At 59.4% G+C, this 57671-nt stretch carries 53 protein-coding genes and 6 pseudogenes (1 of these 59 running past the window's edge); 44 read left to right on the plus strand and 15 right to left on the minus strand.

What is annotated here, in order from left to right:
* From XI08_RS19840 to XI08_RS46045, 15 genes and pseudogenes are all read left to right on the plus strand, one after another.
* Positions 1 to 1041 (plus strand): thioesterase domain-containing protein (locus XI08_RS19840; protein ID WP_271575657.1); only part of this gene is annotated, 1041 nt, incomplete at its 5' end.
* A gap of 397 nt (positions 1042 to 1438) precedes the next feature.
* A complete protein-coding gene (locus XI08_RS19845; RefSeq protein WP_271575051.1) occupies positions 1439 to 2683 on the plus strand; it encodes a CaiB/BaiF CoA transferase family protein in 1245 nt (414 codons plus the stop codon).
* The gene (locus XI08_RS19850; protein WP_271575050.1) at positions 2673 to 3503 is read left to right on the plus strand and encodes a citryl-CoA lyase; all 831 of its coding nucleotides are present in this window, start codon (positions 2673 to 2675) and stop codon (positions 3501 to 3503) included. Before XI08_RS19845 ends, XI08_RS19850 begins: the two co-directional genes overlap by 11 nt.
* Positions 3500 to 3787 (plus strand): annotated as a pseudogene (locus tag XI08_RS19855) (SMP-30/gluconolactonase/LRE family protein); the annotation flags it as partial. The gene XI08_RS19850 and the pseudogene XI08_RS19855, both read left to right, overlap by 4 nt.
* 320 nt (positions 3788 to 4107) lie before the next feature.
* The gene (locus XI08_RS19860) at positions 4108 to 4380 is read left to right on the plus strand and encodes a hypothetical protein (RefSeq protein ID WP_271575049.1); all 273 of its coding nucleotides are present in this window, start codon (positions 4108 to 4110) and stop codon (positions 4378 to 4380) included.
* A 187-nt stretch (positions 4381 to 4567) separates the two neighbouring features.
* Positions 4568 to 5674 (plus strand): dimethylsulfone monooxygenase SfnG, encoded by a 1107-nt coding sequence (gene sfnG, locus XI08_RS19865; protein ID WP_271575048.1) that lies wholly within the window; start codon positions 4568 to 4570, stop codon positions 5672 to 5674.
* Between the two features lie 113 nt (positions 5675 to 5787).
* Positions 5788 to 6639 (plus strand): ABC transporter ATP-binding protein, encoded by an 852-nt coding sequence (locus XI08_RS19870; RefSeq protein ID WP_442869825.1) that lies wholly within the window; start codon positions 5788 to 5790, stop codon positions 6637 to 6639.
* Positions 6618 to 7508, plus strand: a complete 891-nt coding sequence (locus tag XI08_RS19875) for a branched-chain amino acid ABC transporter permease (RefSeq protein WP_271575047.1) — start codon at positions 6618 to 6620, stop codon at positions 7506 to 7508. The genes XI08_RS19870 and XI08_RS19875 overlap by 22 nt, the downstream gene beginning before the upstream one ends.
* A gap of 3 nt (positions 7509 to 7511) precedes the next feature.
* Positions 7512 to 8642: a branched-chain amino acid ABC transporter permease gene (locus XI08_RS19880; protein WP_271575046.1), complete on the plus strand. Its 1131-nt coding sequence runs from the start codon at positions 7512 to 7514 to the stop codon at positions 8640 to 8642.
* Positions 8581 to 9912, plus strand: coding sequence for an ABC transporter substrate-binding protein (locus tag XI08_RS19885; protein ID WP_271575045.1), 1332 nt, complete (start codon positions 8581 to 8583; stop codon positions 9910 to 9912). Before XI08_RS19880 ends, XI08_RS19885 begins: the two co-directional genes overlap by 62 nt.
* A gap of 69 nt (positions 9913 to 9981) precedes the next feature.
* Positions 9982 to 10776 (plus strand): ABC transporter ATP-binding protein, encoded by a 795-nt coding sequence (locus XI08_RS19890; protein ID WP_271575055.1) that lies wholly within the window; start codon positions 9982 to 9984, stop codon positions 10774 to 10776.
* A 22-nt stretch (positions 10777 to 10798) separates the two neighbouring features.
* A complete protein-coding gene (locus XI08_RS19895) occupies positions 10799 to 11995 on the plus strand; it encodes an acyl-CoA dehydrogenase family protein (protein WP_271575044.1) in 1197 nt (398 codons plus the stop codon).
* A gap of 292 nt (positions 11996 to 12287) precedes the next feature.
* On the plus strand, positions 12288 to 12488 hold the full coding sequence (locus tag XI08_RS19900; protein ID WP_271565763.1) for a hypothetical protein: 201 nt from the start codon (positions 12288 to 12290) through the stop codon (positions 12486 to 12488).
* Between the two features lie 779 nt (positions 12489 to 13267).
* Complete coding sequence (locus tag XI08_RS19905) at positions 13268 to 14122, plus strand: type IV toxin-antitoxin system AbiEi family antitoxin domain-containing protein (protein WP_271575043.1); 855 nt, start codon at positions 13268 to 13270, stop codon at positions 14120 to 14122.
* A gap of 60 nt (positions 14123 to 14182) precedes the next feature.
* Positions 14183 to 14632 carry a nucleotidyl transferase AbiEii/AbiGii toxin family protein gene (locus tag XI08_RS46045; RefSeq protein ID WP_333927427.1) on the plus strand — a complete coding sequence of 150 codons (450 nt, stop codon included), beginning with the start codon at positions 14183 to 14185 and terminating at the stop codon, positions 14630 to 14632.
* A gap of 42 nt (positions 14633 to 14674) precedes the next feature.
* On the opposite strand, the gene XI08_RS46050 is transcribed toward XI08_RS46045, so the two are convergent.
* The gene (locus tag XI08_RS46050) at positions 14675 to 15076 is read right to left on the minus strand and encodes a hypothetical protein (RefSeq protein WP_333927425.1); all 402 of its coding nucleotides are present in this window, start codon (positions 15074 to 15076) and stop codon (positions 14675 to 14677) included.
* Between the two features lie 578 nt (positions 15077 to 15654).
* Between XI08_RS46050 and XI08_RS19915 the strand changes: the two genes are divergently transcribed.
* Positions 15655 to 16560 carry a restriction endonuclease gene (locus XI08_RS19915; RefSeq protein ID WP_271575042.1) on the plus strand — a complete coding sequence of 302 codons (906 nt, stop codon included), beginning with the start codon at positions 15655 to 15657 and terminating at the stop codon, positions 16558 to 16560.
* A gap of 288 nt (positions 16561 to 16848) precedes the next feature.
* Here XI08_RS19915 and XI08_RS19920 read toward each other — a convergent pair whose 3' ends face one another.
* Entirely contained in the window at positions 16849 to 17082 is a 234-nt protein-coding gene (locus XI08_RS19920) for an SAVED domain-containing protein (protein ID WP_271575041.1), read from the minus strand.
* Positions 17083 to 17512: 430 nt separating this feature from the next.
* Between XI08_RS19920 and XI08_RS19925 the strand changes: the two genes are divergently transcribed.
* The 3 genes from XI08_RS19925 (at position 17513) to XI08_RS19935 (ending at position 20526) form a co-directional block, all read left to right on the plus strand.
* Positions 17513 to 19081, plus strand: coding sequence for a PAS-domain containing protein (locus tag XI08_RS19925; protein ID WP_271575040.1), 1569 nt, complete (start codon positions 17513 to 17515; stop codon positions 19079 to 19081).
* 338 nt (positions 19082 to 19419) lie between these two features.
* Positions 19420 to 20157, plus strand: a complete 738-nt coding sequence (locus XI08_RS19930) for an LLM class flavin-dependent oxidoreductase (protein WP_271575054.1) — start codon at positions 19420 to 19422, stop codon at positions 20155 to 20157.
* 21 nt (positions 20158 to 20178) lie between these two features.
* Positions 20179 to 20526 (plus strand): DUF3088 domain-containing protein, encoded by a 348-nt coding sequence (locus XI08_RS19935; RefSeq protein ID WP_271575039.1) that lies wholly within the window; start codon positions 20179 to 20181, stop codon positions 20524 to 20526.
* Positions 20527 to 20706: 180 nt separating this feature from the next.
* Here the strand turns inward: XI08_RS19935 and XI08_RS19940 are convergent, their stop codons facing one another.
* From XI08_RS19940 to XI08_RS19955, 4 genes and pseudogenes are all read right to left on the minus strand, one after another.
* The gene (locus XI08_RS19940) at positions 20707 to 20940 is read right to left on the minus strand and encodes a hypothetical protein (RefSeq protein ID WP_271575038.1); all 234 of its coding nucleotides are present in this window, start codon (positions 20938 to 20940) and stop codon (positions 20707 to 20709) included.
* 10 nt (positions 20941 to 20950) lie between these two features.
* On the minus strand, positions 20951 to 21190 hold the full coding sequence (locus XI08_RS19945; protein WP_271575037.1) for a hypothetical protein: 240 nt from the start codon (positions 21188 to 21190) through the stop codon (positions 20951 to 20953).
* Positions 21187 to 21507: a pyridoxamine 5'-phosphate oxidase family protein gene (locus XI08_RS19950; RefSeq protein WP_271575036.1), complete on the minus strand. Its 321-nt coding sequence runs from the start codon at positions 21505 to 21507 to the stop codon at positions 21187 to 21189. The genes XI08_RS19945 and XI08_RS19950 overlap by 4 nt, the downstream gene beginning before the upstream one ends.
* A 94-nt stretch (positions 21508 to 21601) precedes the next feature.
* Positions 21602 to 22267: pseudogene (locus tag XI08_RS19955) on the minus strand (carbon-nitrogen hydrolase family protein); the annotation flags it as partial.
* A 239-nt stretch (positions 22268 to 22506) separates the two neighbouring features.
* Here XI08_RS19955 and XI08_RS19960 point away from each other — a divergent pair.
* From XI08_RS19960 to XI08_RS19990, 7 genes are all read left to right on the plus strand, one after another.
* Entirely contained in the window at positions 22507 to 23106 is a 600-nt protein-coding gene (locus tag XI08_RS19960) for a DJ-1/PfpI family protein (protein WP_271575035.1), read from the plus strand.
* A 742-nt stretch (positions 23107 to 23848) separates the two neighbouring features.
* Positions 23849 to 24625: an ABC transporter ATP-binding protein gene (locus XI08_RS19965; protein ID WP_271575034.1), complete on the plus strand. Its 777-nt coding sequence runs from the start codon at positions 23849 to 23851 to the stop codon at positions 24623 to 24625.
* Positions 24625 to 25461: an ABC transporter permease gene (locus XI08_RS19970; RefSeq protein ID WP_271575033.1), complete on the plus strand. Its 837-nt coding sequence runs from the start codon at positions 24625 to 24627 to the stop codon at positions 25459 to 25461. The genes XI08_RS19965 and XI08_RS19970 overlap by 1 nt, the downstream gene beginning before the upstream one ends.
* Positions 25462 to 25591: 130 nt before the next feature.
* On the plus strand, positions 25592 to 26554 hold the full coding sequence (locus XI08_RS19975; RefSeq protein ID WP_271575032.1) for an ABC transporter substrate-binding protein: 963 nt from the start codon (positions 25592 to 25594) through the stop codon (positions 26552 to 26554).
* Positions 26555 to 26607: 53 nt separating this feature from the next.
* A complete protein-coding gene (locus XI08_RS19980; RefSeq protein WP_271575031.1) occupies positions 26608 to 27780 on the plus strand; it encodes an LLM class flavin-dependent oxidoreductase in 1173 nt (390 codons plus the stop codon).
* A gap of 1 nt (position 27781) precedes the next feature.
* Entirely contained in the window at positions 27782 to 27979 is a 198-nt protein-coding gene (locus XI08_RS19985) for a hypothetical protein (protein WP_271575030.1), read from the plus strand.
* An 804-nt stretch (positions 27980 to 28783) separates the two neighbouring features.
* On the plus strand, positions 28784 to 29080 hold the full coding sequence (locus XI08_RS19990) for a hypothetical protein (RefSeq protein ID WP_271575029.1): 297 nt from the start codon (positions 28784 to 28786) through the stop codon (positions 29078 to 29080).
* 153 nt (positions 29081 to 29233) lie between these two features.
* Here XI08_RS19990 and XI08_RS19995 read toward each other — a convergent pair whose 3' ends face one another.
* Entirely contained in the window at positions 29234 to 31192 is a 1959-nt protein-coding gene (locus XI08_RS19995) for a putative bifunctional diguanylate cyclase/phosphodiesterase (protein WP_271575028.1), read from the minus strand.
* A 1099-nt stretch (positions 31193 to 32291) separates the two neighbouring features.
* Between XI08_RS19995 and XI08_RS20000 the strand changes: the two genes are divergently transcribed.
* On the plus strand, positions 32292 to 32597 hold the full coding sequence (locus XI08_RS20000) for a hypothetical protein (RefSeq protein ID WP_271575027.1): 306 nt from the start codon (positions 32292 to 32294) through the stop codon (positions 32595 to 32597).
* A gap of 315 nt (positions 32598 to 32912) precedes the next feature.
* Here XI08_RS20000 and XI08_RS20005 read toward each other — a convergent pair whose 3' ends face one another.
* Complete coding sequence (locus tag XI08_RS20005; protein WP_179880042.1) at positions 32913 to 33083, minus strand: hypothetical protein; 171 nt, start codon at positions 33081 to 33083, stop codon at positions 32913 to 32915.
* Positions 33084 to 33106: 23 nt separating this feature from the next.
* Between XI08_RS20005 and XI08_RS20010 the strand changes: the two genes are divergently transcribed.
* The 3 genes from XI08_RS20010 to XI08_RS20020 all read left to right on the plus strand — a co-directional run bounded on the left by XI08_RS20010 (position 33107) and on the right by XI08_RS20020 (position 35652).
* Positions 33107 to 33301 carry a hypothetical protein gene (locus XI08_RS20010; RefSeq protein ID WP_271575026.1) on the plus strand — a complete coding sequence of 65 codons (195 nt, stop codon included), beginning with the start codon at positions 33107 to 33109 and terminating at the stop codon, positions 33299 to 33301.
* A gap of 619 nt (positions 33302 to 33920) precedes the next feature.
* On the plus strand, positions 33921 to 34508 hold the full coding sequence (locus XI08_RS20015) for a hypothetical protein (RefSeq protein WP_271575025.1): 588 nt from the start codon (positions 33921 to 33923) through the stop codon (positions 34506 to 34508).
* 835 nt (positions 34509 to 35343) lie between these two features.
* The gene (locus XI08_RS20020; protein ID WP_271575024.1) at positions 35344 to 35652 is read left to right on the plus strand and encodes a hypothetical protein; all 309 of its coding nucleotides are present in this window, start codon (positions 35344 to 35346) and stop codon (positions 35650 to 35652) included.
* Between the two features lie 1612 nt (positions 35653 to 37264).
* Here the strand turns inward: XI08_RS20020 and XI08_RS20025 are convergent.
* Positions 37265 to 37663: pseudogene (locus XI08_RS20025) on the minus strand (ISNCY family transposase); the annotation flags it as partial.
* An 844-nt stretch (positions 37664 to 38507) separates the two neighbouring features.
* Here XI08_RS20025 and XI08_RS46385 point away from each other — a divergent pair.
* Both XI08_RS46385 and XI08_RS20035 read left to right on the plus strand, forming a co-directional pair.
* Complete coding sequence (locus tag XI08_RS46385; protein WP_442869824.1) at positions 38508 to 38687, plus strand: zincin-like metallopeptidase domain-containing protein; 180 nt, start codon at positions 38508 to 38510, stop codon at positions 38685 to 38687.
* 787 nt (positions 38688 to 39474) lie between these two features.
* Positions 39475 to 39834 carry a HipA N-terminal domain-containing protein gene (locus XI08_RS20035; RefSeq protein WP_271575023.1) on the plus strand — a complete coding sequence of 120 codons (360 nt, stop codon included), beginning with the start codon at positions 39475 to 39477 and terminating at the stop codon, positions 39832 to 39834.
* Here the strand turns inward: XI08_RS20035 and XI08_RS46390 are convergent.
* Positions 39831 to 40085, minus strand: coding sequence for a hypothetical protein (locus tag XI08_RS46390; protein ID WP_442869823.1), 255 nt, complete (start codon positions 40083 to 40085; stop codon positions 39831 to 39833). The genes XI08_RS20035 and XI08_RS46390 overlap by 4 nt on opposite strands.
* Positions 40086 to 40107: 22 nt before the next feature.
* Between XI08_RS46390 and XI08_RS20045 the strand changes: the two genes are divergently transcribed.
* Positions 40108 to 40830: a HipA domain-containing protein gene (locus XI08_RS20045; RefSeq protein ID WP_271575053.1), complete on the plus strand. Its 723-nt coding sequence runs from the start codon at positions 40108 to 40110 to the stop codon at positions 40828 to 40830.
* Here XI08_RS20045 and XI08_RS20050 read toward each other — a convergent pair.
* Positions 40808 to 41433: pseudogene (locus tag XI08_RS20050) on the minus strand (helix-turn-helix domain-containing protein). The gene XI08_RS20045 and the pseudogene XI08_RS20050 sit on opposite strands and share 23 nt — an antisense overlap.
* A 474-nt stretch (positions 41434 to 41907) precedes the next feature.
* Between XI08_RS20050 and XI08_RS20055 the strand changes: the two are divergent.
* The 7 genes from XI08_RS20055 (at position 41908) to XI08_RS20085 (ending at position 52973) form a co-directional block, all read left to right on the plus strand.
* Positions 41908 to 43227 (plus strand): lysine N(6)-hydroxylase/L-ornithine N(5)-oxygenase family protein, encoded by a 1320-nt coding sequence (locus XI08_RS20055; protein ID WP_271575022.1) that lies wholly within the window; start codon positions 41908 to 41910, stop codon positions 43225 to 43227.
* A complete protein-coding gene (locus tag XI08_RS20060) occupies positions 43224 to 44504 on the plus strand; it encodes an MFS transporter (protein WP_271575021.1) in 1281 nt (426 codons plus the stop codon). Before XI08_RS20055 ends, XI08_RS20060 begins: the two co-directional genes overlap by 4 nt.
* On the plus strand, positions 44494 to 45273 hold the full coding sequence (locus XI08_RS20065) for a phytanoyl-CoA dioxygenase family protein (protein WP_271575020.1): 780 nt from the start codon (positions 44494 to 44496) through the stop codon (positions 45271 to 45273). The genes XI08_RS20060 and XI08_RS20065 overlap by 11 nt, the downstream gene beginning before the upstream one ends.
* 24 nt (positions 45274 to 45297) lie before the next feature.
* Entirely contained in the window at positions 45298 to 45627 is a 330-nt protein-coding gene (locus XI08_RS20070; RefSeq protein ID WP_097669493.1) for a cupin domain-containing protein, read from the plus strand.
* 1 nt (position 45628) lies between these two features.
* A complete protein-coding gene (locus tag XI08_RS20075; RefSeq protein WP_271575019.1) occupies positions 45629 to 47206 on the plus strand; it encodes a class I tRNA ligase family protein in 1578 nt (525 codons plus the stop codon).
* 19 nt (positions 47207 to 47225) lie between these two features.
* Entirely contained in the window at positions 47226 to 48359 is a 1134-nt protein-coding gene (locus XI08_RS20080) for an aminotransferase-like domain-containing protein (protein WP_271575018.1), read from the plus strand.
* 3684 nt (positions 48360 to 52043) lie between these two features.
* Positions 52044 to 52973 (plus strand): hypothetical protein, encoded by a 930-nt coding sequence (locus tag XI08_RS20085; protein ID WP_442869845.1) that lies wholly within the window; start codon positions 52044 to 52046, stop codon positions 52971 to 52973.
* Positions 52974 to 53134: 161 nt separating this feature from the next.
* On the opposite strand, the gene XI08_RS20090 is transcribed toward XI08_RS20085, so the two are convergent.
* A complete protein-coding gene (locus tag XI08_RS20090; RefSeq protein WP_097669996.1) occupies positions 53135 to 53374 on the minus strand; it encodes a hypothetical protein in 240 nt (79 codons plus the stop codon).
* Positions 53371 to 53514: pseudogene (locus XI08_RS20095) on the minus strand (transposase domain-containing protein); the annotation flags it as partial. The pseudogene XI08_RS20095 and the gene XI08_RS20090, both read right to left, overlap by 4 nt.
* Positions 53515 to 53929: 415 nt before the next feature.
* Between XI08_RS20095 and XI08_RS20100 the strand changes: the two are divergent.
* Positions 53930 to 54373 (plus strand): site-specific integrase, encoded by a 444-nt coding sequence (locus tag XI08_RS20100; RefSeq protein ID WP_179880113.1) that lies wholly within the window; start codon positions 53930 to 53932, stop codon positions 54371 to 54373.
* 123 nt (positions 54374 to 54496) lie between these two features.
* On the opposite strand, the gene XI08_RS20105 is transcribed toward XI08_RS20100, so the two are convergent.
* A complete protein-coding gene (locus tag XI08_RS20105; RefSeq protein ID WP_271575658.1) occupies positions 54497 to 54853 on the minus strand; it encodes a transposase in 357 nt (118 codons plus the stop codon).
* Between the two features lie 85 nt (positions 54854 to 54938).
* Complete coding sequence (locus XI08_RS20110; RefSeq protein WP_271575659.1) at positions 54939 to 56087, minus strand: ISL3 family transposase; 1149 nt, start codon at positions 56085 to 56087, stop codon at positions 54939 to 54941.
* A gap of 185 nt (positions 56088 to 56272) precedes the next feature.
* On the opposite strand from XI08_RS20110, the gene XI08_RS20115 reads away from it, so the two are divergent.
* The 3 genes and pseudogenes from XI08_RS20115 to XI08_RS20125 form a co-directional block, all read left to right on the plus strand.
* The gene (locus XI08_RS20115; RefSeq protein ID WP_245570283.1) at positions 56273 to 56695 is read left to right on the plus strand and encodes a tyrosine-type recombinase/integrase; all 423 of its coding nucleotides are present in this window, start codon (positions 56273 to 56275) and stop codon (positions 56693 to 56695) included.
* Positions 56692 to 57138, plus strand: a complete 447-nt coding sequence (locus XI08_RS20120) for a hypothetical protein (RefSeq protein ID WP_442869846.1) — start codon at positions 56692 to 56694, stop codon at positions 57136 to 57138. The genes XI08_RS20115 and XI08_RS20120 overlap by 4 nt, the downstream gene beginning before the upstream one ends.
* Positions 57135 to 57671, plus strand: a pseudogene (locus XI08_RS20125) (tyrosine-type recombinase/integrase) (its annotated part continues 105 nt past the right edge of the window); the annotation flags it as partial. The gene XI08_RS20120 and the pseudogene XI08_RS20125, both read left to right, overlap by 4 nt.

Here is a 57671-nt window from a genome sequence, read left to right on the forward strand (position 1 = left end):
TGGGCCGAGCTTCTGGGACTGGAGCGGGTCGGACGTCACGACCACTTTTTCGAACTGGGCGGCCACTCACTGCTGGCTGTGCAATTGCTCAGTCGCGCAGTCGATCTTGGGCTTAAGTTCAGTGCCGCCGACCTCTTTCAAGCCCCCGTTCTAAAGGAACTTGCATCGAAAGTTCATGTGGCGCCACAGCCCAGCTATTCGGGAGCGATTTGTGCTCGAGAAGCCGGATCGCGGCCACCGCTGTTCTTTGTTCCCACAGGTTTGGGCGATTGCTCCTATATCCCCAGTTTGGCGCAAGAAATGGATGTCGACTGTCCTGTCTACGGTTTGCCGTGGCCGCAATTCAGTGCAGCTCAATTTCCAACTCTTCAAGAGATCGCCTCGCAAGCTAGCATGGCGATTCGCGAGATCCAGCCGCGAGGTCCATATCGGTTCTCTGGATACTCATCAGGAGGAATCTTGGCTTATGCAATTGCGCAGCAGCTACTAAAGCTCAACGAAGCTGTTTCCTTCATCGGCCTAATTGACGTTGTTTTATTTGCAAATGCATCAAGGACATCACCCACCCAAATGATACAAGAAGTACTGCTGGAATCTCTCGAATTAGATGACGAGAAGTTCGAAATTCTCGACCGCTTCGCTGGACAAAATTCAATTTCCCGACTGCTTGAAAAGGCTCAGAGAATTGGGGCGATCCCTCTGGATCGTGATCTCCGCAATGACATTCTGACGTATGAAAGGGCCACGCAGTTCCAACGGGCGCTGGCCTTGTATCAAGTTCCGTCCCTTCCGGTTGAGGTACACCAATTCTACGCGAACCGGCCTCTTAGCCGTCGGACACGTTCTCGAAAAACTTCGCTAGGTCCAGAAGCAAGTTCGCCTTTGCGGGGTTGGGACCGGATTTTAAGTGCGGAGGCCATTCATGCCGTGCCAATTCCAGGCGACCATGTGACTATGATGAATGTCCCGGAAAACCGCCAAGTTCTGGGTCGGGCCATTTCAACGGCCTTGATCGGGACTCTTAATAGACCCAAAGCATGAATTTCTCCGAATTTTCTTGGGCGCCGGATAACGTACAGATTCTGTCGCACTCTCAGCATTAACGGCTTCTCCTAGAATGAAGGAACTTTGAATGAACGATGGGGATGCCATGTCAAGGGTAGGCGCTTAGCCGGACCCCTTGCTTCGGGATCGGTATAGCTGTGCGAAAGAAGCCTCCGGCTTGGACGGAGGTATGGGATGGTGCATATTTCGCAAAAACGGGACAGCAGTTTCGCTAAATCGCGGACAGCGTAGCGGCGCTGGCCGCCAAGGTGCCGCTCGCGGTCCTCAGCGACTACGACCCCAAGATTGCGGCCGCCAGGATCGATCTCGCCAAGACCTTCACCAACCGCTTCGCCGAGCACGCCGCACAGCAGCTGAAGTAAGGGGGATTGGAATGTCTCTGCCGCTCACTGGCATCCGCGTCCTCGACCTCTCCAACGTGCTGGCTGGTCCGTTCTGCGGCTATCATCTCTCGCGTCTCGGTGCCGAGGTGATCAAGATCGAAAATCCGAACGGCGGCGACCTGGCGCGGCGCCTCGGCTCCGATCCGCAAAGGGCGGAGCGCTTGCAGGGCCTCTCCTTTGTCGCCGTGAATGCTGGCAAGCAATCGGTGGCGCTGGACTTGAAGTCGGAATCAGGCCGCGAGGTGTTCTTGCGGCTCGTCACTGAAGCCGACGTGGTGCTCGAAAACTTCCGGCCGAAGGTGATGGAACGGCTTGGTCTCGGCTTTGACGTGCTCTGCAAGCACAACCCGCTTCTCGTCTATTGCGCCATCTCCGGTTTCGGACACAGCGGGCCGTGGTCGGCCCGTCCGGCCTATGATCAGATCGTCCAGGGCCTCTCTGGCGCCATGAGCGTCACCGGTGATACAGCCTCGGCGCCGCTGCGCACCGGCTTTCCGATCTCGGACACGATCGCGGGGCTCACGGCCGCCTTTGCCATTAGCGCGGCTCTGGTCGAACAGCGGCGGACCGGCCGTGGTCGCTTCATCGACGTGTCTCTGCTCGAAGCCACCGTTGCAGCGATGGGATGGGTGGTCTCCAACTACCTGAACGCCGGCGTCGAGCCGCAGCCGATGGGCAACGAGAACTTCACCGCGGCTCCCTCGGGCACGTTCAGCACGGAAACAGGCCCGTTGAACATCTCCGCCAACGAGCAGAAACAGTACCAAGCCCTATGCGACCTGATCGGCCGACCGGAGCTGAAGACGGATCCACGCTTCGCAAAGCGCGAGATGCGTAAGGTAAACCGTGCGGCGCTGAATGCGGAATTGAACGAGGCGCTGAGCCGCAAGCCCGCTGAAGAATGGGAGCTGCAAATGAATGCGGCCGGTGTTCCCGCGGGCTGCGTGCTGACGGTCGCTCAGATATTGCGGCAGCCGCAGCTGCTCGACCGCCGCTTTGTCGAGACGTTGCCCCCGGAACAGGCCGGCGCGCAGCCACTACGAATCACGCGGCCGGGCTTCCGGCTAAATGAGGAGTTTCCGGTGCCGTCACCACCTCCCACACTCGGAGCAGACACGGAGCGATGGCTGCAGCGGCTCGGCTATTCCGCAGAGGCCATCGCTGAACTCGTGGCCAGCGGAGCGGTTGCAGGCAAAACGGTAGGGCGAACCACTGGAGGGAACCATGAGCGATGAAACCGCATTGCGAGACGCAGCCGCGCAGTGGTGGCGGACGTCGATCTGTGACGTCGCTCCCGGGCGCATCGCCTATCGGGGTTATCCGATCCAGGATCTGATCGGCCGGATCTCGTTTCCGGCGATGATCTGGCTGATGCTGCGCGGAGAACTGCCCTCAGTGGCGCAGGAGCGGCTGCTCCAGGCCGCGCTGGTTGCGTCCGTCGATCACGGCCCGCATGCGCCGTCGATCGCGATCGCCCAGATGGCGGTGAGCTGCGGCCTGCCGCTGAACGGCGCGATGGCCTCCGCCATCAACACGCTTGACGACGTCCATGGCGGCGCGGGCGAGCAGGCCGTCGAGCTTTATGACGACCTGTTGCGGCGGACCGAAACCCAGGAGATCGACGCCGCGGCAGGTGCGGCCATCGATCATTTCACCGCGACCCGCGGCAAGTATCTGCCGGGCTTCGGCCACCGCTTTCATCCGGTCGATCCGCGTGCCGCGCCGCTGCTGGCGCTGGTGGATGCGGTTATGGCTGAAGGCTGTGTCGCTGGGCGCTATGCCGCCGCAGGCCGCGCCATCGAACGCGTGATGCGGCAACGCAAGGGCAAGCTGATCCCGATGAACATCGATGGAGCCACCGCCGTCATCTATGGCGAGCTCGGCTTTGCGCCGCCGCTCGCGCGGGGTGTGTTCTGCCTGTCGCGCGCGGTCGGCATCCTGGCGCACGCCTGGGAGCAGACCGGACGCAAGGACCGCAACAAGGGGCCGATGCCCAAGCAGTTTGCCTACAAGTATGAAGGCCAGCCGCGCCGCGCGTTGAGCGATACGCCATGATGTATCTCGACACACCGCCACAGCGCGTCGAGACCCGCGTCTTCTCGGCGATGCCGGCGGAGTTTCGACGTCCAGGCGTTCGCTCGGACTGGGCCGATGCCAACCGCGGCGGCAAGCCGGTGGATTGCTTCATCGAGGGGCCGGCATTCGATGCCGCCGGCAATCTTTATGTCGTCGATATTCCGTTCGGCCGCATTTTCCCGATTGCACCGGATGGAGTCTGGTCCTTGGTCGCCGAATATGACGGCTGGCCCAACGGCCTGAAGATCCGCTCCGATGGTCGAGCAGGCGCGCGATTTCATCTTCCTGGAAAGGTCGTTGTCGCGACGGGTAGCGGATCTTCCTTGAGAGGCAGGACAGTGTGGGGTGCGATCGTGCGTGGGCCGCTCGTCAGTATTCCCCTGGGTGCTAAGGTGTTTGCATGTTCGACTGTAGAACAGTGGTCCGTTCATCTAAATTGCGAATTCAAGCTCTCCAGCTATTTGCGGGGAGTGCAGTGGTCTCAGATGCCGGCGAATGTAATAAAACTATTCCAACAAATCGCCGAAGTCGCAGAATCAAGTGCAAGGTACCATACTGGTAGCGCCCGAAACGGCCGCGACCATTGAAAGGGCTTCTTTGCGGCGATGCGATGATTAGCCACGCCTGCACAGCAACAAACGATGCGTGCGCGGCGAAAAAAAAGGAAGCTGATTATCTCCGCGCGACGAAAAATAGTGCGTCTTGGACTCGCATGGTCGAACAATCTTTGAGAGGATTGGTCATCAGGCAATGGTGCCAGTCAGGAGCGCTGATGATGCGCAACAACATCTTTGACAAGGTCATGCATTCGATCATGCGCGAGCTTGTCGATAAGTTGTGTTCGTGTCGTTCCTGAGTGGCGTCTCAATGCGCAAGCGCGATCTGAACTGAGATCGCTCTAGCTCCTCGAAATCACCAACCTAAAAGGCCGCTCGAGCAGCAGCGTCCGCACTCGCTCGTCTCGATCGGCGTGGTCGCATGGTGCTGCCGGACTCAAGCCGCCGGCTATTTCGCTGCCGTGCGATTTTCAAGGGACAAGCAAGATGTCTGCGAACAACAATCCGATCAGATTTGCTTACTGGGTGCCGAACGTGTCCGGCGGCCTCGTCATCTCCTCGATCGAGCAACGTACCAGCTGGGACATCGACTACAATCGCAAGCTCGCCCAGATGGCCGAGAAGGCCGGCTTCGACTACGCGCTGAGCCAGATCCGCTTCACAGCGGGCTACGGCGCTGACAAGCAGCACGAATCGGTCAGTTTTTCACACGCGCTGCTCGCCGCGACCGAAAAGCTCAAAGTGATCGCTGCTCTCCTTCCCGGCCCATGGAATCCAGCATTGGCCGCAAAGCAGATTGCAACCATCAGCCAGCTCACCAATGCGCGCGTTGCGGTCAATGTTGTCTCGGGCTGGTTCCGCGGCGAATTCCATGCGATCGGCGAGCCCTGGCTCGACCACGACGAGCGTTATCGCCGCTCGGAGGAGTTCATCAACGCGTTGCGCGGGATCTGGACGCAGGAGAGTTTCACGCTCAAGGGCGACTTCTATCGGTTCAACGACTATTCGCTCAAGCCGAAGCCGTTCGATCCGCTGCCTGAGATTTTCCAGGGCGGCTCCTCGCGTGCGGCCCGCGACATGGCCGCCCGCGTGTCCGATTGGTATTTTACGAACGGTAACACGCCTGACGGCCTGAAGACGCAAGTCGACGACATCAGGAGCAAGGAAAAGACGTTCGGCAAGAGCTGGCGAACCAAGATCGGCATCAACGCATTCGGCATCGTTCGGCAGACAGAAAAGGAGGCCAAGGATCTCCTCCAGGAGATCCTTGATAAGGCGATCCCGGAGGCGGTGGGCGGCTTCCACCATGAGGTCCAGAATGCCGGCAATGCCAGCCCCGAGCGCGAGGGCAATTGGGCCAAATCCACCTTCCAGGATCTCGTTCAGTACAACGATGGCTTTCGTTCCAATCTGATCGGCACGCCGCAACAAGTCGCCGAGCGCATCATTGAGCTCAAGCGCGCCGGTGCCGACCTGATCCTGCTCGGCTTCCTGCACTTCCAGGAGGAGGTCGAATATTTCGGCAAGCATGTGATCCCGCGGGTCCGCGAGCTCGAGGCGAGGACGCCCGTGCGCGTTCAGGCCGCCGAATAGGCCTGAGGAGAGACAGCGAAGTGGCGGGGATTGCGACAGGAGCGGGCGTGCTTCGTCTGGAGGAGGTTCCTGCAGACGAACAGATCCGTGCAGGGTCCCGAGAGCGCGATGACGTGACAGAGCTCAATAACGAGCGCGTCGTCAGAACGATCGCGGGGCCGGCGCTCGGACTTGCGAACATTTCGCTGACATTCGGCGGCGTCGCAGCGCTACGCGAGGTCGATCTGGAAGTCGCCCAGGGCGAGATCCTGGCAGTGATCGGACCGAACGGCGCCGGCAAGAGCTCGCTCCTCAACATCGTCACTGGGCTTTACCGGCCCGACCGCGGGAAGGTGTGGTTTGGCGAGCACTCCTTTCGTGATGTGCCGACGTCGAAGCTTGCAGCGCTTGGCGTGGCGCGGACGTTCCAGAATCTGGTGCTCTTCAGGGGACTTTCCGTCTTCGACAATGTGCTGATGGGGCTAGCGCATCGCGTCCGTACGGGTTTTTTGCGGCAGATCGTCGGCTCGCCACTGGCGCGACGGATCGAGGCGGAGAATCGCGCGGTCGCCGAAGAAGTAATCGGCTTCCTGCATCTTGCTGAGGTTCGTGACCGTCTTGCTGGAACGCTCCCTTACGGAGCGCAGAAGCGCGTCGAGCTGGCGCGGGCGCTGGTTGCTCAGCCGAGGCTCCTACTGCTGGACGAGCCGTTCGCAGGCGTGACTCTTACCGAGAAGCGGGAGCTGTCGCAGCATGTGCGCAACGCCCGCGACAGTTTCGGCGCAGCAATCGTCCTGATCGAGCATGACATCGGCGTGGTGATGGGCCTGTCCGATCGCGTGGCCGTGCTCGATTACGGACGAAAGATTGCCGACGGCACGCCCGACCGAATCCGCGCCGATCCTGCGGTGATCGACGCTTATCTCGGCGTCGCACATGAGGACGATACGGAGCTTGCGATCCGATGTTCGATTACCAGTTTCTGATTGAGGTGCTGATCGGTGGCCTGCTTTCGGGAGTGATGTACTCCCTTGTCGCGATCGGGTTCGTGCTGATCTACAAGACCTCCGGCGTTCTTAACTTCGCACAAGGCGCGATGCTTTTGTTCGCGGCCCTGACCTTCGTCAGCCTCGTCGAGCGCGGCGCGCCATTCGTTGCCGCACTGGCAGCGACGCTGGTCATCATGGTCGTATTGGGCATCGCCACCGAGCGCGCGGTGCTGCGGCCGCTGGTCAACCAACCGCCGATCACCCTGTTCATGGCGACCCTCGGGCTTTCGTACGTCATCGACGGAGCAGCCCAGCTTCTGTGGGGCACGCAGGTTCATGGCCTCGACATCGGCATCAGCGACACCCCGTTCGAGGTGGCCGGCGTGCTGATCAGTCGCTTCGACCTGTTTGCGGCGGCGGTCGCGGGCAGCCTGGTCGCGCTGTTTGCACTCTTCTTTCGCTATACCCGCACTGGGCTGTCGTTTCGCGCCGTTGCCGATGATCAATTTGCAGCGCTTGCGGTCGGCCTGCGATTGCCACGGGTCTGGGCTGCCGTTTGGACCGTGGCGGGGATCGTCGCCCTGGTCGGTGGGCTGCTGTGGGGCGCGCGGCTCGGCGTGCAGTTCTCGCTGTCGCTCGTCGTCCTGAAGGCGCTTCCAGTCTTGGTCCTCGGCGGGTTCGACTCGATCGCCGGTGCGATTGTCGGTGGTCTTTTGGTGGGCGCAATCGAAAAGTTGGCTGAGGTCTATGTCGGACCGTTCTTTGGCGGCGGCATCGAGGCCTGGGCCGCCTATGTCGCGGCACTGGCGCTCCTGCTGATCCGGCCATCGGGCCTGTTCGGGCAGAAGCTGGTGGAGAGGGTGTAAGTCATGCTGGCCCTCACTCCTGCTAAATCGCGCTGGGTCTCCGGTGAGGTGCTGTGGATCGGCCTGGTGATTGTGGCCGCCTACGGCATCGTTCCTCTCGCGGGGACGGACTATCTGCTCGACGCCGTGCTCACGCCGTTCCTGGCGCTGTCACTTGCGGCCGTGGGGCTCAACGTCCTGACCGGTTATGCCGGTCAGGTCTCGCTCGGCTCGGCCGCCTTCCTCGCTGTCGGCGCCTACGCCGCCTATAATCTTCATCTTCGCATCCCCACATTGCCGCTGCTCATCGACCTGGTGCTGGCCGGGGGTGTCGCAGCGGTCATCGGCATCATATTTGGGCTACCGAGCCTGCGGCTGCGCGGGTTCTATCTCGCGGTATCGACGCTCGCCGCGCAGTTCTTCGTACAGTGGGCGCTGACCAAGTTCAGCTGGTTCTCCAACGACAATCCATCAGGGGTAATCGACGCGCCGATTCTCAGTATCGGCAGCATTACGTTCACGAGCCCCGCGGAACGTTACGTTTTCTCGCTGACGATCGTGGTCGTTTTGACCCTGCTGACGCTGCGATTGTTGCGTTCTCAATCCGGCCGCAACTTCATCGCGGTGCGCGACCATGAGATCGCGGCCAAGGTGATCGGCGTACCGCTCTTGCGCACCAAGCTGCTCGCCTTTGCCCTTTCGTCCTTCATCATCGGTGTTGCCGGCGTGCTCTGGGCATTCGCATATTTGCGCACGGTCGAGCCGGCCGGATTCAATCTGGATCGATCTTTCCAGATCCTGTTCATCATCATCATTGGGGGCCTTGCCTCGCTGCGCGGCTCCTTCATCGGCGCCGCCTTCATCGTCGTGTTCCCGCTCCTGCTGTCGCGGATCGGCGCCGCGTTGCTCGGCAACGTGTTCGATTCGGGTGTTCTCGAGATGAGTCAGCGCATCGTGATCGGAGCGCTCATCATTGCTTTTCTGATCGCAGAGCCGCGCGGGCTGATCGCGCTGTGGGACCGCGCCCGCCATCCGGACCGCCAGGCGCCCCGCGATCCCGACTTGAGAGTTGCTTACCCCAAAGGAGCTTGTAATGAACATGTTCAGACGTTTGAAAGTGACTATGGGCGCGGCGCTCGCCGTAGGCCTCGCTAGTACGTTGGCGGTGCACGCCGACGAACAGTTCTTCCCGCTGCAGAGCTATCGCGTTGGTCCCTACGCCGCCGGCGGTACCGGGTTCTTTGGCGGCTTCATCGACTATCTCAACCTCATCAACATCCGCGATGGCGGCGTCAATGGCGTCAAGCTCACCTGGGATGAAGGTGAGACGCAGTACGAGGTGGAACGCGGCGTCGAAGTCTATGAGCGGCTGAAGAGCCGTCCCGGGATTGCGGCGTGGAATCCGCTTTCGGTTGGCATCGCTTACGCCATGATCGACCGCATCACCAAGGACAGGGTGCCACTGATCACCGTCAACCATGGTCGTACTGATTCGACCGATGGCCGCGTGTTCCCTTACGTCTTTCCGCTGCTGCTCAATCCCTACAGCGAGACGTCCGGCATCGTGAACTACATTGCCTCCAGGGAAGGAGGCGCGGAAAAGCTCAAGAGCAAAAAGATCGTCGTGCTCTATCATGGCTCGCCGTACGGCAAGGAGACGATCCCGATCTACAAGCTCCTGGCAGACAAATACGGCTTTGAGGTGGAACAGATCGAGGTCCCGCACCCGGGCAATGAGCAGCAGTCGCAATGGCTCTCGATCCGCCGGGCAAAGCCAGACTACGTGGTGTTGCGCGGCTGGGGCGTGATGAATCCGGTGGCGCTCAAGACCGCGCAGAAGGTCGGTTTCCCCGCCGACCACATCATCGGCAACGTTTGGTCCAACTCCGAGGAGGATGTCATTCCCGCCGGTGACGCCGCCAAGGGATATATCGCGATCACGACCCAGACCTCCGGCGCCGAATATCCGGTGCTCCAGGAGGTGATCAAGACCGTCTATGGCGCGAACAAAGGCAATCTCGACGACAAGAAGCGCATCGGCAGCGTCTATCACAACCTCGGAATCGTGAACGGTATCCTCAATGTGGAAGCTGTCCGGATTGCGCAGGCAAAGTTCGGCAAGCGTACCTTGACCGGTGACGAGGTCCGCTGGGGCTTTGAGCACCTGGCGCTCGATCCGGGGCGGGTGGAGGCGCTGGGCGCCAAGGGCCTGTTCCATTCGATCAACGTCACCTGGGACAATCACGAAGGGGATGGCCGCGTCACTTTCCAGCAGTGGGATGGCAGCAAATGGAAGGTGGTCTCGGACTGGATTGCGCCGGATTGGGCGTCCCTGCGGCCCATCATCGAGAAGTCGTCCGCCGCTTATGCGAAGGAGCACAACATCAAGATTCGTAGCTCCGGCGATGAACCGGTGAGCCAGTAGCGCAAGGCAACGCTTCGGTTACTGCGGAAGCCTCGGCTCCCGCAGTTTTCAGACAGGGTGAATCCGGGCATGAGTGACGTTCTGCTTTCGGTCGAAGCGTTGGCGGCAACCTACAACCACGCCATTCGCGCCGTAAACGACGTATCGTTTGCGGTTCGACGTGGCGAAATCGTCGCCGTGCTCGGCGCCAACGGAGCCGGCAAGTCGACGACGCTCCAGGCGATCTCGGCGCTGCTGCCGGCTCGGCGTGGCCAAGTGGCCGCCGGGCGGATTCTTTTTGACGGCCGCGACATCGTATCCACATCGCCCGCGAAGCTGGTCCGGGCCGGGCTCGTTCCCGTGCTCGAAGGCCGGCATTGCTTCCCCTCGCTGACCGTGGAAGAGAACCTTATCACCGGTGCTATTGGCCGAGACGCAAAGTCTCGCGTGATCCGTGCCGATCTTGACGAAATCTATGAGCTCTTCCCACGACTGAAGGATCATCGCAAGTCGACCTCGGGGCTCACATCGGGCGGCGAGCAGCAAATGACGGCGATCGGTCGCGCATTGATGTCGCGGCCACGACTCCTGGTGCTCGACGAGCCGTCGATGGGGCTCGCGCCGCTCGTCGTCGAAGGCATTTTCCGAGCGCTGAAGCAGCTTAATAGCGAGCAGGGGCTCTCAATCCTGGTCGCGGAACAGAATTCGACGGTCGCGCTGCGCTTTGCCGACCATGCCGTCGTGCTTGAGAGCGGCCGCAGCGTGCTGTCCAGCTCGTCAGTCGAATTGCGCAGCCGCGACGACATCAGGGCCCTTTACCTCGGCGGTTCACCGCAAACCGACGTCGCCGATAAACCGCTTATCCATGCCGCTGCCACACTTTGACGAACACAGGGGAGAATGACCAATGGCTAACGACAATCTGGCGCGCAAGATCGATTCTGACATCTATTCCCGGCTGGATGCCGCGATCGATGCGACCGTCAAGGTCAATGCCGATCGCAACGATCTCGAAAGCCGTTTTCCAAGAGAGAATCTGAGGGCATTGGCGGAAGCCGGCTGGACCGGCGTGCTGAACGAAACACGCTTCGGTGGCCTTGGTCTTGGGCATGTCGATTTTGCCGAAGCCGCTTACCGCATCGGACAGTCCGATGCGTCGACCGGCCTCGTCTACGTCATGCATGTCGGCGCGGCTCAGACGATCAATCTGTTTGGTAACGATGACCAGAAGGAGCGTTGGCTCAAGGCCAACAATGGCGCTTTGCTTGGGACATACTCGACCAGCGAACGTGCGACTGGTGGACACTGGTGGTATAATCTCTCCGAGGCATCGCGCGACGGCGACAATTATCTTCTCAACGCCGAAAAGTCGTTCACGACAAGCTCCGGCCAGGCCGACTTCTATGTCGTGCAGACGCGCACCCCAGGCGCGAAGGACCAGGCCGACATCGTCTTCTTCATTGTCGACGGCAAGTCTGAGGGCATCGACTCCAAGCCTTGGGATGCGCTCGGTGTTCGCGGCAATCACTCGGGCCCGATCCGCTACAGCAACGTACGGGTGCCGCAGCGTGACCGGCTCGGCACTGAGGGGCAGGGGAAGGAGATCATATATGATGGCGTATCCCCGGTCTATCTGATCGGCCTCGGTGCGGTTTGGGAAGGCGTGGCCCGCGGCGCGTTGAACGCAGCCGTCAAGCACGCCACGAGTTTCGTTCACAGGGACCGAAACAAGAGTCTGTCCGACTATCAAGCGATCCGGCAGGAGCTCGGTGCGGCCAAGGTGTTGGTCGAGACCTTGCGGCCGTGGCGCCTGGAGCTCGCGGCAAGGCTGGATGAGCTCTGGCGGGCCGGTAAGCCGCAGAGCGAGATCCTAATCCCTCTGACCGAGTTCAAGGTCCATGCAGCCGAGGTTGCGAATAAGGTCGCAGCAGCAGCACTCACGGTCACGGGAGGTTACGGTTACCACCGCGGCCCGATCGAGCGCGCCTTCCGTGACGCGCGGGCAGCCATCGCCATGGGACCATCAAACGTGATTGCTCGGGACTGGATCGGTAAGGCGCTGGTCGGCCTGCCGCTCGAGCTGTTCTACGAGGGCGGAGAATAGGCCGAAATGCGCCGCGCTATTGGGCGCTGGGCCCCGCGAACGCTGGGCTCAGCGTCACGCGCCGCTTTCCGAATCCGACTTCGAACCGTTCTGGATGATGCGGTCCTGTAGCGCAGGCGCCCCAGTCGCCTCAGCTACAAGTTCGATGGCGCGAAGCCCGCCCGCCTTATGATCGCGTAACAAGGAAGGTGAGCCGCTAAATCCTCTGCACGATGGCAATTCTATTAACGTAGTTGTATCTCGCCACACGCGAGTTCCGCTAAGGTCATTGTCGGATTGGAGGAGACCTCGCATGTTCGACTCCGAAACCACCACCCTTCTGCGCGCGGTTCTGGATGAAGTTTGCAAGGATCTTTCGCTTCATGAGACCGGCGCCAGAACACACGTCGCCTCCAAAATCCTGGAAGCCGCGACCCGAGGAGAGACGTCCGTCAACGTTCTCAAGCAAGTTGGCCTGACGGCGTTGAATAGCGCGCCGACGATGTGGCGCTAGAAAGCTCGCAGGTGCGCTTCCTTCAGCGAGGCGCAGGCTCAGGCGCTGAATTCACCGCAACAGTCAACATTGATTCAGATGTTTCAACTGCGGTTGCTCGCTAAGTAGATTGCAAGCCTGGGCGTGGATTCCTTAATCTTTCGGTACACATTCACTCCGCCGAAACTCACAGTGCAGCGAGATTGTCTTCCCCGTACCTCAGGCGGCGCGTGCGGAATCATCCATTTGCAGCGCTTCAGCGGACACCTTGCCCGAGGGGCCTGTCTTGAGCTCGAAGCTGATCCGGGCCCCCTCGGCAAGCCCATTGTCGCCGGCCTTCTCAACCGCCCTTTGCTCGCCGCCCGCCTCCAAGTAGTTACTGGTCTCACGCCGTACGTGCATTCGTGCCCGTCGAAGCTATCCCTGCAGCCGATCGATCGACTGCCATCGCTCGCCATTTTGCATTTCAGGGCCGCGAACCCGGGACGGTGATAATGCTTGGCCTGCAGGGTGATCGTGCCGTCGGCTAGGGCGTGTCGACCGTCGATCCCGTTATCCGGCCCCTCCGGAAAAGCCTCGAAGTGCTTTCCAATTTCGCGGCCTATGAGGTCGCGGCGCAAATCCTCAAACTCGCTGTGGGACAAATTCGCGAAATCACAGTTCATGCGACTGGAACTTGAGGAGGATGGCGCGGGGAAGGGGACCTGGTTTAAGAAATGCTATTTTAATCTAGTATTGCTTGATTTTATGGGAGCTTTTCAAACTTGCAAATGGTTTGAAGATATGGCGATATATCAACTATGGATAGACAAAGGGGACAACTCTTAAACCAGCTCGACAAGCTCCTACCCGAGGGGCTAGTGGTCGATTCTGCCTGGCTCAAGCGGCACGGCTACTCCACCCAACTCCAGCATCTGTATGTGCAACGTGGTTGGCTTGAACAGCCAGCCCGAGGGGTCTTCCGGCGGCCGCGTTACAAACTAAGCTGGCAACAAGTCGTCATATCCCTCCAAGGCATCCTGAATTATTCCCCACTCGTCGTGGGCGGACGGACGGCGCTCGAATTGCAAGGGTATGCCCACTATCTCCCGCAATCGACGACCCGCGTCCATCTTTACGGACCCAAGCCGCCACCATCCTGGCTCAGTAAGTTGCCGCTATCCGTCAAATTCATCTACCACAATGATAGACGGCTCTTCAAAAACGACCCCGTCGCGAAGAGCATAAGCAGCGTCCGCTGGAATGTCGAAACCGGCAAGATGACAGACATCACGGCCTTTCGGGGAGGCGACGTAGCTCAACTGAACTGGGGGCAATGGGACTGGCCTCTGACCTTGTCCACGCCCGAGCGCGCCGTCTTCGAACTGCTTGACGAATTGCCCAACAACGAAAGTTTCGAACAGGTCGACGCCCTGCTCGGTGGTCTTGCGAACCTTCGGCCGGACCGCTTGCAGAAGCTCCTGAACGATTGTGCGAGCGTGAAGGTCAAGCGTCTCTTCTTCTATTTTGCCGATCGCCACAACCATGCCTGGCTCAAGCGGCTCAACAAGGAGGCTGTCGATCTGGGCCACGGCAAGCGCATGCTCGTCAAAGGTGGCGTTCTCGACCCGACCTATCAGATAACGGTACCGGAAGATCTCAATGGCGTTCGCTGACATCTACAAAAAGCAGGTCGCGCTGTTGCTGCGCGTTCTCCCGTTCGTCACCGAAGAGAAGTGTTTCGCCCTGAAAGGGGCACTGCAATCAATCTGTTCGTCCGCGATATGCCGCGTCTGTCCGTCGATATCGATCTGACTTATGTTCCTGTAGCGCCGAGACCCGAATCCCTCGCCGACATCGATGCGGCCATGCAGCGCATCGCAGCCAAAGTAAAAGACAAGATCCCCGGTGCGCAGGTCCATGAGACCCGTAAGGAGGGCGCGATCGTCAAACTGGTGGTTCGCGCGCAGAATGTCCAGATCAAGATTGAAGTCACACCGGTGCTGCGTGGCTGCGTCTTCGAGCCGGTCGTGACTTCGGTGCGGCCTGCCGTTGAAAAAGAGTTCGGATTCGCGGAGGCTCGTACCGTGTCTTTCGCCGATCTCTATGGCGGCAAGATCGTTGCGGCTTTGGACCGCCAGCATCCACGCGATCTGTTCGATGTGCGAGATTTGCTCGCCAAATGAAGGCATCACGATGAAATCCGCAAAGCTTTCATCGTCTATCTCCTAAGCCACGACCGGCCGATGTTCGAGGTGCTTGCCTCGCCTCAAAAAGATATCAGCGATGAATTCCTCCATGGCTTCGAGGGTATGACGGACAAGCCCGTTTCCAAGGATGCCATTATCGCCGCGCGCAAGACGCTCGTTGAATAAATTGTTGGCAAGATGCCGGACGCACACCGGAAGTTTCTTGTATCGTTCGAGCGCGGCGCGCCGGATTGGGGTCTCCTCGGCATACCCGCCGCAGCCGATTTGCCGGCCGTCAAATGGCGTCAGCAGAATCTCGACAAGCTGCCGAAGGAAAAACGCGACGAGCTCGTCACTGGCCTCGAAAAGGTTCTCTTCGCATAGGTTTGCGAATTTCTCGGCGGCAGTTTCGAGAACAGATGAATAGGCGATCTTGGGCAACTCGGGTCGCGGCCATAGGCCTCGACGATGAAGGAGATCACGGGTTTAAGAGCCGCAAAACGTTCGTTAGCTTGCCGATCGTGAAACTCCGGTCACCTCAAAATCGGTTCGAAACGGCGGAATAAGGGTCACGCGTTCGCGGGGCTTGACGAAACTACAGTGCCCATAAGAGAGCTGTAGTCAGGACCGTGGTTTTAGCATCGGCGATGGCAGAAAGTGCTTATTTTTCAATAGGGGTTGACTCCCACTCTCTCCGCCGCTGCACTGTTCTCCTTTGTATCCGATCGTTCGGACCGACAGCAAAACCAATGAGTGTCGCGACAAAGGCTGTTCCGACCGGTTACCCGACGTTACGCTTCGTCACCACGAAAATTGTGGCTTCTGGGGTGGGTTCGAAGGACGGATTTCGCGATGAAGAACTTGGCGAGCGAAGCTCAAGCCGCTCGACGTCGGCGGGAGATTCGCGACGACCTCGACTATGTCTACTCCATAACCCTCTAAGACCCTCCTTTTGAAAGATGGCGAAGGCTTGCCGACTTGGGGTGCAAAGCTCACACGATGGGGATAGGATGTGCGCCGTGAAAGAAACCGTCTCTGAACGACCTGGTCAGCGATTCCATAACCTCGTTGCCCTCTTGGAACGGATGTTCGCGCACAAGGACGGAGTGACCGTGGCTTCCTCCTTACGGTTGCCCGACAAGGACACCGGGCGGCTTCGCGAGCATGACGTGGTTATTATCCGTCGTACCCATCACGGGCCGAACCTCACCGCCATTGAGTGTAGGGACCAAGGGCGAAAGGTGGGAGTTCCTCAGATCGAGGCCTTTGCCAAAAAGTGCGAGAAGACCGGAATCCACCACGGCATCGTAGTTGCTGCAAACGGCTTTACAAACACGGCCCGCACCAAGGCTGAGGCACTGAACCTGACGTGCATGGAGTTGGCCGAAGCAGAATCCTTCGAATGGATTGGCACTGTCACCATCATCGGCCAGTTCTACAACTTCACTGCGATCGAAGCTCACGTTCGCGTGGTGGAAAACGGGCTAAAGGTCGCAAATCCATCCACCGTCTATACGGCTGATGGCTTGCCCTACAACGGCGAGGGTATTCAATCTCTCATCGTGGACAAACTGACGACGGAAGCCCGCAATCCGACCGTCCGTCAGACCCTCACTGGTCACATCGTTGCACCGATGGAGGGCTTCTACATCATCGACGCTCTGAGCCAGCGCTTCCAAGTGAAGGATATCACGTTCACTTACGCGCTGGAGATTGAGGTCACGGAACGCCCGATCACGCTCCATTACTACGCCGGAGAAAGCGCAGCGTTGGAAATCGCCTCTGGACAAATCTCGTTCGCCACTGGGCAATCTACGTTGGCATTCGTCAAATCGAAAGACGGCGTGATGGGCTACGTCGTCTCCACTGGAGGGTTGAGCCATCGAGTGAAGATCGGCGATCTGCCAGAACGGCGCCTCGGCTAGATTCTAGCTAGAGTCGTCAGCTGACGGCTGCAGGCTCCAGCGACTGGCCGAGCAAGAGATGCCAGAGCGTCAAGATTTCATGCGCTGCGCGAGCAGGGCTTCGCGCGGGCGGATCTAATCCGTTGAGCGGCGTGCCTGGAGCACGCTCGATGCCGAGCAATACAGAGCTCCGGCAGCGCCTTCGTCAATGGCGCCTTCACGCACCTCTCGCATCTAAGGTTGGGACTGGGACCGGCTGACCAGTCCGATGACCGCGTAACCGGCGCTTTCGGATATTTCTGCCGCGGGCTAGCTCGTGATCTTCAAGGTCGGAATGAAGCCGCCGACCGACCGATTCTGATCATAGATGCGCAAGGGCAGATCGGCTTTCGGCATCCGAACACGCCCAACCTCGATAGAAGCTGAGTTCGGCAATGCGGGAAAGACGTTGATGAACGCATTCTCTCCATGAACAGCCTTGATCTGGTCGAATAGACGCCGAAGGTGGCGCTTGAACTCCACCAAATCCTCGGGACGGCGCATGATATCGTTGTGCGGGTTTCCGCGGTCAAGGACCAGATAGCGATATCATCGCCGAGCACGGTCCGAAGCCGATCGTCGGTAACGGTCGCTGTAGACTTTGCCTACCGAGAGGAACGCTCTTGTACGGTCCGTACCGAGAGGAACGCTCTTGTACGGCCCGCGTAGCGAAGCGCTGGCCTCCTCAAAACCGCTGGCGACGGGAAGGCTCTGGCGCGCTTCGAAAGATAAGCCGAGGCGAGGCCGTTAAGTCTCCGCTAGCCCCGCCGAGCCTATTGTCGGCCATTCTCGACCGAATAGGTGCATCATGAACGCTGCGACGGCGGGCCTTTGGGCGCGGACTGCGACCAAGACGCTGCAAAGGTTTCTTCGCTTTGTGCGTGGCTCCGATAGCCTGAGCGTGGCCGACAAAATCTATTCCATCGCCGGATTTTTGACGATCGTCACATTATTTCTGCTGGTGATGTCGATCCATTCCGTGCGCCTACAGGGGAACTATCGGCACATGCAGGCCGATTCGGCCGCGGCCGCCGTCAATATCGGGCGCGTCAACGCCCTGATCTACGCGATCGTGATGGAATCGCGTGGGATCTACATGTCCACCGAACCGGCGAAAGTGAAGCAATTCGCGGGAGAGCTGGTCAAGCGCAACAGCGAGCTCACGGCGGTGATGGTGCGCTGGGAACAGACTGTCCAACTCGACGATCTCGAGCTGTTCGCGGCATTCAAACAGCGAGTGATGCAATTCATCGACTTTCGGCAGGAACTGGTGCGGCGGGGGCTCGAGATCAGTCCGGCCGCGGCTCGTGAATGGGGCGATAACGACGCCAATCGCACGGTGCGCAGCAATCTCAATGCTGACCTCGAGGCACTGCAGCGATCCTACGACAAGCAAGCCCGCGAAGCCGATCAGCTTGCTGACGAGAACCGCTATGCGGCCTGGTACCTGTTCATGCTTGGCCTCGCGGCGCTGGTCCTTGCCGCGATCAACGTCCTCGTCATGCGCGACTCTGTGATCGGCCGGCTCTCCGATATCACACAAGCAACCGACCGGATCGCCGCAGGAGACATCAAGAGCGAGGTGCCGCATCTGATGCGGAACGACGAGATCGGTTATCTGGCCCGCACCGTGCAGCACTTCCGCGATGCCGTGCAAAAGATTTTGGAGCTGGAGCAGCTCGAGTTCAACACGGCGCGGCAACGCGACGCCGCCATGACCCAGCGCGACAAGCTCAACCATAAGTACCAGGCCAAGAGGTGGCAATTGTCGGCGGCGATCAACAGCATGCCCCAAGGCCTCATCATGCTCGACGGCAGGGCCAATGTCATCGCGATGAACAACAACTATCGACGGATCTACAATCTGCCTGAGACGATCAGGGCTGGCTCCACGCTGGAGAAAATCCTGCAGCATCGTGTCAAGAACGGACTTTTCAGCGGCGACATCGTCAAGTATCTCACCGCGTTTCTCGATCGCATCGCCCGGCGCGAGCCGACAGCCTACGAGATCGCGCTAAATGACGGCCGCACGATCAAGATCTACGAGCGTCCGATGGATGGCGGCGGTTTGGTGTCCGTGCAGGAGGACGTCACAGACTTGCGTCATGGCCAGCGCATGTTGGAGAGGACCGAGCGGTTTCTGGCCACCATCGTCGAGAACGTTAACGAAGGCATCATCGCCAAGGACGCGCGCACCTTGCGTTACCTTTTCGTCAACAAGGCCGCCGAGAAGATCATCGGCATGTCGCGGGCCGAAATCGTCGGCAGGACCGCGCGCGAATTGTTCTCCCCGGAGGCGGCCGACCTGATCGAACGGCGTGACCAGCAGTTGCTTGCCCAGAAGCAGCAACTCGAACCCATTATCGATTCGATCGATAGCCCCGTTCGCGGGCAGAGAGTGATCTGTGCTCGACGGTTACAGATCGGCAGCGCCGGAGAAGAATCGCACATCTTCGTGACTATGGTCGAGGATCGGACCGATCAGATCGGAGCGGGCCCATAGCGGATCGTTGACGCCAAAAGAGCGATCACAATTCACCCCTCCGGCGTCGGCAACTCCCTGAGCGGCTGCCCGACACCGAGGAACACGGACCATCCAGGCCAAAAGAAGTCGCCCAGGGAAGTTGAACGGCGACTGCATGGACCGAGCCCCAGGGGCCGCGCTATCCCCGACACGTTCGCCGCCGGCGTGAGCGTTTCTGTGACCTACGCGTTCACCAAGCTGAACCATTGCGATTTGTTGTTCCCAGGTCGTGGACGTGCAGGGGGAATGGAAACCTCCTCGTGGTGGCTTAGTCCTATCAGCTCCGTCCGGGTGATAGATTCCGCTCGCGTCCCACGATCTATCTTGGCGGAGAGTCCGAGGCTGCGCGCGCACTCGCGGCAGACGCTGCCGATGTCTATTTCATGAATGGGCAGCCGCTCGACGACATTCGCTCGCTGATCCAGGACGTCGCGCGAAGGCCGCGCCGCGGCGTGCCGATTCGCTTCGGCATGTCCGCCTTCGTGATCGCGCGCGAGACCGACGCGGAAGCCCAGAGGAAGCTCGTCGAGCTGTTCACGATTGCCGACCAGGACAAGCCGGCCCCGGCGCGCGTCGTCGCCAACGCCGACCCCGATGCGCAGAAGTTCAAGATGGCGGCCAAGGAGGCAAGGGTAGAACGAACGGAGGGACCTCCGCGCGGCTCGTCGGTAGCTATGACACGTGGCGCGCCGGATTCTCGAATTCAACAATATCGGCGTCGAGCTCTTCATGCTTCAGTTCCAGCCGGGCGACGAGAACATGCGGCGCTTTGCCGAGCATGTGATTCCTCGCGTGCGGCACCTGCAGGCAAGGGCGGCGTGACTGAGCATGAAGCGGTTATGGCCGACTGGATGATGATCCTTCTAGATCGACGCTGGCACGCGAAGCGGTCAGTACAATTCAGCCAAAACAACGCTCCTTCCATTTCATTGACTGAGGATCATTTGCACTTACGATCCGGCGCTACGATGTGTGGCGCACAATGGGACGAAATCGACCGCGCCAGCACAATCGAGTGTCGCAGACCCTCGGCGCGAATCACGCAGGTGTGGTGATGGGCATTTCGGAGACCGGTAATGAGCAAAGATCGCCTCTTCCTGTTGAAGCCAGGATTTGAAGATCCGGCACAGCCGGGGCGGTTCTTCGTCTGCCCGCACTGCAACGCGATCGAAGGCTTGCTGGCATCGTTTCCGGGGCTGGCAACGCAGATTGAGGTGCATCGCCTGTCATTCGCGCGACCGAGAGCCGAGATCGTGGAACTTCTCGGAGAGCAGCACCAATCGCTTCCAATTCTCGTCTTCGATCAGACCCGTCCGGTACCCGACGATGCGGATGTCGCAAATGGCTGGCGGTTCATCGACTCATCGCAGCGAATACTCCGCTATCTCGCCGATCGCTACACATTTCCACATGTCCATCAGTAGGTCGGGATGGAGATCGCCATTGCAAAGCGGCAACGGAGGAAAGCAGGTAGAGACTGGATCTCCTGGAGGAGAGTTCTGAGCCGGCGGGCCCACACGCGGGGCGGGGGCTGTCGATCAGAACGGCTGTCGCGTGAGCCAAGCGCGCCTGCCGTCGTCTCATCCGGAGGCGCGCTTCCGCGATCACGCTGCGGCCAAAGCGCAGCGATCGGAATGCAGATGCGAGACGATAACCAGCTCGACGCCGTCGAGGGCTTGGTCGGTGCTCACGGGGAGCTCAACCAGCGGATTTGGCGAGCGTCCCGCAATAGAAGGGCGGCTGTGCTTCGGCGCGAAACCGGATCGATGAGTATCGTGCGTCCACCGAGATTCAGCTTCAATGTTGCGTTTCGAAGGAGTTGCAGCTTCATCCGTCATTCCTCGTTCGCTAATAGAGAGTCTTTTTGGCGTCGGTTTCGATTCGCGCCTCGATGTCCTTGACGGTGAGATCGGCAGGCATGGTCTGATCGGAAATCATCTGTCCGAGCGACGGCAGTTTGGCGCGATCCAGCCGATAGTCATCCCGCCAGAGACGGCTGCCCTTGAGAGCCTTGGTGCAATGAAGGAACGTCTCCGTGACGGTCACGACGATCGCGAGCTTTGGCGCCTTGCCGCCGACCGACCTCAATTGGAGGAGGACCTCGGAGCGCGTGAGACGCGCGGTGCCATTGACCCGCAGCAATTCCTCGATGCCCGGAAAGCGAACAGCAGGCCGATCGCCGGATTGACGAGCAAATTCTCCATCGTATCGAGGTGATTGTTGCCGGGCCGGTCCGGGATCGCCAGATGATGAGGATCGAAGATATGCACAAAACTCGGCGCGTCGCCGCGGGGGCTGACATCATGGCCGCGCTCGGGATGCGACGAGCCAATGATGACAAGCGGCGCATGCGCGATAAAGTTGCAGCAATGTCGATCCAGCCGGTCGAGCTGCTTGGCGCGCATCAATGCCGACGGCGGAAGATAGGGTGGCCGTAACTCCTCGGCAGAAGTGAGATAGGTCGGCGCCTCCAGCATCGGCGAGGTCTCCTCAATCTGGTCAATCCCTGACATTGCGCGGATAGGTCTGTTTGGCCGCATCGGCCGCGGCCAGATCGACTTCAAGGCTGATGATGGGATTGTCCTCGCTCGTGTGCGCAAGGATGTCTCCATCAGGCGCCACGATCCAGCTTCCGCCGGCAAAGCTGCCGCCGCGCCGGTTCGCCGTCACCACGAACGCGCCGGCTGCAATCGCCGCCATCCGCGTCGCCACTTCCCAGCGCGGATGGCCGCCGGTGGCCCGCGGCGCGGCAATCAACTGAACCCCCGCCTGCCCGAGACGGCGCGCCGCGGTGCTCACCATGAGCTCCGTGCAAACCAGTTCGGCGAAGCAGAGGTTGTCGTCCCGCACGGGAAGTACATTCTGTGGGCCGCGATCGAACCAGGTTGCTTCCCAGCCCCTCTCCTGCTGCGGCAGCCACGCCTTGGGCCTGCCCCCGACCAGACCGCTCTCCGGCTTCCAGAGAAAGGTCTCGTTCCAGCGCCGTGTGTCCACCTCGACAGCCCGCGTCCCGAGGATACGCTTTGCCGTCAGGCGCTTCAGCTCATCTGAGATCTTGGCATGCGTGGCGACGGCCTGACGCCAAACGACCTCGCTGAAGACCGGGCTTCCCCAAAAACTGTCGACGCCTGCCAACTCGGGAAGAACGAGCAGATCAACCGGGGCCTTGGCGAGCTCACGTTCGAGCCGGCTCTACATCGCTGTCGCGCCGTCGCGACGATCGGGAAATTCACAAGTCGCTACTCGGATGATCACCATGTCCTCCATCTTGGTCAAAGTTGCGCCAGGCGAGGCCGGGTTGACCAGTGGCACGGATGCCACCTAACGTTAAGATTATGCCAAACCTGCGCACGCGCGCCACACGTCAGAAACCACGACCGCCAAGGCGGGAGCAGTTTGTCGCCGTGCTCGCCTATGACGGCGTCAACGCTTTCGAGCTCGGACTGGCGGTGGAAGTTTTCGGCCTGACAGATATGGGCACTGACTGGTATCGCCTTGTCGTTTGCAGCGAGCATCCGGGACGGCCGCTTGCTACCAATAACGGCATCAGAATTGTTGCCGACGACGGTCTGAGGACGCTGGCGCTGGCGAACACGATCATCGTGCCGGGGTGGTCGCATATCGAGCACATTCCGTCCGTGACATTGCTCGACACGCTGCGCCGTGCACATCAACGAGGTGTGCGGATCGCCTCGATTTGCTCCGGCGTGTTCATCCTTGCTGCCGCCGGATTGCTCGATGGCCGCCGTGCCACCGCGCATTGGGCGCAAGCTGAGTTGCTCTCAAGCCGATATCCGGCCGTAAATGTCGATCCAAATGTGCTTTATGTCGACGACGGCGACATCATGAGTTCAGCCGAATTTCCCGAGGTGCTGCGGCCGCGATCCGCTGCATCATCGCGCGAGACCTTCTTCCAGGAGAGTCTCACCGATGGACCGGTCTTGACGGGGCGCTTCTGTGAGCCATCGACGACAGTTGTCTCCGTGCTACCACTCGAGTCTTAATTGTTATCGGTACCCCCGTTGTTTCCAGAGCAAGTGCCACTTCCGAAAATCTGCATCTTCTACGAGCCATGCTCGCTATCGCCGCTAACGCCATCGTTGCGGCAAGCAGTTGGCCTCAACGCGTTGGAGCGCGCCTATTCGCGCTCCAAGAGCAACCCGAGGCTGCTGGCCATCTCTGTGACGGAGGTCAACGGTCGTCTGAGAATTCGCGCGACCCTGCTCACTGGCTGCCCTTGATCAATTAACCCTCGCAATTTATGCCGTTCAATGGCCGTCCAAGCGCGTTCACTTCCGTTGCGAATACGTCTCGAAACAGTCTTCATTTCGTTCGAGCCGTCCTGAGACTCAATTTGAGAGGGCATGATCACTCCGTTGCTGACGATGCAGCTTGTTGCATGAACATCAGGAAAATCAATAAAAGTAAAGATGGCAGGCTCGCGCGCGAGCCGGTCCGAGTGCAATCACCAAACAACGCGGTTGGTTTGACAGGTTCTCCTGGAAACACATTGGCTGCACTGCTGACTAAGGTCCGGAGGATACCAACCCTTGTCCAGAGAAGGTGCGCTGGCACACTCCGGCATCGATCAATCTCACCTTCGCTGTCGAGAACAAGTGCGTTCATGCTTCCTCGCCGTCACGGTTCAGCATGGACGTCATACGTTATGGGCGAAAATTGAAAACACCTCTCGCGGGTCTGGATGGATAATGGCTATCCTGGTTCGAAATCAAAGAAGCCGATCGGATGTTCGCCCTACAATCTGTCTCTAAGCATTTCGAGAAGAGCGACGGGAAGCTGTTTCTGGCGCTTCAAGAGGTAGACCTCGAGATACAAGCCGGCGAATTCTTGTCGATCATTGGTCCGTCCGGTTGCGGAAAGACGACCCTCCTGAACCTCGTCGCCGGCTTCGTCAAGCCGACGTCCGGACGCGTGCTCAAAGAGGGGGCCGAAGTCGCCGGCCCCGGCCCCGATCGCACGATGATGTTTCAGGACTATGCACTATTTCCCTGGCTAAGCGTTGCGGACAACATCGCCTTTGGATTGGGTGCGGAGAAATTATCCGCAACCGAGCGAGACACTCGTGTCCGTCACTTCATTTCGCTCGTCGGCCTGGATGGATTCGAGAAGGCGTATCCGTCTCAATTGTCAGGGGGTATGCGGCAGCGGGTCAGCATCGCAAGAGCCCTGGCTCCGGCCCCTGACGTCGTCTTGATGGACGAGCCATTTGCGGCTCTGGATTCGCTGACACGCGACCGGCTTCAGGAGGAACTGCTCGCCATTTGGTCTCGCGCCCACAAGACCTTCGTTCTGATCACGCACAATGTCGAGGAAGCCGTGTTCCTGAGCGATCGGGTGGTCGTGATGGGATCTCGGCCCGGGCGCATCCACTCCGTCGTTGACATAGCGATCCCACGCCCACGAGCGCCTGAGATTCGCGTCCGGGATTCCGTATTCCTTGATCTCAAGCACGAGGTGCTGGATTTGCTGGGTCGGGTCACTCCGACAGCGGAGCGTCATTGATGTCGCTGTTGCAGGCCGGCGCTCGCTCGCAGGAGCCAGGCAGCGCCCTCACTGATCTCGTCAAAACCAAGCCGGCCACGTTCCCCTTGGCGCAAGTGAAGTATTTCGTGCCGCTGCTGGTGCTGCCCGTCCTGTGGGAGATCGGTGTTCGGTCCGCGATGATCAACGCAAACCTGTTCCCGCCGCCCTCCGCGATCGGGGCCGCGGTGCTAGATCTCGCGCGCGCCGGCATGTTGTGGTGCGACGTCTCTGCCAGCATCCTCAGGGTCCTAGTCGGCTTTTCGATCGCAACTGTCGTAGGGGTTGGTCTCGGCCTTCTGCTAGGGCGTTTATCGGTGCTGGCCCGCTACGTGCTTCCGCTGATCGAGGTCATTCGTCCGATCTCCGTCATTGCATGGATTCCGATCGCGATTCTGTGGTTCGGCCTCGGCGATCGACCCGCCTGGTTCCTGATCGCGCTCGGCGCGTTCTTTCCAATCTTCACCAGTACCTACGATGGTGCGCGCTCACTTTCGGATGTCTACGTCCGCGTCGCTCGTTGCTTCGGTGCGCCGCGCGGATTGTTCATCCGCCAGGTCCTGCTGCCAGCGACGCTACCGCATATCCTCACCGGAATGCGCATAGGGCTCGGCACCGGCTGGACTTGCGTCATCGCTGCCGAATTGGTCTCGGCGACTTCAGGCCTTGGCTACATGATCCAGCTCGCGCGGACCACGATCGAGACCGAGAAGGTTCTCGCAGGCATGCTCGTGATCGGCTTGATTGGATTTGCCATGAACAGCTTGATGTTGCTTATCGAGCGTCGACTTTCGTTGCACCGGCGGCTGCCCGATTGAATTTCTTTAAACCATTGGATGAGGTGATCTCATGAGACGCAGAACGTTCCTGATCGGCGCGGGCACCGCCATTGGCGGCCTTGCCACAGGCTTCCCGAGACCGGCAATCGTCAGCGCCCAGAGCAAACCGTTGAGCAGGATCACGCTTGGCTATCAGAGCCTGTGGGCCGGCGGTGGTCAAATCTTCGAGGCGTTGCGCCATACGAACATTCTCGAACTCAACGGAATAGAGGCCGAGTTCAAGACCTTCACCTTTGGCGGACCGCTGGGTGAAGCGGCCGTCGCTGGCAGGATCGACAACATCTATGCCGCGGACGCGCCCACCTTGCGCGCAATCTCCCGCATCCCGGGCTCCAAGGTGCTGCACCGGACGCATGATCAGCGCTTCGGTATCGTCGTCCGCAACGACTTCAAGGGCACAACGCTGGTCGACTTGAAAGGAGTGAAACTGTCAGGGCCCTTCGGAACCACCGTGTTTCCCCGAAGCATTCAGGCGGTGGTCGCGGCCGGGATCAAGGAGCCGTTCAAGGATATCACGATCATCAACCAAGATATTGCCGAGCAGGCCGAGTCCTTGAAGAGCGGGCTTGTCGATGCCGTCACGACGTGGGATCCGACCTACGAAAGATTGTTGCAGCAGAAGATCGGCAGGGAGCTGTGGCGCGATCCAAAAGGTGCCTCCGGCATTCAAGCATTGAGCGGACCCTGGCTCGCTCGCAATGGAGAAGAGGCGGCGATCCGTTTTCTCAAGGCATGGACTTTGGCAGTATGGTGGACGTCGAACAATCTTACCCAGGCTGACGAATGGTTTGCGCAGACGTCCCGGCTGGACGCCAGCCTGTTGCGGGCGGCAACCGATGCCGATCGTTACCTGCGCGCGCCGGTCAAGGACGTCAAATCGCTCGATTTTGCCGTCTCCGATGCAGAAATATTGGAAAGTCAAAGGGTTCTCGACTTCCTGCATGAGCAGAGGCTGCTGACGGCCCGCCTTGAGGCTGCGCCTTACTATGACCGCGGGCCCATCACGATTGCGCAAAAGCAGATCGCAACCGGCGATTTCTCGGATCCTGCCAAGATCAGGATCGTGGGCTGACGGTGTGAAATTGAATGGCCGCAACGTCACCGCTGTCCTGAATCGGAACTGAAATGAATCTAGATCCTCGTCTCCACGGGACGCCTTCCCCGGCGGACTTCGACGATAGTCCGCTCGCGCGCGTGCTGCGCCAGCCGATGATCCTCGGCCTTTTCCTGCCGACACAAAGTGGAGGCTGGTCCGCATCCGCGGCACCTCGCTCGACATCGTGGGAGTTCGACTACAACGCAGCGCTCGCGCTTCGAGCCGAGGAACTGGGCTTCGATCTGGTCTTCGGCTTGTCGGAATGGGTTCGTGCAGGCGGCTATGGCGGCAAGATCCGGTTTCGAGAAGATTCGATCGACCCGTTCATGACCGTCACGGCGCTCGCGGCCCTCACCAAACGATTGCTGTTGCTCTCGACTATCCACATCCTCTGCGGCCCGTGGCACCCGATGCATCTAGTGCGTTTCGCGGCCACCGCCGATCACATCTCGAAGGGACGCTTCGGCATAAATGTCGTGACCGGGTTCTCTCCAGCAGAGCCGCTCATGTTCGGCATGCGCCGCCAGGAGCATGACCTTCGCTACGAGATGGCGGATGAGTTCATGTCCATTGCGAAGCGGCTTTGGCAATCGGAGCATAACTTCACATATGAAGGTCAATTCTGGCGTCTTGAGGACGCGTTCGTGCGTCCCAAGCCTCGCTACGGGTGGCCCATTCTTGTGAGCGCAACCGGATCACCAGCGGGATTTTCCTACGCAGCGCGGCACTCGGATCTCGCTTTCATCACCAGTCCTGCCGGCGCCAACGTCGAGCGTGCAGTCGAGGCGCTGCCAGCTCATACGGCCAAACTCAAGGCTGAGGCGCTAAGTTTGGGCCGCAACATTCGCACCATTATCAATCCGATGATCGTTTGCCGGGAGACGGAAGCAGAGGCGAGGGCCTATTACGACGACATCATCCGCCTGGCGGACACGGAAGCCGCCGCCGGGTACGCCAACCACTTCAAGAGTGGCGACAGCAAGGCTTGGAACAATCATGTGCCGCACGAGCGCATACTCGGCGGAAACGTGCACCTGATTGGCAGCCCAGAGCAGGTTGCGGACTGGCTCATCGCCCTGAACAAGGCGGGTTGCGACGGGATGCAGATTTCGTTCTATGATTTTCGCGAAGATCTCGAATTTTTCGGCGAAGCTGTGCTACCGCTGTTGCAGCAAGCCGGGGTCCGGGGACAAGTCTCCTGACATGCACAGTCAAGCACATCCGTGTTTCCTGCTGGAGAAGACGTGGCGGCTCGAAGGCCTGCCGCCCGGCAAAGCTCCGATTCGTGCGCTGCACGTCGGTGATCCCAGTTCTGGCGATGCAGAAAAAGTCTGGTTTGAGGGACCTCGATTTTGGCTCGATCGCGATCCTGTCGGAGAGGATGCCGTCGTTCAGATGTGACCAAATGAAAGTTTTTGATCGTAGAAGACTGTCTCAGCATTCAAGAAATTCACTCTAACGAGCGGTTTCTCCATGAATAGCGTCCGAGACGAGCCCACTGTTCAGATGCCTCACCCAAGCAATGATGACGCGGCTGATTTTGGAGCCTCTCCACGCGAAAAACCCCGGCACGAAAGCCGCGGCTCGTGATGCCACGGCGTACATCCGGCCGCGACGATCAGGTACCAGTTAGCATAAGGTTCTTGAATAAAATGAGACCTTCGCGGCGTCCGTAGTTGAACGTCGGCGCGGATCATCCGCCGCCAACCGTCGATGGTAACGGGTCGGTCTTGCAAGGCAGGCTAAAATTCTGCGATGCGGTCTCGTTTCGCGATGAATTACTGTTCGTTGAGCGGTAGGCAGGCATTTCTATCTATCGGGCAAAAGGTCTTCCGCGAAACAAAAAGTCTTTCGCGCAAGGTGAACGAAGATTCGACGGTCCGTCCTAATGAAGACCCAGGATATCGCCTCGCAGAAGATACTTATAGTCCTCCTCGGTCATCCATTTGGCGCTGTGTCGTGTCTAGTCCCAGATTTGGTATCACGTGATACTCAAAAAGCACCATCTACGTCCGTTGCCTCCGAATAACGATCGCGTGTCGCTCCAGCCGCAGCGACGTCTATCTGGTTTGGATGCGGGATCCTTCATGCTCGGTTTTGATATAGCCAAGTCGCAACATGCCCGGCCTTGGAACTAGGACCTAGTCCGGCGCCGACCTAATATGCTTTGATACGTAGGATGGAAATGAGACGCGTGGTGCTTCAATGTACGTGGTCATTCGCAAGTACACCAATGTTCGTTCGGTTGCGGATGCCGCCCGCCGCGCGAAAAGCGGCGTCGGTCAAATCCTAAGGGAATCGCATGGATTCAAGTCGTACTATGTCCTGGACGGAGGTAAAGGCGTCGGTGTCGCAGTGATGATATTCGAGGATCGCGAAAGCGCCAATGAAGCGAACAAAAAGGTCATGGAGTTCGTTCAAGCGAGTCTGCATGATCTCCATCTTGGAGACCCCGAAATCGTCGCCGGCGAGATACTGGTGAATATCCAATCCGATCAGTAGCGCGCCCCTTTCCATAGAGCAAACGCCACGGCGCGGACTTGGATGCCGTAGGGTGATATCGCAAGTCGGTCACATACCTATCTTGTCATTGATTCCGCTAGCGATGCCAGCGCCTCACGCGGCATGAGCGTCGGTCGGTTTGCACAAGGCGTTTCAAGCGGCAGGCGTCGACCATTGCTTATTTTCGAGCAGGGCGAAGATGCGGTCGGCTGATACCGGCCGACCGATGAGATATCCTTGGACTTCATCACAGCTGGTTTGGCGCAAACACCCGAGCTGCTCGGTGGTCTCGACGCCTTCCGCGACCACGCCAATGTGCAGATCCTGCGCCAGCGTGATTATTGATTTTACGATCGCCGCGCTATCCGGCCGTGTCAGCATGTCGCGTATAAAGGACTGATCGATTTTGATGCGGGTGTAAGGCAATTTTAGCAAATAGGTCAGCGACGAAAATCCTGTTCCGAAATCGTCGAGCGCCACCGTCACCCCCAGTTGCAGGAGTGAATTCAGGATCGATGATGCCGGCCCGTACTTTGAAATCAGCATCGACTCCGTTATTTCGATTTCAAGGCGGCTAGGGGCAACTCTGGCCTCCGCCAGGGCCTGCACGATTGTTTGCAGGATGCTGGTGTTATGGAATTGAGCTGCAGAGAAATTCACGGCGACCCTGAGATCAGAGGGCCAGTTCGACAGCGTCGAGCAGGCGCGTCGGACCACCCACTCACCGATCGGGTGGATCAAGCCGGTTTCTTCGGCAATTGGAATGAACTCAGCCGGCGAAATGACTCCACGGACAGGATGTTGCCAGCGCAGCAGGGCCTCAAATCCGGTTACTCGGTTCTCGCGAATATCAAAGAACGGTTGGTAGACGAGAAAAAGCTCGTCTTTCCCGATCGCCTCCTCCAGATCCCGTTGCAGCGCCCTGCGATCGCGCGCTGATTTGTCGTCGCTGGCCTCAAAGAAGCGAACCGTTCCGGGCCCCGCTTTTTTGGCGCGATAGAGCGCAAGGTCGACATTTTTTAGGAGCTCATTAGGCGTATTGCCGTCGCGCGGGGCCAACACGATTCCGACGCTCGTCGCGCCCGCGATCTCGCGTCTTTCGATCAGGAATGGTTCGCCGAAAGCGCCAACGAAGCGCTCGGCGATTTCCAACGCGTCTTCTACTTTGGCCAGATTGGTCACGATCAGCGCAAATTCGTCCCCGCCGATCCGCGCGACGGTATCGGTCTCACGCGCGCATCGTTGCAGTCTCGCCGCGGCCTGAACGAGGAACTCATCTCCTGCGGGGTGGCCGAATTTGTCGTTCACTTCCTTAAAGCGATCGAGATCAAGGAGAAAAACCGCGAATTCCTCGCCCGAGCGAGCCAACCGGTTGAGGGCAGCTTCGAGGCTTTCGTTGAAGGCGAAACGGTTCGGCAAGTGGGTCAGGGGATCCCGCCGGACCCTCCGTTCGGTTTCCAATTGAGCAATGGTGCGTTTCGTGAATTCGAAAGAATGGGCGAAAACGCCGCGCAGAAGTACGAAGCCATACGCCACAACAAGGATAGCGACGAGCAGATAGACGAAATCGCCATTTCTGCCGAGGCAGATTGCCGTACCCACAAAAATCGGGGCCGTGAATGCAACCGCCGCCACCGGAATCGTAGCGAAGGCGAATGCTCCGCCCGCGAGCATCCCGGAGCAAAGACATGTGATCACGAGTTGGCCGCCATTCGAGGCGTCGGCGAAGAAAGCTACCGGAACGACCGCCCAGGCGGTTCCAAGAACGAGCGAATTTCGCACCAGCCGATGCATGGCCTGTCGGGAGACGAACTGCGGCTTCGTAATCCGTCGTGATAAACGCGCCTTCAAGCCTATCGATAACGCGCCGCAAACCACGGCAGCTGCCCAGATCAGGGCATAGTTTCTGTTGGGCGAGTGCCAGAGGGCAATTGCAAGCACCGTCGCATTGCAGGCGTTGGCCAGCATTATGCCCAGGGAGTAACCGAGCACGAGGGAGATCTGCTCCGCGCGAATGTGCCCTGCGACCGCTTCATCTGTCGCAGGGCCGCCGAAAGCCGCCAGGTCCCCCGCGAATAGCTTCGAGACATACGAGCTCAGATATGTCCTCATCTGGCACCCCCGCAGGACTGGCTCTAACGTTGCGGCCAGTGCTGGAAGGTCGCGGCAAACATTTGAGAAAAGATAAATTCTTGAAGTTCGCCACGTCCGGCGCGGCATGGGGTGGCCGAACTCGTTATTTAGCGGTGGCTAAGGCAGGGCCGGGCGCTGGGCTGACCTCCCGTGTCCTTACCGCAAACGCGGGGCACAGTTCTGTACATTGCGTACTGACCTATGCCTGTAATCGATCGCCGAATTCGGCTAACCTGCCATGATGACAGCTTGTGCGCTAACCTGAATTAAACGGTGGGGCGGTATGAGATCGACAGAAGATGAGACACGCGAACGCATCGTAAGCTACGGCCGCCTGCGCCGACGACTTTCTCTATCGATGAGATCGGTAGGATGACGCAGCTTGTGCCGATCGTGGACGCCCGACATCTCGCCGCTTTCCTGCGCCATATCCGATAGAACGAAGCAATGCTGCGGGCTCACCACAAGAAACGGGCGATGCGAACGCAAGGCCAGGTCTAATGTCGCCCAGGCCAATAGAGGTGATGTGTGGGCACGACGATCTCCGCATCCCTCCAGCCGGTGTCCCCTTCCCGAGAGCTAGTACGAGCCCTGGCGGCAGAAGGCGCTTGAGGCGGTGGCCGGTTGTTCTCTCGTCGAGCCAAGGCGGGACTGCTGCCCTCGCTCCTACGTAGCAATCGTGGGTGTTTCATGCGCAATCGTGACCTTGGCTCCGACAGCTTCCTGGCACTGACCGCGGTCGGTCTGGTGGTGCTCTGCTCGAGCCTGCTCGCCTTTGCGTTCACTTAAAGCGAACGCGCTCGCTGCGTTTCTCGCCTTGACCAAGCTAAGTGCTTGGCGGATAGCAAGCCCAGCAGCACGGACACTGAACGCCGATTGCCGTCCGCCGCGGTAAGGCCGATCACGGTGTTTCGAGACCAGGCCCTCAGAGGTCTGGCCCGCGTTGGGATCAATTTTAAGGACATCGTCGAGGTTAACACTAACTCCGCATTGTCGGCGCGGCGGACAACGCCATTCTTGTTAGAGCGATCCAGATGATGGATTGCAGTGCGGCTCGCACTCAAACTGGAAGTGAAATGTGACGATTATCCTGGCCCTGCTAGGGAGCGCAATCATCGGACTGGGGACGGGCCTGTTCTTTCGGGTCTGGGCCATCGTGCTAGTGTCTCCGGCAATCGCGGTCCTCGCCGCGATCGTATTTCAGGCCTCCGGCTTTGGCTTCTTCGCTGGCGTGTCCGTCATCATCGGATGCCTCTTCGTCGGCCAGATCGGCTACCTGCTGGCAGCGTTCTGCCTGCATAAGGGAGACATCTCAGTTCAGGACGAAGCCGACGGCGACCCAAGCGAACACCGCCATCAGGATGTCCACGACAAGCACCAGTAGCGCAAGGCCCGTCCAGGACGGCAGCTTTCGGCGCAGCCGTAGGGTTTTTCGCCGTGTCAGCAGACGGCCCAGTAAGAACGGAGGTGCGTACCTGAGAGCAATGCCGGCCGCACTTTTTTGAAACACCATGGATCTCATTGCGGCACACCTTTCAATGCTAATGGTCGGTTTACCGTTTCATCAGCAAGAGCAGTGCCAGTGCGGAGCATGCGCGGCAGCGGCGGGGCGGCGGCGCGGAATGACAGCGTTGGAAGTGTGTCATGGAACCTGCGTGTCAACGTGGCACGGGCGGCCTCCGTAGGGCATGTGGCGCTTTCACCGGAAGCGCTTGCGGTTTTGACGCCGAATATCCAGATGCGCCACGTCATCGGGCATAATCTTCGCGTCGCGGATGCAGCTTTCGCTGAGCACGCCGCTGATGCTCGCCTTGGCGAGACCGTGCCGCTTGTCGGTGATTACATCCTGCAATTCGCGGAAATCGGCCAAATGGTGGTAAACGGCATAGACGCGTGGCTGGCGACCGGTTCACCACCGCCCGTCGAAAATTCGACGACCCGCCGGTACAAACGGCGGATCTCCTCACGCTTCCCGACGCACTGCGCGATGCGAAGATCTCAGCCAAGGTCGCTTTGGCTCACTTTCGGCTTCATCCCTATCAGAACCGAACGCTGTTTGAGTTGCTCAAGGATCCGTCGAAGGACTGATCGCCGTACGCGCGTTGCAAACCGACATGGAGCATGGCCCAACCGATAGGCAGCGTGTCAATGCAAGAAGCCAGATGTTTTTCGGCTGCATTGAAGAGGCGTTACATCCGACGCAACTCAAGACATTGCAGAGCAAATTTTACGACAGCGAGTAAGCATCCTGATCCCCGGCCGCGCGCCGCGTGCAGGGGCGCGGCTATGGCGGCCATTATGGTTAGCGGCCCCGAGCGTAAGCTCGAAGCGTAAGCCTGAACGACTGATCGCGGGCAGAGATCGAAATGCACATGTTCGGTGCAAGACTGGGTCTGACCGCGGTCCGCCTGGACCTCCAAACCAGCTTTACCGCCAGGTGAACGCAATCCACGACGCAGGCCCGCGCGCGAGGTCAGGCGGAATGAAACTTGGCTCGGAGATGATCGGATCAGACGTAGCAGATGCGGCCGCGGGTTTGTCTTCTTTTTCGACCCTTGTCAGCTTCTCGAAAGCCAGCCTCTTTAACACTCGAACTTGGCCTCTCGATGACGAAGCCGCCCATGTCTGAATTCGTGACGAACTTCAGCTCATTCCCTGCGGGAGATCTTCAAGAGGCCTTTGTTCTCATAACAGAAAGGAGAGCTTTATGGATCCGAACCCGATTGACAATGCCCGTTCACCAGAATCTCCAACGGCGCACGTCTGGACGCAGGAAGATCATGATTTGTTCAGTCAGATCATGAATGAAGCTGGACCATCATCACCTGCCGCACCTGAGGAAGCGATAGATGTCTCATTTGCCGTTCCCCAAAGATTTTCCCACGGTTCGCAAAGCGCCCCTGACGCGATGGTTGAGAAGCTGTTCCACCGCGGTCTCTTGCCGGACTCGGACCAGCCGACGATGACTTATGAAATCCTAGGTCACCGCTACACGGCCGGTTTGGATCCGTCCAATCGCGTTCGTCTTGTTCATAACCCTGCGGAGGACCAAGTGGTTGGGGCCGGCCAGGCGGGGGTACCGGACTTCGGAGCGTTCTTCCCGGAGAACCGGCGCTTCGGAACGCCGCTAGCACAGCAATGGGCTACATTTGCCCTAATGGACAAGCTGCGCGAAGAAGGTTTCATGCCGACCGCAGATAACTCCACCACAATCCTACTTAACGGACGGGCCTACAAAGCCGAATTAGTCGAAGGAGGGTTCGTTAGGCTTACACGGGAGCCAACCCGGCTGTGAACCGATCGCGCCGGGCTGGAGGCCTGCGATCACTTCGGGTGGCCTTACCTGGAGAGACAATCGCCACCTAACAGTGGATTGTTCGCGCCGCCAGTGGGTACGCATCCTCGGACCCACTGGCAGCCCACGAGAAGCACGATCATCCTGGCCATTTCGTCTGCGTGGCGCCGGCCTGTCATCCGGCATGCCATATTGCCCCCGTATTGCCTCATCTGAGGATGTTACTTTCGCTTGATCGATGTAGCTCCGGCGACCGGCCAGTCCGAGATTGCACCATAGCGCGCAGGATCGGAAGGAACTGGAGACGTCGCGGAATGCCCATGACACGCGGCCAGCGCCGCAGCTTTAGCCGTGTGGGATGATCGTCTCGGCTGCTTTGCCTCTGAGTAGCTCTGCACGATGGTGTGGTGCGGGCCGAACTGTTCGGGGCGTTGCTTAGCGAGGCGACCGAGAATTGCATGCGCGGTCAGACGGGGCTCGGCCGCGGGCCAGCGCTCGATGTCGGCTGGGTCCGCGCAAATTGGGAAGCGAAACCGGTGACCTGGAGGGGTTACTCGGAAACGGCGTTGGCTCTGCCGATGCGAGCCTAGATAGTCTTGGCGGACGCACGAGGTATTCTCAAGGAGCCGGCAAAGGTCGTGTAGCCGCCACGAGGGTCGCAAATGGCTTTGCATAGCAGTGCGATCGCGTGAGCGTATTGATCGGATGGGAATCCTATCAATTGGCACTACCAGATCTGGGCGTTTTGCAAGCAGTACCTTCGCCGTAGGATTACGGCAAAGACCGCATGCATATAGGTGTGCGCAAACAGCTTCGAAACGCGGAAAAGAACGGCATGTCGAACATCAATCTCAGCTCCCGATGCATTGCAGGTGCACGGGCCGGACAGCGAGCCATCATCGCCCTAAAAGTCATCAAATGGAGAGCGCTGGCCCCGAGACGTCGAGGTTTCCAGATGACACGCGGAATGAAGCCGATGTCGCGGATGGTCGCAGCAACAAGGCGCGCGCTCGCCATGTACGATCTCGACCGGTGCTGCGCAATCTGGTGGCTCTATCGTCTCCATTTCGGATTCACCGGCGACGTGATGTTGGGGCTCGCCGCGGTCACGGTTGCCCAGGAGAGATCCCGCTGCGGAATTTAGGAATCGGCGTCGAGCGCATACCGGGCTCGGCCAGCAATCTGCCGCAGGTTACTCGTTTGCACAAAAGCGTGGCCCAACGCCAATCGCCTCAAGTCTGCCCCAGCCAACAACGCCGCAATCACATCGAGTCCCGGCGACCTGAGCGGGGGGCGGTACTAAGGTGCCCGCAAACGCGACCAGCAGGCCGCGAAGAGCGAACTTGCGCTCGCGCTTAACATCACAAGCTGAAATTGATCGGCGGATGATGTTCCCCATAGAGGCCCTCAACAGCGTTCAGACAACCGGGCCCTAGCGGCGAGTGCCGAAATCGGCATCTTGGAGTGGTTAGTGCATCTTGGAGTGGTTAGTAAAGTCTGGCGATGGGGAGCAAGACGCAACGCTCACATTCCGGGTGTGATTTCTGATGAGAAGGAAATACCGCGCTGAGTCCGTGAGGCGAGGGAAAGGGGGGCGTGCAACCGATGAAGCGAGTCTTGCCGAGTGCCTTGCGCTGGATTGATCCTCGCGCAGAATCTCATCGCCGCGCTGTGTCCCGAGGGCTTCAATTCCTCGGTGAGCAAATTCGTCCCTGCAGACGGTCAGCCGCTAAGTCGCGGCGAAGATCTGACTTGTCTTACAATCCAATCGTAGCCGAACACCGACAGCGTCCCGCACCTTGCTGTTCGAAGGCTTCCTTGATCCTGATTTCGCTTGCGCCAGATACGGCATGATTGGTGAGGATGATGTAGTCGGCTGCCAACCGCCGCTTAGCGAGCTTTGTTGCCTCTCCAGCTCATCACTGAGCACGCTCATCGTCAGATTCGACGGCTTCGACGTGAATTTGCATTGGATAGTTGACACGCCTGCAGCCGGATCGTCTCCGTCCCATCGGCCGATAAACGCGCCGTCGCGCTCGGCATCGTTGCCAGGTAGGAAACTCTGGACAGGACGGCGGAGGCATTCCTCGGCAAGCGCAATGCAGAGGTCCTGAAATGCTTTCCAGCCAAGAAGATGGAGAGGATATGTCATTGCTCAGGAATCCGCTTGATGCGCCATTTACACAGTCTCGCCGCTCGATAGCTCAGGACCGACAAGGCCCTGATGAGGCTAAAGCGCGGCGCCGGGAAGGGGCCGGAAAGGAAATGGATGTATGGTGCAACGAACGAGACCCGATCGATCGGCCAGGTCTCGCTACGCAGCACTCCCACCGGCGACGTGTCCCCGGTATCGTCAATGGCCAATTTGAGCCGGGCCTGAATTGCTGAAAACCGAAGTCAAGTTGTCCCGGAAGGGACCAGAAATGGGAGCAAACATGCTCTAGCTTTGCCAAAACGCCAGCGCAAATAGGCGCTGACGTGAACAGACTTTGTCCGGCAGCCATGTCCCATGACCGCCTCCCTTTCTGCTGGGGCGGGTTACAGCCTGCCGGCTCGGACCCGCGTAACGCCGTGTCCCGGCGCGGCCATTAAGCCGGCTGCAGAGGGGGCCCGCTAACAATACTTTTGTCCTGATTCGGGTTGCGCACCTGACAAGCCCGAAGTGTTTTGGACCGCAACTGCTACTGGGCCGTCGCGCCGGGTGAGGGACCGTCGAGGAGTGGCGTCTCGAGGCTTTCTATTTCAGGCATGGCCTTATCCGCAAGCGCCGCGAGGCATTCCTGCGCGCCGCGGATATCGCGCAACAACGCGACCGGGTCGAGAGCGGCATAGATTTCTTGGAGATGGGCGCGAACCGCGTCGGGCGTTCGGGCGTCGGCGGCTAAGCGCTGGTGTGGTGTTGCCGGCGCGCTGTATGTCTTGCGCACGCGCGCCCCATCGCGCTGCTTGGCTATCAATTTGAACGAGGGTTGGAAGAAGTTCACGAACAGCCGCGCCGATCGATAGAGTTCAGCCAGCAGCTTGGCCGCTGCCAGGCCCTCGAACCGACGATAGCCGACCATCCTGCGCACGACGGCGCCGTTCTTCTGCTCGACGAACGCCTGGTCATTCTTTCGGTAGGGCGGGCATCGCGTGAAGACGATGCTGGCCGCCTCGCTTCCGCGTTGCCATGCTTAGCCACCCCATCTTCGCCCCCGCTCGTTCCCGATCCAAGGGAGCAATTTACGTGAGGCAACGGCTCAGCATCCGGTAACAATTAGGGCGAGGAAATGCGCTTCCCAGCCAGATTGTCGCGCTATAATCCGCAGCATTCCCCGGTTGAAGGCTTACTGGAATGCCACAAATGCACCCCGACAATCGACCGATACGCGCAGTGCGACGAACATGGCAGTACAATATGCACGGCAGAGGGATGGGCGGGGCGCACAGCACCGAATTCGCAATTTGACGCCACAGGAGACCTGCCATCTAACGGGGCGAAGTATCTACGATGGTATGGTCCGCAACCGACAATGTCTCACTGATCAGCGCCTGAGCCGTCCGGGTGATCTTGAAGTCGTGACGACTGACAGCACAGAGGGCATGTCTGAGTGGTTGCAGGAGTTTTCGTGGCGGATTGAGCGAGTGTTGATAGCCCACACATTATTGACCGACTGCGCAAAGGCCTGTCAGCTTGCGGTAAGCTATCACAGATACAGAGCCCTTGGGATTAACGGGATGTGACAGGGACAGCGTTATCGCTCCAGACCGATCAGCGCCGAGTCACTCTTCCGCTAGTCTCAACGGCAGTGCGGATGTGGTAGGGACTAGTTGGCCTGGTTTCAGCCCCCGGGTCGGTTAGCACCGAGCCGCGCCCGCACTGTTTTACATCTTGCCCCGACCAATCCCGCTAGCTATCTCGACAAGTTTCGCAGGTACTCTGGCGAAGGTCGGTACACCACCTGAAAAGGTGAGGGCCACGTACTTCCATTTCTGCCGCAGCCCGCGCAATGAGTGGCGTTGGACACTACATGCCGCCACGAGAGCCGCCTGAACCGCGAGTTCGGCCGCTGGCGCTTCGGCGTTGAGGGCTATGCCATGGAAGAGTTGGTCGCGGAGCTTGGCGCGGCCTTCCTGTCCGCCGATCTCGGCCTAACACCGGAGGTGAGGGAGGATCACGCCTCCTATATCGCCTCTTGAATAAAGGTGCTGAAGAACGGACGCGCGATCTTCTCGACCTCGTCCAATGCCCAACGGACGGCGAACTTCCTACATGGGTTTCAGGCCAAAAATTCCGCCGCGGCCTGAGCCGCGGCGGCAATCATCAATCTGGACCTCGTCATTTTTGCTCCAAATAGCTTGGGTCTCCAACGGACTCTGGACGAAGTTGTTGACTGGGCGTCATCCTACTTACAGCGGAGCGGATTTTTCGCACGGGTTCAGATAGATAATTCGCTGCAGTTGCAAGCATTTTGATTGAGGATGCATGGGTTTGAAGCGCGAGGTCCGGTCTCAATCGCGGCGACCGTACCGACCGTGCGAGCTCAACGACCCTGCTCACGCCTTGCATACCACGAAGTCCGTAGATGCTGCGCGACGCTCGTACCCCCACCATGGGTTGCGAGTCCGGCTTGTGTGCGAATGGCTCGAGGCCGAGCCCGATGACTTCAAGTCCTTTCCAACCGACGTAGACCGCAACCGGTCGGCGTCAGCCGTCAATGGGTGATTAACGTCGAGCATGGTCATCCCCGCGCAGAGCTGGCTCTTGTACTCCGTGCTCTCGACGTTCTCGGCATCCCGGTGGACGCCAACAGTGGAGGGCCCACCAGCCGCGGGTCTACCTCCGCAGTTGATATCAACGCCATCGTCAACAAGGCCAAGAAAGGCAAGACATAATGGCCGAGCTCATTGCACTCTTGGGTGGCACCGAAGTCGATCGCGTCCGCAGCGACGCGCGCGGCCGGCTGACCTTCGTTTATGACAATGCATGGCGCAACGCGGAAGGGGCCTATCCCCTGTCGCTTTCGCCGCCGAGGAGCACGGTCCAGCCACTGTTCAGTCCTTCTTGTGGGGGCTGCTTCCTGACAACGAGCAGGTGCTCGAGCGCTGGGCCAAGAAATTTCAGGCATCGGCGCGCAACGTGTTTGCCCTCATCTCTAACATCGGTGAGGATTGCGCCGGGGCCATCCAGTTCGTCACGCCTGATCGATTGGAGGCTCTGAAAACAGGCAAAGATGACGAGATCGAATGGCTGGATAAGCCGGAAATAGCAAATCGGCCTCGAGTCTTGCGCGAGGATCACGCTGCCTGGCGTCTGCCCTGCGACACGGGTCAATTCAGTCTTTAGGCGCCTAGCCGAAAACCGCGGTTGTCCTCAGAGACAACAAATGGGGCATTCCATCCGGGCGCATACCAACCACCTACATTTTGAAACCACCGACGGGCCATTTCGATGGTCACGCCGAGAATGAGCATATCTGCCTGCAGCTCGCACGCGAACTCGGGCTGCCACCCGCTGAAACCAAGGTGATGCGCTTCGAACAGGAAATAGCGATCGTGGTTTGAACGCTGCGATCGGCAGGTCAGCGGGAACGACATTATCCGCGTTCATCAGGAAGATATCTGTCAGGCCATGGGCATCCCGCCGACCAAGAAATACCAAAACGAGGGCGGACCAACGCCTACCGATGTGGTCGAGCTCTTGCGTACCTACTCGACAGACCGCGAGGCTGACCTTGAGACGTTCGTCAGCGCTTTGGTCTTCAACTGGCTCATTGGAGGCTCTGATGCTCACGCCAAGAACTATTCATTGCTTCTGGCCAGCGGTCCTCTCGTGCGTCTCGCCCCCCTTTACGACATCGCCAGCATTCTTCCTTACGACAACGTCGATCAGCGCAAGATCAAACTCGCCATGAAAGTCGGGGGTGAATACAAGCTCGATCAAATTGGCTTGCGTCAGTGGCAAAAATTTTCACGCGAGCTGCGTGTTGATGCTGACGTGCTCATCGCTACGCTGATCTCCATGGCCGGGCAGATCCCTGACCCGGTGGCGGACATTCGCACGCGAGCGCAAAAGGAGGGATTGGAGAACGCTGTCATCGAGCGATTGGCAACGGCTTTGGGTGTGGGAGCCAAGGATTGCGAACACGTTCTGAAGGGATCTAGGATACGGATCATCCATCAATTGAAGGGAGTCGAACGCAACCACGAGCTCGTTCATTCTGATATCGGCGCGCTCGCCGAACGGCTGCCTGACAAGCCCGTTGCCGCGTCCCCTTATGCTCGTCCCGAGTTACGGCTTGCAAGCGCTCGGCCGGCGCTCAACTTTGCAGGTCGAAACTAGCGAGCCGCTGCCGGTCTAGAATCATGAGCTCGCGTTGAGTATTGCCGACGAAAGCAAAAACGCCATCATTATGCAATTGCGACACTGCGCGTGAGACGGTCTCGATGGTCAAGCCAAGGTGATCCGCGATGTCTCGGCGGGACATTGGTAGTGACATAACATCAGCAGTCATGAGCCGCGCATCCATCTCATGCAAGAAAGCGGCAGCGCGCTCCAGAGCAGTCTTACGTCCAAGCAGCAGCATTTGGTTCTCCGCGTGCTGCAATTTAGCCATGGTCATGCTGAGGAAAGTGCGTCAGACAACTGCGTCAGTGTGGGCGATTGCAATCAAGAGCGTGCCTCTTGATCAGCCGAACAGTGCTATGCGTAACGGCTTCCGTAGCAAAATCGGTGTGCCCCACTGTTCTCGAATCCGAAAATGTCACCTGGTAAATGAAACGCGCCAATCTGGCGTCGCCCATCGGACAGCAGTTTGTAGGCCCGTACCGCTCCTTTCATGACATGATAGACGTATTCCGCGGGTTCACTCTCGATGTAGATCGTCCGACCCTTGTAACGCTGACAATGTGTGGAAGATCGTGGTGATTTGAGCATTGTCGGCATAGACGAGCATTCACGGTGTGTTGGTTTCTCAGCCATGGATCCGCGCGCTTCGTATTCCGTATGTGTATGTCCGATTGCCGCCTTAATGTCGTAAATCCGACAGGAGCTGCCGGAGCAACTCCGCACGAAACGCTGAACGTGGGCGTGTTCTTCTCGTCCAACAAGGCGCAGTCGAGATTTTGTGGGTGGCACGGCGGTTGCTAATGAGCAGAGAGATCGCCGGATGAGGTGGGTGAAGATGGTCGCGGGCGGACTTTAGTGGTCACACGGATGAGACTGTTGCCGGTTTCAACAGACGTCTTGCAAGACGCGGCTATTGCGGATGCGTCATTCACCACGCCTCCCGCGGCTACAGGCCAAGCCGCTGCCCCATCCCAAGTCACACAAACGCGCTTCGGTAATGAAGCGAAGGACCCGGACAGACTTTACACGAGCGCCAAGGACAAGAACTTACACGAGCTCAAAGAGACTTCTATGGAAATGCTGGATGTCATCGGAATTGGGATCGGCCCATTTAACCTCAGTCTTGCAGCGCTTATTGAACCTACTCCGCTCCGCGCACTTTTCCTGGAGAAGCGAGACGCACTTTTCTGGCATCCAGGCCTTGCACTGCCGAATAGTCGCCTTCAGGTGTCGCCGCTCAAGGATTGTGTGACCCTAGTCGATCCTACTAGCCCATACTCATTCCTCAACTATTTGGCACTGCATGGTCGGCTCTACAGCTTTGTCAATAAGCGAAATGCTTCAACGTCCCGGCAGGAGTTCATTGAGTATTACCGGTGGGTCGCAGGGCGACTCAATACGCTCCGCTTCTCGGAGGACGTCACGGATGTTGTTCCGTTTAGGGACGGCTACCGCATCAACACGAATACAACCACATACTTGGCGCGCGCTGTTGTTGTGGGCGTTGGCGTAGAGCCCAAGATTCCTCCCTGCGCCAGATCTTTGCTATGTGACACTGTCTACCATGCAGCCGACTATCTCGAGCGGCAGCTTCCGCATGCAGCCGAGCATGTGCTCGTTGTGGGAGGTGGTCAGAGCGGGGCTGAGATTATTGAGGACATGCTTACTCGTTCTGTGCCCACCCAAATCACGTGGGCAACGTCGCGTTCAAACTTGTTTTCCATCGACGACAACAGCTTTGTGAATGAGGCTTACACACCCTCCTATAGCCGTCGCTTTCACGCTCTACCGCTTCAGCAGCGCCGGGACATAGTCGAGGGCGAGGTGCTTACGAGCGATGGTATTTCTGTCGATTTGTGCAATCGCCTATATGAAATGCTGTACGAACGCAGCGTGGATGGCGCGCTGGCCGACCGTTTTCGTGTGTTGTCCAGCGTAGTCGTGAAAGACATCGCGTCCCACAAAAAGCGCTGGCGAGTCGATCTAGATGAGATCGCAACGCAGCGAAATAGCTGCATCCTCGTCGATCGTATAGTGCTTGCTACAGGTTTCCAGCCACGTACGCCGCCCTTCTTGGAGGCCCTCCTCGAGGGTGCGTGTATGGAAGATGGCCTGCCCGTACTCGGCCCGGACTACGCAGTCCGCTTCGGTCGGCACATGCCGGGACCAATTTATCTACAAAATCAAAGCCGCGTGCAGCACGGATTGCAGAGTGCCAATCTATCTTTGGTGGCGTACCGCAACAGCCAAATTATTAACAGCCTTCTCGGCCGACCGTTCTATTTGAATACATCCGACAGGCAGATGATTGAGGTTTGTTCAGACACGTCTGAACGAGGCGACGGTGTGGTTGCGATGCGATCGACCCGACAGGTATTGGGTAGCACATGAACGGCGGCTCGACCTCACCGCTGCGGGGCCGGATTGCGCATGGAACGGCCAACGCTGCCGACCAGCTTTCAGGCACGCTCGACTACCGCGCCTTTGTACCATTTTTGATTGCCTCCATTGTCATTGCAGCAGCTTACGGCACTAGCTTTCTATTGCCGGACTACATGCATGCGCTCGAAACGGATAGTCGAGCCGCGGGTCTTATTATTTCCAGCGGCATGGCTACTACTCTCGTTTCCTGTTGCTTGGCTGGGTGGCTGGCAAAGCGGATAGGCCTATTACCCACGTTGACTGCCGCATCGCTGTTTATGGCGGTAGCCATGCTGACCTTTGCCGGCGCTGCCCTCGATACGCGAGCGGCGTACGTTGGAGGACTAATGGTGGGCGCTGCTTGGTCAGTGTTCTACATTCTGGCACCGCTGCAGATCATTCGACATCTACGGCCCTCAGCACGTATTCAGTATTTGACGGTCTTATCCGGATCACAAATGGCTGGGCTCGGCCTAGCGGCTCCACTTGGTCACTTGCTCGCAAAATACACTGGTTCGCTGGCCACGATTTATGCGGTGCTTGCGATTGCGTGCGTGACCGCCGCCGCCTGCGTGGACCTTACAAGACGCGCGATGTCGAGGCTATCGGCACTGGCTATGCCGGATATCGCGATTACACTTGCCGCGACTATGACACTGCTTCAGAAGTGCACAGCGCTCCCGATCGCCATGATTGCGATTTCAGGCTGCACGTTCGCGGGGCTGTCCACATATCAGAGCGCGTATTCCGCATCACGTCACTTGAATTCCGATCTGTTCTTTCTCGTTTTTACTGCTACGAGCGTGGTACTACGCTTCTCAGTCGCTCACTTCATGGGCAGCCTGCCGTTACGCCGACTGGCGCTCACGCTCATCCTACTGATCGCTGCGTCTCTGGTGCTGTTCCTTCTCAACGGTGGCAGCACCTCACTCTATATTGCGGCCACAGTGCTCTTTGCCGCCGGCTATGGGTTAAATTATTCAACCTTAAACACGATAGCCGTCAATCTCGCCGGCGAGCACGGCGTCTCCGTGCCCACTACCTCGCAGATCTTTACCCTCGCATACTTCTTCGGGATCTTCGGCTTTCCCATGGTCGGAGGGCAGTTGGTCCGTGGATTCGGCCTTGACGTGATGTTGCTGAGCCTATTGAGCGCGACCGCTCTGAATGCGGTGCTAGCAACCCGCCTCGGGCAAAGCACAGCTGATCCGCCTCATCTTAGGAAGGAGCTCACACATGCTGACTGAGGCACAACAATCGAAATGGCATAAGGATGGATACCTTCGATTGGAAAGGTTCTTCGATCCAGCCACGCGCGACAAGATTTCTTGTTACGTTGAGGAAGTTGCACGTTGGGATGTAAGCTCCGATAAGTGGATGTTGTGGTTCGAGAAGACGAGTGACAGCCGGAAGATTATCTCGAAGGCCGAGAACTTCTTAGACTACCATGCCCCTCTACGGGAGGCGCTCCTGGCCGATGGCCGCATTCGTATAGCGGTCGAGACACTCTTGAATGAGAAGACACGGATGTTGAAGGAACTTCTGATCTTCAAGTATCCGGACAGCGGCGGATACCGCCCTCATCAGGACATCTACCATGTGCCGCACAAGATACCCGACCGCATGGTGCACGCAATTGCATCAATCGCCGTGGACGACTCCGACCCGGGTAACGGTGGGCTCTTCTTCACGCCAGCTCGCCATAAGGAAGGAATGTTTCCGATGGATGTCGGCGGCGTGATTCACCCGGAGATCGCCGAGACCTTCACATGGGAGCCGGTACAACTAAAAGCTGGTGATGTTTTTATTTTCGACGATTATGCGCCCCACTACTCCTTGCCAAACAAGAGCGATCGGTCGCGTCGTGCGATTCACTTGGTATTCCAGCGCGCATCCACTGGGGGTCCGACACGCACCGAATACAACTGCATGAAGCGCGCCTACAACCCTCCAGAGGAAGCGGTGGCCGATCTTGAAAACCTAAAGCTTCCCAATGGCATATTCTATCGCGATTGATAGCCACGTCTGAGGAAGACCAACGTGTACACGGCGCAGCTTGATCATTCTCTGATGAGATCCGAATACGGAGTTCTGGTCTGGCGCCTTTTGGAGCATCTCCCGGAGGGTCTCAGCCCAGCATTTGGCGCTTCAGTCGTGGAGCTCGCTCCAGGCGATGCGGTCGACCCGCACGATCATCAGGAGCATGAGCTGTGGCTGCTGATCTCTGGTCGCGGAGAGTTCGAAGTCGACGGCCAGGTCCGTAATGTTAGCGAAGCGACCTTGTGTTACATGTCGCCACATCAGACGCACACTATCCGCAATATCAGCCAAGACAGCACTCTCAAGTTTATCTCGATCTGGTGGGATTGACGTGCGCACTTATTTTGTCTGTCCCGCGCCGCCTTGCCCTAACGGCAAACTACATCTCGGCCACATCGGCGGCGTGTATTTACTTGCTGATATCTTCGTCCGCTTCCAGCGCATGACCGGCCATCGGGCCTACTACATCACCGGCTCAGACGAGCACGGCACACATACGCTCGAAACGGCACGAAAGCTCGGCCGATCCTTTAGCGAGGTCGCAGAACAATACGTTCACCAGATCTTAGAGTGTTTGCGTGCCGTGCAAATTACGCCTGATGTGTTCGTGCGCACATCTAGCGAGATTCACAAGGAAAATGCGCTAGCGATATTCCGCGAGCTGCAAGTGGCCGGCTACGTCCACGTAAGGCAGGGCGTGCAACTGTATTGCGAACATTGCGATGAGCTCGTTGCGGACTCGCTCGCAACTGGCCGTTGCCCGGCCTGCTCATCGCCCTGCGACAGCAATCTGTGTGAGAACTGCGGGCTGGCTGTTCAGCACGACACAATCCGTGACGCACGACACGTCACCTGCGGCCGCAATCTTGTGCTAAGAGCCATCAAGCAGGCCGTGTTCGACATGCCGCGTCTCGCTCGCCAACTGCACGAAGCCATTGGTGAAAGCGCGTGGCCCGAGCCGATACGCGCCAAGGCGCGCGCTTGGCTACACCGAGAGGTGCGCGGCTTGCCGATGACCCGCCATTTTAGGCACGGAGTTGAGGTACAACAGCCTGACTCTCTGATCGGCCAAACGCTGCTTACATGGTTTGAGGGCCTCTGGTGCTTCGACACCGGAATTCGCGAGCAATGCGCCCGCTTAGGTCTGGACGCAAGCACGACGTTGCACGACCAGAACAGCGAGCTTCTCTTCTTCATGGGGCAAGATAATCGCTTCTACTACACGCTAGGTGTCGCCGGCGGTCTGCTCGCGCGCGGCTACCCAATTCCAAAAAATCACTCCGTCCAGGATTTCTACAAGCTGGAAGGCGAGAAGTTTTCCACCAGTCGTGATCATGCTCTTTGGGCTGATGAAGTGGCGCGCGAGGTGGGGCCAAACGTACTCCGTTATGCACTGGCGCGAGTGGCCAAGCCGTTTGGAACCGACGCAAACGATTTTGATCTCGACGGGCTCATCTCGGCAGCCTCACGCATTCGGGTCTGGGAAGATGCGTTACGGCGGTGTGCAGAAAGCGCACTCACGGTAGAGAGCACCGAACTCTCCCCGAATTTCCGCCGCTTCGCTGAAGATTACGCCGATGCGGTCACCGCACTGCGTTTCTGGGATGCGCTTGATATCATCGACAGGTACTTCGAGCTAGCTGGCTTTGCACATGCAGACGATTGGACATGGAATGCTGCGCAGATCTCGCTGTTCCTGAGCCTACTCTATCCCGTAGTACCTGAGCTAGCGATGGGCTACGGCCAGCACTACTTTGGCGGTGCGTGGCGGCCGTCCCTCGAGACATCAGCCGTAGCAGCCCAGCCAAAGGCGTCACTGGACTTTCCCCGTTTCAGCGCGCCAATACCTGCAAGCTTTGCCTCGGAGTACAATAAGCGCTTTCGCAGAGAACAGATTTGGCAATCATGAAGATCCGAATGACGAAGCTATGAATACGCGCATCTCAAAACGCACCGCTGTCGCTCAGGGTTTCGCGCCGTTCAACTCCTCAAGTGCGACGCATGGGATCAATTTCGGCTATGGGCTGGCCGACCCGGTGATGTTTGCAGAACTGCCGTGGCCAGACGCGTTTGACGGACGTACAGGTGTGGCTCCCGCCGATCTGCCGCAGTATAAGGATACCGCGGGTTTGCCCGAACTTCGTACCAAGCTTGCACTGAGGTACGGTGTGCGGCATGACCAAATTATGCTTACGAGTGGAGCTTCACAGGCCTTACAGTTGCTTGCCGATGGCTGGATTGACCCCGGTGACGTGGTCCTGACGGAGGACCCCTCCTACTTGGGTGCACTGCGTACGTTTTCGATCGCGGGTGCAACCGTGGTCCAGCTAGGTCTGGCTGCAGAGGGAGTGGATCTGAACGAAGTGGAGGCAGTGCTGCAGACCAGTGCCCGGGTGAAGCTCTTCTACACGATGCCAGCATTTCATAATCCAACCGGGCACCAGATGTCGTGCGACCACGTGGCCAAATTGGCGGCACTGCTAGCCCGCAGTGGCGCTCTCTTGGTGCAGGATCTTGTCTATGCTGAGTTGCCCTATAACGGTCCAGTGCATTGGTTGGCGCCGGGCGACAACGTGATCAATGTCCATAGCATCTCAAAAGTTGCCGGACCGGGACTACGGGTAGGCTGGGTGATTGCGGAGTCGGACATTATCAACAGGCTTGCGCACCTCAAACGCGACGGCGGCGTAAGTCCGGTTCTAAGCAATGTCGTTTTGGGATTATTGCAATCGAGCGCTCTTGACTCGCACATAACACGCTTGCGCGAGCACTACCGAGCGAAGCGAGACGGCGTACATAGGTTATTGCAGCGCAGCCGGATTTGCGAGCCGGAATATAGTGTACCAAGCGGGGGCTTTTCGTTCTGGGTACAGCTTGCCGCGGGTACGGATCCGGAGAGGTTTATTGAAGCTGCAAGCCGCGAGCACGACGTGCACCTTATAAATGGTCGGAACTATGGCCCACGAAGTGGCCGTCACGTGCGCCTGTGTTTCAGCTATCTTCCAATATCTCTCATTGAGCAGGGGCTGGAGCGCTTAGGTAATTTGCATGCTAAACTCTAGACGCGTGTGGTATGTTTCAGCAGAGTTTTCCCATCTGACGCGGGGTCGCAGGTCCAGCTCCAAGCGCCGACACTTCTGAAGAGAGCGGGCTTACGCGGACACACGAAGTCGCTGTCCTGCTTTGTTGTCCGCCGGCAAGGTCGCTTTGGTGCGCTCCAACCGACCCGCCCATCACTCGTCCGAAGCTCGAAGAAGTGTTCGAGCTGTATAAGGGGAGCTTCGTTCCCACGCACTGGAGCAGAGTATACGGTTCCGATTTGCCGCATCTTTGCAAGCTACTTAAAGCTCATCGCCGCGAACCGCGAGCTGAGCTGCAAGCTCGTGAGCAGCCGGGTTCGCCGGCCGTGCAGTCCGCTCGGCAGTCCGGCTCGGCGCGGGAGCATCCCCCGACGCCTGGCTACCCTGAGCTCGGGAGATTGGGCTCGTTGGCCAGCAGATGCAAGAACCAGCATCACCATCGACTGCCGGGTCCTGCGGCGGTCTTGAGCCTTTTGTTGATCTGAATACGCCCGCGCGTCTGAACTGCGCGACGATGCTGACTTTGGCCGGCGGATCCTGCCAGAGCTCGCTCAGACACCTACGCTGCTCTTTGAGTCTTTGGTCGACCTGAATGCGCTAACGCCGTCGGAGTTGCGCGACGATGCTGAGTTGCGCCAGCGCAGTCTGCCAGAGTCGCTAAGACATCTACGCTGAATCATTTGTTGATCCCGCCCTCGGCGTCCTCCGGCTGCTGCGATTTTTACGTCGCTCAGCAGGCGATCGGTCGTCACCGCGCTCACCTTCAAAACCGGCCCACCGCTCATCGGCAGAAAGCTTCAATCTACCGTGCGTTCAAGTGCCGGGAGCGAGAACGGCTCGCGACGAGCCGCTTACTGCAGAGCCGGTCAGAGGCGTCCCATAGCACAATCAGTGCAGCGCGAATGGAAGCCCCATAGGTCCGGCTTGGACGCCGCGGCACGGCCGATCCCGATGCCCCGTCCACCGACAGTGGTCGGATCGCGTGCTTACGATGTCATCCCGTGACGGTGCAAAGCTCGTCCAGGATTCGTCCCTTCTCACGCCGCCCGCCCGCCCGGTGACGCTCGGCCAGGGCTGATGTGATCTCGCGCTTTGCGCGCATGCTGATCGTCCCCGCCGCAGCCGCCACCGAACTGATCCGGCAGCTCCGCTCCAGGCACGACTGGGACGTTGTCCGGTAAGAGTTTTAGTGAGGCAATGCGCCCCTCGGCGACACGAGGATTACTCTCGCCTTGGATAGCCGATGAGAGAGCGAATGAACGAGGAACGAATCGCGGAAGGCTCGTCGTGGATTTGCGAGAACGATCCGGATCAACTGTGGCTTGGCACCCGTGCGTGCACCTGCGGCGCCGCCGGTATGCCGTTTTGCACTAGTTGCTCGCTATCGAGCGGAGCGTCCCCCTGGGGCGATAGCGTGTGACTATCGTTTGGGGCACCGCGCAGTGCGTTGCGGCTAGGGACGCGCCCGACGACTAGGCGGGTCCCAACAACCCGAGCAATGACGAGTCGTCGGCTCCCATGCCGCCGCAAGACTTCATCGGCCGGGAGGAAGGCGGGTCCTGACACCCCATGAAGCTCCGCGACGATCGAGAGCCGCGGGGTCGTTTCGCTCTGCAGATGTCGCGATGCATTGTCTCACGAGCGACGGCCTCGTCAGCTTCTGGACAGCCTATCCATAATAGGATCAGCTCAATTGATTTCTTGGACGTGAGGCTAGCGTGGACCCGTACAATTCCGATCCATCCAATCCAACAGCTTGGTCCCAGGTGCAGCACGCCGTCTTGGAAAAGGACCAGGGGGGCCATGCCGGGCAAGAGGGCTTTGAGCAGCACTTGGCCGAGGCGCACCCGCCCGATCCGGGTCCTGTCTCCGGTGGCGGCCGCAGCGGCCGCAACTACCATCCCCATCTCTCTGCAGAACATCGGGACATTATCGACAAGGCGATTGCCCAATATGCGGCTCAGAAAAACCCACAACTGAAGACGGTTAAGCGCTATACGCAGGCGCTTCGCCGACTAGGAAATGATCTTGGCGCTCATCGCAAAATGATTGATCTGGGGGACCACCAGTCCCTGGTCCGTCACGTCAAGACTTACTTCCCGAACGACGAAGACATAAAGAAAGGGTTGGGTGTCCTTCGTGCGTATCATGATCCGAGCTATGTAGCTTCTGGCGGGCGGCCGCGCACGATCCCTTCAGCGGAAGACGCGCCCCTCTCAGAGCGGCTTAATGCCAGTGGCATGACGTCGGGCAGTGCTGCTCGTCATGATCGTAGTCTTCGCAGATTTTCTAACGCGCTTAATCGTGCGGGCTACTCGATATCTGGGCTAGACGACGCTGCGCGCATCGAATTCGCTCAAAAGTTGTTCCCGAACGACGAACTTTTATTGTTCGCATTAAGCAAGGTTCGCGATGCCGAAAACGTTTCCGGCGCGGGTGCATCTCAGGAGCCCAGCGGTTATGCTGTCCCGTCGCCCGCATCGCATCTTTATTCCGATGACGCCCGCATCATTGATGGCCTGGAAAAGGCAGAGCTGAGCATGCTCAAACCCGAGGAGACTAGCCGGAAGAAAGATGTTCAAAATCTGGCCCGCAACCAACGAAGATTCGCCGCTTGGCTCCAAAGGGAGGGGCGCGGGAGCCTAGTGAGCCGACTCACCGGCACCAGTGAGCAGCAAAAGTCGTTCAACGACGATTACAAGGACTTTAAAAAATCCAATCGAAACGCGGACATGGGCTTTGATCGGCTTCGGAACTACCTATGGCTCGTCGAGGCGAACGCTGCGCTGGGCGTCTGCCCTGAACAGGCGGGTGGGGAGCCGCGGCGTGGCGAGTCGAAATCAACGTGGTCGCCGCCGGAAGCGGTGCCAGATGGGTCGTCGGCGTTCTACCGAGGTCTCGACTCCTTCGTTGATCTGCCGTACACCTCGCAGGAAGTGAGAGACGATGCTCAGTCAGCGCCGGTGGGTAGGGCTGCCGCCAGACCGCCGCTCTTCATCGGACTATCGGACGCGCCAGCTCAGTCGCCAGACATTTTCCGCGGTCTTCAATCTTTCGTTGATCTGCCGTACACGCCGCAGCAGATGCGAGACGATGCTCAGTCGGCGCCGGTGAGTGGGGCTGCCGCCAAACCGCCGCTCGTCACCCGACCGTCGGACGCGCCAGCTCAGTCGTCAGACATCTACCGCGGTCTCAACTCTTTCGTTGATCTGCCGTACACGCCGCTGCAGATGCGAGACGATGCTCAGTCAGCGGCGGTGGGTGGGGCTGCCGCCAGACCGCCGGTCTTCACCGAACCATCAGAAGTGCCAGCTCAGTCGTCAGACATCTACCGCGGTCTCAACTCTTTCGTTGATCTGCCGTACACACCGCAGCAGATGCGAGGGGGGGGGGGGGGGGGGGGGGGGGGGGGGGGGGGGGGGGGGGGGGGGGGGGGGGGGGGGGGGGGGGGGGGGGGGGGGGGGGGGGGGGGGGGGGGGGGGGGGGGGGGGGGGGGGGGGGGGGGGGGGGGGGGGGGGGGGGGGGGGGGGGGGGGGGGGGGGGGGGGGGGGGGGGGGGGGGGGGGGGGGGGGGGGGGGGGGGGGGGGGGGGGGGGGGGGGGGGGGGGGGGGGGGGGGGGGGGGGGATCTCAACTCTTTTGTTGATCTGCCGTACACACCGCAGCAGATGCGAGATGATGCTCAGTCAGCGCCGGTGGGTGGGGCTGCCGCCAGACCGCCGCTCTTCACCGAACCATCGGACGCGCCGGCTCAGCCGTCAGACATCTACGGCGGTCTTGCGTCATTGGTGCATCTGGATGCGCCCACGCCGTCCGAGTTGCGCGACGATGCTCACTTTGCGCCGGCGCCGGCTGCCAGGGCTCGCTCAGACGCCTACCGCGGTTTTCCATTGGTCGATCTGACTGCGCCCACGCCGTCCGAATCACGTGACGATGCTAATTCTGTACGCCCGTTTCCGAGCACCTCCGCTAATGCTCAGATCGGGGCTTTAGATCCGACAGTCTCGTCTCACGGCCACGGGCTGGTGCTCGATGACACAGAATGGCTGGGCGACCAGCATATCGACAGGGATTACGGGCTCCAGGAGCAGGATTTGCAGAGGAACGATCCGGATCTCGCCGCCCGGACGCGGTTCGTGAATCCCCTCATCGCCCTAAATTATCTGCGCTCTAACGACGATGGCGTCGTGCTAACCGAGTTCCAGCGCATCGTCTATGACGATAATGGTAATGATACAGCCGACTTCCTGTTCCTGCCCGTGATTAATGGCAATCCTGAAGATCCTAATAGCCGCGGCAACCATTGGTCGCTCCTGTTCGTCGATCGCAGCGACCGGGGGCGGCCGGTCGCCTATCACTACGATTCCTACGGCGGACTCAACAATAGAGATGCAGAACATCTCGCAAGAAGGCTGAACCTCCCCCTGGAGCTAGCCGTCATGGCCCAGCAGCAGAACACTTATGATTGCGGCGTCTTTGTCGTGGACGGCACGCGGGAGCTGGTTAGGCGATTGGCGCAAGGACGGGAGCCAGACCTGCGGAATCTCAGCGACGTCGGTGCCAATCGGCAGGCATTGCAGATCCGACTCAGGGGCTGATGTCGCCGTGGGCGGATAGCTCAGGCTGGAGCGGCAACGCCGACGGCCTGGGCCTCGGGCACGAAGGACCGGAATCAGGCCGCCGCCCAGCAACACAGCCCGGCGCAGCCATCCGGCGAGCGCAGTCTGGGGAAGGTATCCACTCGGCGTAGGCCGCAGGGTTACCGCCTGAGCAGTCCAGGGTTCTCTTTGTAGAACCTGATCAGCTCGATGAGGTTTTCGATTCCAAAGTCGGTGAACGCCTGGATGCCGTGTTCTCCGACGCCATAGACCCAGATGACGCCGTCCTCGATCTCCATTTCGTTGGCGATGTCCCACAGCCAATCTTCGTCTTCGCCGAGGTCTTTCGCGACCTGGGTGATGGTGGTGACGTGATGGACCTTGTTGACGTGCGTGGTCATGCCGCTCGAGCGGAGAGTGCTGATGCCGGCGTCCAATTCCAGGGCAGAAGTTCGTCCAGCCGACGAGCCGGATGGGCGGCAATGCGGGCGAGGATATCGGCGAGCCAGGCCTGCGGGTCGATGCCGTTCATTTTCGCCGTTTATGCCGCCCGCCGAACTATGCCGAGTCGGGTCGTTTTCCCCAGATTTCTCGCTGACCGGCGTTTGGTCGGTTCGGCATAGTTCGTTCTGTGCCTCCGCTTTCAACAGCGGAGAACAGGAAGATGGAAGTTGAAGAGTACTTGGGCAGAAGCCGGCTGTACCGGCGTCTCAGAGCCGGGCCGCACGGACAGTTCGTCGAGCGCTACGCCGCTCGTCTCGTCGAACAGAGGCTCGTTCGGCACGGCACGTGGCGTTGCCTCAACGTGGTTGGCGGGCTCCTGAGTTGGATCGCGGGGCCGTCGCTACAAGCTGGTCGATCTCGATGAGCAGGTCGTTGAGCGGTGCCTCCGACATCGAGGCGGGAGGCAGTCTATCCAACCCGGTGACCGAGCAGCGCTCAAGCGATGGCTGTCAGTGCTGCGCGAGGAAGGCGCGATCGCGCCGTTGGTGCTACCGCCTCTCACCCCGAACGAACGGATCTTCGAGGAGTTCGATGCCTACCTGCGATCAGAGCGCGGCTTGGCCCCGAGGTCCATCGTCCGCCATCTCCCAGTCATCCGCAGGTTCCTGCACGAGGTGTGCTCCGGCGGCGCCGGCGCCCTGTGCAAGATCAGCCAAGAGGACGTGATCCGCTACGTTGAACGCCACGCCCAGGATTGGAGCCCGGGAACAGGCAAGGCGATGTGCTGGTCGTTGCGTGCCTTTCTCCGTTACCTCCACCATCGGGGGCTGAACTCGCGCTCGTTGGCGGATTGCGTTCCATCGATGCGCCGATGGAAGCTCGCAACTCTACCGACCTATCTGCCTGCCGCTCAGGTGCGGAAGGCTCTCGACGGTTGCGACCGAGAGAGACGGTGATGGGACGGCGCGACTACGCCATTCTGTTGTTGCTGGCCAAGCTTATAGCGCGACAATCAGGGGTTCTTCCGCACATTTGGTGCAGCTTGAGTAGCTGGGGTTGGACAGGTTGCCCGGTCATACTCAAGCAGCCAGAAGGACGCGTCGACGCAATAGCGGATAGCTTGCCCGGCCATACATTTGTCGTTTGATGGCTTTGATCCTGCTGATCTGGCCTTCGACCGGACTGGTTGTCCAGGGGGTTGTTATTGCCGCTCGGACCGCGTCGATGTCGCGCGCGATGCCGTTGGCGAAGCTCTTGAGCTCGCTGGTGGCTGCTTGTGCGATCCATTTATCGAGCTCGGCGATGTCGCTGCCCCTGAGAAGAGACACAAACCGCTTCGCTAGCTCTGCTGTCGTGGCGAGTTCCGGAGCTCGCGCAAACAGGTGACCGAGGAACAGCCTGGCGTCAGCATCGATCTGATCCAGATCCCGACTCAAATACCAAGCACAGCGACGACGCGAGGGAGCTTTCCAGGTTGGGTGCGGTTGTGCTGCTCCTCCGGAGCCTGCATGTGCACGCCTGTCAGCGGCCCATCGCGCGACGGTCACCCGACTTCCAGTATAACCCTGTTGCTGAAGCTCGCGCCAAAGCTGCTGGCCCCCCCTGGCAGCCGGAGGCCCACCGCGCTTCGAGCCATGCCGAGAAGGGCGCGAGAAGATGTGAAGGTCTGTGAGGACGCGAATGCTCTGGTTCGCCGCCAGCGGCCAGCCAGCGCTGAACCGTGCGCCTGTCGACGCCGAGCAGTTGGGCGATCCCAGATGTCGGGCAACCTTGCTCGCGTAGGCGACAGATTTCATCCCAGCGTTCGCGTCGTGCAGCCTTTCGATCCGCCCGCAATTGTGCAAGGCCGGGCGGGAGCGTGGAACTGCCAGTCTTCGGTCGTTGCACGGACGCCATGATTTGCACGGCGGCGGCTATGCTGTGACGATGGCGGCCGACCGCGTGGCGCAGGGCCTCACCCAGACTGTTGAGCAGGTGCCAGCGGTCCGCCACCTGCACCGCGTCGGGTGCGCCGCAGCGCGCGCCATCAGCATAAAGGCCCGCACGGTCGCGCGCGACGACCTTGATCTCCGGCCAGCGCTTCAGCCAGCGCGCAACACTGTCGGCATTACGATCGGGAAGCAGGTCAAGTACGCAATTGCGCTCCAGATCGCAGATGATCGTTCCATATCGCTGGCCACGACGCCAAGCCCAATCGTCGATGCCGACGACGGTCGGGGCCACGAAATCCGGCAAGGAAGCCGAGTGAACCATCCGGAGCAAGGTGTCGCCACTGACCGGCATGGCCAGTTTGCGCGACAGGCGCGAGCCGGGTTCTCCGCCGACCGCAAAGCCCATTGCCAGTAGGCTCTCGCCGAGGCGGGTTGTGCGTCTTGCTTTCGGCCGCACCGTTGCCGGTAGCCGCTCGGTGAATATCCGACGCGGGCATTGCGGATTCGCGCATCGAAAGCGTCGCGCCTGAAGCCGGATTTCGACCACTCGACCTTGCCACGGCAGATCGGCTAAGCGTCGCACGTAATGGCTGTGGACGCGACCCGTCTGGCCGCCGCAACAGGGACAGAGCGAGACCGCTGACTTCGGCCGAGCCACGAGCACCACCCTATCCGTCTGGGGAAGGATCTGGACAATCGAAAGTTCGGGGGAAACCAGCGAGCGGAAGGCATGGAGCAAGGCGAATCACGGACGTCGACTGCGATTCCGACCTTATGCCCTTATTCGCACTGTTCGTGAATCCTGCACCCTGCACCAAATGTGCGGAAGAACCCCTGATTGTCGCCGGAGTCTCACCTTGATCGCCGCCGTGCACCAAGCTCGGCCTGCGGGCCGACGAGGTTGCGACGCTCACCCTCGACGATATCGACTGGCGCGCCGGCGAGATACTCGTTCGCGCCAAGGGCCGACAGCGCGCTCGAATGCCGATACCGCCAGACATTGGCGCGGCTATCGTTGCATATCTGCGCAATGGCCGCCCAAAGTCGTCGTGCCGACGGCTGTTCGTCCGCACACTCGCGCCACACGTCGGCTTTGCTTCCGGATGCGCGATCACCATGATCGCCAAGGCCGCTCTCGATCGCGTTGGAATCGAAGGTTGCGCCCACCGCGGCGCCCATATCTTCCGACATAGTCTCGCTACAGAGCTTCTCCGATCTGGGGCGACCTTGTCGGAGATCGGACAGTTGCTGCGGCACGAGAACCACGACACCACCCGGATTTACGCGAAGGTCGACATCGATGCGCTGAGAACATTGAGCCTGCCCTGGCCGGGAGGCGTGCAATGACCGATCTGCGCTCCGCACTCGATAAGTACCTGAGCATGCGCAAGGGGTTGGGAACGAGAACCGCGCTGCGCGACTACGCCCACCGGCGCGATGCGCTGCTCGGATCACGCTGCGGCTCGACCTTCTTCGTTGCCGAACAGGGAGGCCGATTGCTGCACCAGTACGTTCATCGCGTCTTCTGGCGATTGTCCAGAGAGATCGGGCTGCGGCGCCCAGGTGATCGTACCGGGCCACGCGTGCACGACTTCCGTCATCGCTTCGCCATCCGGACGCTGCTCGACTGGTATCGCGAAGGCAAGGACGTCGAGCAGCAACTCCCAGTTCTCTCCACTTACCTCGGCCACGCCTGCGTGCGCGATACTTACTGGTATCTCTCGGCCTGCCCCGAGTTGATGGAAGAAGCGGCGCGGCGTCTCGATCGGCGATGGGAGGTGACGCCATGAAGCCCGCCTGCAATGTCGCCACGTTGATCGAGCGCTTCTTCACCGAGCGCCTCATGCGCCAGCGCAATGTTAGCGCCAACACGATCGCCTCCTACAGGGACACGTTCCGGCTGCTGTTCATGTTCGCACAGGTGCGGCTGCGGAAGTCCCCATCGGCCCTGACGCTCGCCGATCTGGATGCAACGTTCATCGGCGCGTTCCTCACCGATCTCGAGGTAAAGCGCGGCGCCAGCGCGAAGACGCGTAACCTGCGTCTGACGGCCATCAGATCCTTCTTCAGGTTCGTGTCCTTCGAGGAACCGGCACACAGTGCGCTGATCCAGCGCGTGCTCGCCATACCGAGCAAACGCCATGACAAGCGACAGGTGCACTTCCTGACGCGCCCCGAGATCGAGGCGGTTCTCGCCGCGCCCGATCGAACGACGTGGCTTGGTCGCCGCGATCACACCTTGCTGCTGGTCGCGGCCCAGACGGGCTTGCGCCTCTCAGAGCTGACTGGCCTTGACCGGGATGCCGTCCACCTCGGGTCTGGT

The organism is Bradyrhizobium sp. CCBAU 11361 (assembly GCF_028128935.1).
In the GTDB taxonomy this organism is placed as follows: Bacteria; Pseudomonadota; Alphaproteobacteria; order Rhizobiales; family Xanthobacteraceae; genus Bradyrhizobium; species Bradyrhizobium niftali.

Coding starts and splice junctions, on each gene's coding strand:
- XI08_RS19885 (WP_271575045.1), top strand. CDS start 8,581: ATGAACATGTTCAGACGTTTGAAAGTGACTATGGGCGCGGCGCTCGCC.
- XI08_RS20090 (WP_097669996.1), bottom strand. CDS start 53,374: ATGACCACGCACGTCAACAAGGTCCATCACGTCACCACCATCACCCAG.
- XI08_RS19950 (WP_271575036.1), bottom strand. CDS start 21,507: ATGCGCGCCAAGCAGCTCGACCGGCTGGATCGACATTGCTGCAACTTT.
- XI08_RS20060 (WP_271575021.1), top strand. CDS start 43,224: ATGAACGGCGGCTCGACCTCACCGCTGCGGGGCCGGATTGCGCATGGA.
- XI08_RS19895 (WP_271575044.1), top strand. CDS start 10,799: ATGGCTAACGACAATCTGGCGCGCAAGATCGATTCTGACATCTATTCC.
- XI08_RS19920 (WP_271575041.1), bottom strand. CDS start 17,082: ATGCGCCGTCCCGAGGATTTGGTGGAGTTCAAGCGCCACCTTCGGCGT.
- XI08_RS19985 (WP_271575030.1), top strand. CDS start 27,782: ATGCACAGTCAAGCACATCCGTGTTTCCTGCTGGAGAAGACGTGGCGG.
- XI08_RS19905 (WP_271575043.1), top strand. CDS start 13,268: ATGGATAGACAAAGGGGACAACTCTTAAACCAGCTCGACAAGCTCCTA.
- XI08_RS19980 (WP_271575031.1), top strand. CDS start 26,608: ATGAATCTAGATCCTCGTCTCCACGGGACGCCTTCCCCGGCGGACTTC.
- XI08_RS20065 (WP_271575020.1), top strand. CDS start 44,494: ATGCTGACTGAGGCACAACAATCGAAATGGCATAAGGATGGATACCTT.
- XI08_RS20020 (WP_271575024.1), top strand. CDS start 35,344: ATGTCGAACATCAATCTCAGCTCCCGATGCATTGCAGGTGCACGGGCC.
- XI08_RS20055 (WP_271575022.1), top strand. CDS start 41,908: ATGGAAATGCTGGATGTCATCGGAATTGGGATCGGCCCATTTAACCTC.
- XI08_RS20015 (WP_271575025.1), top strand. CDS start 33,921: ATGGATCCGAACCCGATTGACAATGCCCGTTCACCAGAATCTCCAACG.
- XI08_RS19990 (WP_271575029.1), top strand. CDS start 28,784: ATGTACGTGGTCATTCGCAAGTACACCAATGTTCGTTCGGTTGCGGAT.
- XI08_RS20085 (WP_442869845.1), top strand. CDS start 52,044: ATGCGAGATGATGCTCAGTCAGCGCCGGTGGGTGGGGCTGCCGCCAGA.
- XI08_RS20035 (WP_271575023.1), top strand. CDS start 39,475: ATGGCGCAACGCGGAAGGGGCCTATCCCCTGTCGCTTTCGCCGCCGAG.
- XI08_RS19880 (WP_271575046.1), top strand. CDS start 7,512: ATGCTGGCCCTCACTCCTGCTAAATCGCGCTGGGTCTCCGGTGAGGTG.
- XI08_RS19850 (WP_271575050.1), top strand. CDS start 2,673: ATGAGCGATGAAACCGCATTGCGAGACGCAGCCGCGCAGTGGTGGCGG.
- XI08_RS19900 (WP_271565763.1), top strand. CDS start 12,288: ATGTTCGACTCCGAAACCACCACCCTTCTGCGCGCGGTTCTGGATGAA.
- XI08_RS20120 (WP_442869846.1), top strand. CDS start 56,692: ATGACCGATCTGCGCTCCGCACTCGATAAGTACCTGAGCATGCGCAAG.
- sfnG (WP_271575048.1), top strand. CDS start 4,568: ATGTCTGCGAACAACAATCCGATCAGATTTGCTTACTGGGTGCCGAAC.
- XI08_RS19965 (WP_271575034.1), top strand. CDS start 23,849: ATGTTCGCCCTACAATCTGTCTCTAAGCATTTCGAGAAGAGCGACGGG.
- XI08_RS19845 (WP_271575051.1), top strand. CDS start 1,439: ATGTCTCTGCCGCTCACTGGCATCCGCGTCCTCGACCTCTCCAACGTG.
- XI08_RS20080 (WP_271575018.1), top strand. CDS start 47,226: ATGAATACGCGCATCTCAAAACGCACCGCTGTCGCTCAGGGTTTCGCG.
- XI08_RS19935 (WP_271575039.1), top strand. CDS start 20,179: ATGAGCAAAGATCGCCTCTTCCTGTTGAAGCCAGGATTTGAAGATCCG.
- XI08_RS19890 (WP_271575055.1), top strand. CDS start 9,982: ATGAGTGACGTTCTGCTTTCGGTCGAAGCGTTGGCGGCAACCTACAAC.
- XI08_RS46390 (WP_442869823.1), bottom strand. CDS start 40,085: ATGTCGTTCCCGCTGACCTGCCGATCGCAGCGTTCAAACCACGATCGC.
- XI08_RS19940 (WP_271575038.1), bottom strand. CDS start 20,940: ATGACGGATGAAGCTGCAACTCCTTCGAAACGCAACATTGAAGCTGAA.
- XI08_RS19875 (WP_271575047.1), top strand. CDS start 6,618: ATGTTCGATTACCAGTTTCTGATTGAGGTGCTGATCGGTGGCCTGCTT.
- XI08_RS19970 (WP_271575033.1), top strand. CDS start 24,625: ATGTCGCTGTTGCAGGCCGGCGCTCGCTCGCAGGAGCCAGGCAGCGCC.
- XI08_RS19995 (WP_271575028.1), bottom strand. CDS start 31,192: ATGAGGACATATCTGAGCTCGTATGTCTCGAAGCTATTCGCGGGGGAC.